Origin of the sequence: Paractinoplanes deccanensis (genome assembly GCF_016862115.1) — a bacterium.
In the GTDB taxonomy this organism is placed as follows: domain Bacteria; phylum Actinomycetota; class Actinomycetes; order Mycobacteriales; family Micromonosporaceae; genus Actinoplanes; species Actinoplanes deccanensis.
The window spans coordinates 1-55,968 of record NZ_BOMI01000067.1 but is presented as its reverse complement, the minus strand read 5'-3'; the positions used below and the strand labels follow the sequence as shown (position 1 = coordinate 55,968).

Annotated in this window: 48 protein-coding genes and 2 pseudogenes (1 of these 50 only partly in view); 22 read left to right on the top strand and 28 right to left on the bottom strand. The window is 73.2% G+C overall.

The genetic code is table 11. The features are described from left to right. Positions 1-158, top strand: partial view of a sensor histidine kinase gene (locus Ade02nite_RS18125; protein ID WP_203764342.1) — the 3' end only. The gene continues 1,135 nt to the left of window position 1, outside the view; the window shows 158 of its 1,293 coding nt (coding positions 1,136-1,293); the start codon falls outside the window, past its left edge; its stop codon occupies positions 156-158. Then, positions 155-809, top strand: a pseudogene (locus Ade02nite_RS18120) (response regulator transcription factor). The gene Ade02nite_RS18125 and the pseudogene Ade02nite_RS18120 overlap by 4 nt, the downstream one beginning before the upstream one ends. Here the strand turns inward: Ade02nite_RS18120 and Ade02nite_RS18115 are convergent. Then, positions 806-1,558 (bottom strand): ATP-binding protein, encoded by a 753-nt coding sequence (locus tag Ade02nite_RS18115; protein WP_203764340.1) that lies wholly within the window; start codon positions 1,556-1,558, stop codon positions 806-808. The pseudogene Ade02nite_RS18120 and the gene Ade02nite_RS18115 sit on opposite strands and share 4 nt — an antisense overlap. A gap of 116 nt (positions 1,559-1,674) precedes the next feature. Continuing rightward, a complete protein-coding gene (locus tag Ade02nite_RS18110) occupies positions 1,675-1,950 on the bottom strand; it encodes a hypothetical protein (protein ID WP_203764326.1) in 276 nt (91 codons plus the stop codon). Here Ade02nite_RS18110 and Ade02nite_RS18105 point away from each other — a divergent pair. After that, positions 1,949-2,191 carry a hypothetical protein gene (locus Ade02nite_RS18105; RefSeq protein WP_203764324.1) on the top strand — a complete coding sequence of 81 codons (243 nt, stop codon included), beginning with the start codon at positions 1,949-1,951 and terminating at the stop codon, positions 2,189-2,191. The two genes, Ade02nite_RS18110 and Ade02nite_RS18105, sit on opposite strands and share 2 nt — an antisense overlap. A gap of 288 nt (positions 2,192-2,479) precedes the next feature. On the opposite strand, the gene Ade02nite_RS18100 is transcribed toward Ade02nite_RS18105, so the two are convergent. The 4 genes from Ade02nite_RS18100 to Ade02nite_RS18085 form a co-directional block, all read right to left on the bottom strand. After that, positions 2,480-3,364 carry a carbohydrate ABC transporter permease gene (locus Ade02nite_RS18100; protein WP_239168851.1) on the bottom strand — a complete coding sequence of 295 codons (885 nt, stop codon included), beginning with the start codon at positions 3,362-3,364 and terminating at the stop codon, positions 2,480-2,482. Then, positions 3,361-4,317 (bottom strand): carbohydrate ABC transporter permease, encoded by a 957-nt coding sequence (locus tag Ade02nite_RS18095; RefSeq protein WP_203764322.1) that lies wholly within the window; start codon positions 4,315-4,317, stop codon positions 3,361-3,363. The genes Ade02nite_RS18100 and Ade02nite_RS18095 overlap by 4 nt, the downstream gene beginning before the upstream one ends. 2 nt (positions 4,318-4,319) lie before the next feature. Continuing rightward, entirely contained in the window at positions 4,320-5,684 is a 1,365-nt protein-coding gene (locus Ade02nite_RS18090; protein ID WP_203764320.1) for an ABC transporter substrate-binding protein, read from the bottom strand. Positions 5,685-5,820: 136 nt separating this feature from the next. Continuing rightward, complete coding sequence (locus Ade02nite_RS18085) at positions 5,821-6,033, bottom strand: RNA-binding S4 domain-containing protein (protein ID WP_203764318.1); 213 nt, start codon at positions 6,031-6,033, stop codon at positions 5,821-5,823. 81 nt (positions 6,034-6,114) lie between these two features. Between Ade02nite_RS18085 and Ade02nite_RS18080 the strand changes: the two genes are divergently transcribed. After that, positions 6,115-6,939, top strand: a complete 825-nt coding sequence (locus Ade02nite_RS18080; RefSeq protein WP_203764316.1) for a DUF1775 domain-containing protein — start codon at positions 6,115-6,117, stop codon at positions 6,937-6,939. Positions 6,940-7,086: 147 nt separating this feature from the next. Here the strand turns inward: Ade02nite_RS18080 and Ade02nite_RS18075 are convergent, their stop codons facing one another. Beyond that, positions 7,087-8,025 (bottom strand): DHH family phosphoesterase, encoded by a 939-nt coding sequence (locus Ade02nite_RS18075; RefSeq protein WP_203764314.1) that lies wholly within the window; start codon positions 8,023-8,025, stop codon positions 7,087-7,089. 155 nt (positions 8,026-8,180) lie between these two features. Between Ade02nite_RS18075 and zwf the strand changes: the two genes are divergently transcribed. After that, positions 8,181-9,674 (top strand): glucose-6-phosphate dehydrogenase, encoded by a 1,494-nt coding sequence (gene zwf / locus Ade02nite_RS18070; protein WP_203764311.1) that lies wholly within the window; start codon positions 8,181-8,183, stop codon positions 9,672-9,674. On the opposite strand, the gene Ade02nite_RS18065 is transcribed toward zwf, so the two are convergent. Beyond that, the gene (locus Ade02nite_RS18065; RefSeq protein ID WP_203764308.1) at positions 9,671-10,138 is read right to left on the bottom strand and encodes a peroxiredoxin; all 468 of its coding nucleotides are present in this window, start codon (positions 10,136-10,138) and stop codon (positions 9,671-9,673) included. The two genes, zwf and Ade02nite_RS18065, sit on opposite strands and share 4 nt — an antisense overlap. Positions 10,139-10,235: 97 nt before the next feature. Here Ade02nite_RS18065 and Ade02nite_RS18060 point away from each other — a divergent pair, with 97 nt between their 5' ends. Then, the gene (locus tag Ade02nite_RS18060; protein ID WP_203764299.1) at positions 10,236-10,568 is read left to right on the top strand and encodes an STAS domain-containing protein; all 333 of its coding nucleotides are present in this window, start codon (positions 10,236-10,238) and stop codon (positions 10,566-10,568) included. A gap of 21 nt (positions 10,569-10,589) precedes the next feature. Here Ade02nite_RS18060 and Ade02nite_RS18055 read toward each other — a convergent pair whose 3' ends face one another. Continuing rightward, complete coding sequence (locus tag Ade02nite_RS18055) at positions 10,590-12,548, bottom strand: PPC domain-containing protein (RefSeq protein WP_203764297.1); 1,959 nt, start codon at positions 12,546-12,548, stop codon at positions 10,590-10,592. A 131-nt stretch (positions 12,549-12,679) separates the two neighbouring features. Further along, positions 12,680-13,261, bottom strand: coding sequence for a TetR/AcrR family transcriptional regulator (locus Ade02nite_RS18050; protein ID WP_203764295.1), 582 nt, complete (start codon positions 13,259-13,261; stop codon positions 12,680-12,682). Between the two features lie 36 nt (positions 13,262-13,297). Between Ade02nite_RS18050 and Ade02nite_RS18045 the strand changes: the two genes are divergently transcribed. Further along, positions 13,298-14,173 carry an alpha/beta fold hydrolase gene (locus Ade02nite_RS18045; RefSeq protein WP_203764293.1) on the top strand — a complete coding sequence of 292 codons (876 nt, stop codon included), beginning with the start codon at positions 13,298-13,300 and terminating at the stop codon, positions 14,171-14,173. 24 nt (positions 14,174-14,197) lie between these two features. On the opposite strand, the gene Ade02nite_RS18040 is transcribed toward Ade02nite_RS18045, so the two are convergent. Further along, positions 14,198-15,289 carry a response regulator gene (locus Ade02nite_RS18040; RefSeq protein ID WP_203764289.1) on the bottom strand — a complete coding sequence of 364 codons (1,092 nt, stop codon included), beginning with the start codon at positions 15,287-15,289 and terminating at the stop codon, positions 14,198-14,200. A gap of 107 nt (positions 15,290-15,396) precedes the next feature. Here Ade02nite_RS18040 and Ade02nite_RS18035 point away from each other — a divergent pair, with 107 nt between their 5' ends. Genes Ade02nite_RS18035 through Ade02nite_RS18025 form a run of 3 tightly spaced genes read left to right on the top strand, consistent with a single transcriptional unit; the run spans position 15,397 to position 19,899 of the window. Then, on the top strand, positions 15,397-16,530 hold the full coding sequence (locus tag Ade02nite_RS18035) for an FIST N-terminal domain-containing protein (RefSeq protein ID WP_203764276.1): 1,134 nt from the start codon (positions 15,397-15,399) through the stop codon (positions 16,528-16,530). A 13-nt stretch (positions 16,531-16,543) separates the two neighbouring features. Continuing rightward, on the top strand, positions 16,544-18,736 hold the full coding sequence (locus Ade02nite_RS18030; protein WP_203764262.1) for a PAS domain-containing sensor histidine kinase: 2,193 nt from the start codon (positions 16,544-16,546) through the stop codon (positions 18,734-18,736). Next, complete coding sequence (locus Ade02nite_RS18025) at positions 18,733-19,899, top strand: EAL domain-containing response regulator (protein ID WP_203764254.1); 1,167 nt, start codon at positions 18,733-18,735, stop codon at positions 19,897-19,899. The genes Ade02nite_RS18030 and Ade02nite_RS18025 overlap by 4 nt, the downstream gene beginning before the upstream one ends. Positions 19,900-19,907: 8 nt before the next feature. Here Ade02nite_RS18025 and Ade02nite_RS18020 read toward each other — a convergent pair whose 3' ends face one another. Further along, positions 19,908-21,107: an HDOD domain-containing protein gene (locus Ade02nite_RS18020; protein WP_203764251.1), complete on the bottom strand. Its 1,200-nt coding sequence runs from the start codon at positions 21,105-21,107 to the stop codon at positions 19,908-19,910. Next, positions 21,104-23,248 (bottom strand): two-component system sensor histidine kinase NtrB, encoded by a 2,145-nt coding sequence (locus Ade02nite_RS18015; protein WP_203764248.1) that lies wholly within the window; start codon positions 23,246-23,248, stop codon positions 21,104-21,106. Before Ade02nite_RS18015 ends, Ade02nite_RS18020 begins: the two co-directional genes overlap by 4 nt. Before the next feature lie 229 nt (positions 23,249-23,477). Between Ade02nite_RS18015 and Ade02nite_RS18010 the strand changes: the two genes are divergently transcribed. Then, a complete protein-coding gene (locus Ade02nite_RS18010; RefSeq protein ID WP_203764245.1) occupies positions 23,478-23,987 on the top strand; it encodes a hypothetical protein in 510 nt (169 codons plus the stop codon). 66 nt (positions 23,988-24,053) lie between these two features. On the opposite strand, the gene Ade02nite_RS18005 is transcribed toward Ade02nite_RS18010, so the two are convergent. From Ade02nite_RS18005 to Ade02nite_RS17975, 7 genes are all read right to left on the bottom strand, one after another. Continuing rightward, positions 24,054-24,203, bottom strand: coding sequence for a hypothetical protein (locus Ade02nite_RS18005; protein ID WP_203764243.1), 150 nt, complete (start codon positions 24,201-24,203; stop codon positions 24,054-24,056). Between the two features lie 42 nt (positions 24,204-24,245). Next, on the bottom strand, positions 24,246-24,911 hold the full coding sequence (locus tag Ade02nite_RS18000; protein ID WP_239168850.1) for a dihydrofolate reductase family protein: 666 nt from the start codon (positions 24,909-24,911) through the stop codon (positions 24,246-24,248). A 26-nt stretch (positions 24,912-24,937) separates the two neighbouring features. Further along, positions 24,938-25,627 (bottom strand): helix-turn-helix domain-containing protein, encoded by a 690-nt coding sequence (locus tag Ade02nite_RS17995; protein ID WP_239168849.1) that lies wholly within the window; start codon positions 25,625-25,627, stop codon positions 24,938-24,940. A gap of 22 nt (positions 25,628-25,649) precedes the next feature. Then, positions 25,650-26,054, bottom strand: a complete 405-nt coding sequence (locus tag Ade02nite_RS17990; protein WP_203764241.1) for a TIGR03618 family F420-dependent PPOX class oxidoreductase — start codon at positions 26,052-26,054, stop codon at positions 25,650-25,652. An 11-nt stretch (positions 26,055-26,065) separates the two neighbouring features. Beyond that, a complete protein-coding gene (locus Ade02nite_RS17985) occupies positions 26,066-27,478 on the bottom strand; it encodes a DUF2252 domain-containing protein (protein WP_203764228.1) in 1,413 nt (470 codons plus the stop codon). 95 nt (positions 27,479-27,573) lie between these two features. After that, the gene (locus Ade02nite_RS17980) at positions 27,574-28,812 is read right to left on the bottom strand and encodes a DUF1501 domain-containing protein (protein WP_203764224.1); all 1,239 of its coding nucleotides are present in this window, start codon (positions 28,810-28,812) and stop codon (positions 27,574-27,576) included. Between the two features lie 2 nt (positions 28,813-28,814). Next, positions 28,815-30,320, bottom strand: a complete 1,506-nt coding sequence (locus Ade02nite_RS17975; RefSeq protein WP_203764222.1) for a DUF1800 domain-containing protein — start codon at positions 30,318-30,320, stop codon at positions 28,815-28,817. Positions 30,321-30,435: 115 nt separating this feature from the next. Here Ade02nite_RS17975 and Ade02nite_RS17970 point away from each other — a divergent pair, with 115 nt between their 5' ends. Both Ade02nite_RS17970 and Ade02nite_RS17965 read left to right on the top strand, forming a co-directional pair. Further along, the gene (locus Ade02nite_RS17970) at positions 30,436-31,488 is read left to right on the top strand and encodes an ROK family protein (RefSeq protein WP_203764219.1); all 1,053 of its coding nucleotides are present in this window, start codon (positions 30,436-30,438) and stop codon (positions 31,486-31,488) included. A gap of 335 nt (positions 31,489-31,823) precedes the next feature. Further along, positions 31,824-32,207 (top strand): YciI family protein, encoded by a 384-nt coding sequence (locus tag Ade02nite_RS17965; RefSeq protein ID WP_203764216.1) that lies wholly within the window; start codon positions 31,824-31,826, stop codon positions 32,205-32,207. Positions 32,208-32,255: 48 nt separating this feature from the next. Here the strand turns inward: Ade02nite_RS17965 and Ade02nite_RS17960 are convergent, their stop codons facing one another. Both Ade02nite_RS17960 and Ade02nite_RS17955 read right to left on the bottom strand, forming a co-directional pair. Then, positions 32,256-33,092: a DUF1963 domain-containing protein gene (locus Ade02nite_RS17960; protein ID WP_203764214.1), complete on the bottom strand. Its 837-nt coding sequence runs from the start codon at positions 33,090-33,092 to the stop codon at positions 32,256-32,258. Between the two features lie 55 nt (positions 33,093-33,147). Continuing rightward, positions 33,148-34,185: a pyridoxal phosphate-dependent aminotransferase gene (locus tag Ade02nite_RS17955; RefSeq protein ID WP_203764212.1), complete on the bottom strand. Its 1,038-nt coding sequence runs from the start codon at positions 34,183-34,185 to the stop codon at positions 33,148-33,150. Positions 34,186-34,249: 64 nt separating this feature from the next. Here Ade02nite_RS17955 and Ade02nite_RS17950 point away from each other — a divergent pair, with 64 nt between their 5' ends. The 3 genes from Ade02nite_RS17950 (at position 34,250) to Ade02nite_RS17940 (ending at position 37,644) form a co-directional block, all read left to right on the top strand. Beyond that, on the top strand, positions 34,250-35,656 hold the full coding sequence (locus tag Ade02nite_RS17950) for an aminotransferase-like domain-containing protein (RefSeq protein ID WP_203764210.1): 1,407 nt from the start codon (positions 34,250-34,252) through the stop codon (positions 35,654-35,656). Between the two features lie 66 nt (positions 35,657-35,722). After that, a complete protein-coding gene (locus tag Ade02nite_RS17945; protein WP_203764208.1) occupies positions 35,723-36,022 on the top strand; it encodes a hypothetical protein in 300 nt (99 codons plus the stop codon). Next, positions 36,019-37,644, top strand: a complete 1,626-nt coding sequence (locus Ade02nite_RS17940) for an amidase (RefSeq protein ID WP_239168848.1) — start codon at positions 36,019-36,021, stop codon at positions 37,642-37,644. The genes Ade02nite_RS17945 and Ade02nite_RS17940 overlap by 4 nt, the downstream gene beginning before the upstream one ends. 85 nt (positions 37,645-37,729) lie before the next feature. Here Ade02nite_RS17940 and Ade02nite_RS17935 read toward each other — a convergent pair whose 3' ends face one another. Beyond that, positions 37,730-38,167, bottom strand: coding sequence for a hypothetical protein (locus Ade02nite_RS17935; RefSeq protein WP_203764204.1), 438 nt, complete (start codon positions 38,165-38,167; stop codon positions 37,730-37,732). Positions 38,168-38,345: 178 nt separating this feature from the next. Here Ade02nite_RS17935 and Ade02nite_RS17930 point away from each other — a divergent pair, with 178 nt between their 5' ends. Then, positions 38,346-39,359, top strand: a complete 1,014-nt coding sequence (locus Ade02nite_RS17930) for a helix-turn-helix transcriptional regulator (protein ID WP_203764202.1) — start codon at positions 38,346-38,348, stop codon at positions 39,357-39,359. Here the strand turns inward: Ade02nite_RS17930 and Ade02nite_RS17925 are convergent. From Ade02nite_RS17925 to Ade02nite_RS17910, 4 genes are read right to left on the bottom strand one after another with little or no spacing between them, the layout of a single operon-like run. Continuing rightward, complete coding sequence (locus Ade02nite_RS17925) at positions 39,347-40,354, bottom strand: FAD-dependent monooxygenase (RefSeq protein ID WP_203764199.1); 1,008 nt, start codon at positions 40,352-40,354, stop codon at positions 39,347-39,349. The genes Ade02nite_RS17930 and Ade02nite_RS17925 overlap by 13 nt on opposite strands. A gap of 12 nt (positions 40,355-40,366) precedes the next feature. Next, on the bottom strand, positions 40,367-41,599 hold the full coding sequence (locus tag Ade02nite_RS17920; RefSeq protein WP_203764197.1) for an AMP-binding protein: 1,233 nt from the start codon (positions 41,597-41,599) through the stop codon (positions 40,367-40,369). Further along, the gene (locus Ade02nite_RS17915) at positions 41,589-42,716 is read right to left on the bottom strand and encodes a 3-dehydroquinate synthase II family protein (protein ID WP_203764195.1); all 1,128 of its coding nucleotides are present in this window, start codon (positions 42,714-42,716) and stop codon (positions 41,589-41,591) included. The genes Ade02nite_RS17920 and Ade02nite_RS17915 overlap by 11 nt, the downstream gene beginning before the upstream one ends. Further along, positions 42,713-43,504 (bottom strand): 2-amino-3,7-dideoxy-D-threo-hept-6-ulosonate synthase, encoded by a 792-nt coding sequence (locus Ade02nite_RS17910; RefSeq protein WP_203764193.1) that lies wholly within the window; start codon positions 43,502-43,504, stop codon positions 42,713-42,715. Before Ade02nite_RS17910 ends, Ade02nite_RS17915 begins: the two co-directional genes overlap by 4 nt. 222 nt (positions 43,505-43,726) lie before the next feature. On the opposite strand from Ade02nite_RS17910, the gene Ade02nite_RS17905 reads away from it, so the two are divergent. The 4 genes from Ade02nite_RS17905 (at position 43,727) to Ade02nite_RS17890 (ending at position 49,901) form a co-directional block, all read left to right on the top strand. After that, on the top strand, positions 43,727-46,555 hold the full coding sequence (locus tag Ade02nite_RS17905; protein WP_203764191.1) for an ATP-binding protein: 2,829 nt from the start codon (positions 43,727-43,729) through the stop codon (positions 46,553-46,555). Between the two features lie 89 nt (positions 46,556-46,644). Beyond that, complete coding sequence (locus Ade02nite_RS17900) at positions 46,645-48,183, top strand: FAD-dependent monooxygenase (RefSeq protein ID WP_203764181.1); 1,539 nt, start codon at positions 46,645-46,647, stop codon at positions 48,181-48,183. Between the two features lie 83 nt (positions 48,184-48,266). Next, complete coding sequence (locus Ade02nite_RS17895; protein WP_203764179.1) at positions 48,267-48,875, top strand: hypothetical protein; 609 nt, start codon at positions 48,267-48,269, stop codon at positions 48,873-48,875. A 315-nt stretch (positions 48,876-49,190) separates the two neighbouring features. Next, positions 49,191-49,901, top strand: a complete 711-nt coding sequence (locus Ade02nite_RS17890; RefSeq protein ID WP_203764177.1) for a Crp/Fnr family transcriptional regulator — start codon at positions 49,191-49,193, stop codon at positions 49,899-49,901. Positions 49,902-50,060: 159 nt separating this feature from the next. On the opposite strand, the gene Ade02nite_RS17885 is transcribed toward Ade02nite_RS17890, so the two are convergent. Beyond that, entirely contained in the window at positions 50,061-51,014 is a 954-nt protein-coding gene (locus tag Ade02nite_RS17885; RefSeq protein WP_239168847.1) for a pirin family protein, read from the bottom strand. Between the two features lie 749 nt (positions 51,015-51,763). On the opposite strand from Ade02nite_RS17885, the pseudogene Ade02nite_RS17880 reads away from it, so the two are divergent. Then, positions 51,764-55,968: pseudogene (locus Ade02nite_RS17880) on the top strand (hypothetical protein); the annotation flags it as partial.

The window sequence follows — 55,968 nt, the reverse complement described above, 5'->3', positions numbered from 1 at the left end:
AGGGCGCGGACGGGCGGGGCAACGGCCTGCGCGGCATCGCGGAGCGGGTGTCCATGCTCGGCGGTGACCTGGCGGCCGGCCGCGACCCCGGCGGCGGGTTCCGGGTGACCGCGACCCTGCCGCTGACCGTCCGCGATCCGCTGGCGGCCGACCGGTGAGCGTGCGGGTGGTCCTGGTCGACGACCAGACGCTGGTGCGCACCGGCTTCCGGCTGGTGCTCGACGAGACCGGCGACATCGAGGTGGTCGGCGAGGCGGCCGACGGCGCCCAGGCGCTGGACGTGGTGGCGCGCACCCGGCCGGACGTCGTGCTGATGGACGTGCGCATGCCGGGCCTCGACGGCATCGAGGCGACCCGCCGCCTGCGGTCCGCCGCCCACCCCCCCCAAGGTCATCATCTTGACCACCTTCGACCTGGACGAGTACGTGCTCGCCGGCCTCCGTGCCGGGGCCAGCGGGTTCCTGCTCAAGGACGCGCTCGCCGACGACCTGATCTCGGCGGTACGGGTCGTCGCCGCCGGCGAGGCGGTGGCGGCGCCCAGCGTGACCCGCCGCCTGATCGCCCACTACCTCGGCAGCAGCCCGTCCCGCGCGGCCGCCGCCGATCGGCTCGCCGCCCTCACCACCCGGGAGCGCGAGGTGCTGGCGCTGGTCACCCACGGCCTGTCCAACGCCGAGATCGCCGCCGCGCTCTTCGTCTCGGAGAGCACCGTCAAGACCCACGTCGGCCGCGTCCTGGGCAAGCTGGGCCTGCGCGACCGGGTGCAGGCGGTGATCGTGGGCTACGAGTGCGGGCTGGCGCCGCGTTAGTCCTGCTCGCGCAGCATCGCCCAGACGACCTTGCCCTCGCGGGTGGGCAGGGCGCCCCAGCCCTGCACGGCCGCCGTGATGATGCGCATCCCGTGGCCGCGCCCGTCGCCGGTCGCCGGCATGCGGGGGCTGCGGTCGTAGACGGCCAGGTGCAGGTAGGGGCTGCGGCGGGTGACCGGCCGGCGCACCTGCCCGCGATGCGAGATCACCACGTCGATCGGCGTGCCCGCGTGCACCACGGCGTTGCCGACCAGCTCGGTGGCGACCAGCCGCGCCCTCGGCAGCAGCAACGGCATGCCCCATTCCTCGCAGGCCGCGGTCACCAGCTGGCGGGCGGTGGCCGCCGACGAGGGGCGGGGATGCAGCTGAAGGCGCACCTGCGAGGTCGTGGTCCGATGGCTGGTGATCGCGGTGCGTGCGGAGCGGATCGACGCGTATCCGGGCATGTGCCGCAGCCCCACGGCCAGCTGCGGGGAGGCCATGCACGCCACGACGGGCACGGGCGGCTCCATGCGCTCGCCCTGCGCGGCCGCGGTCAGCCACAGCGACGTGCTCGCGCCCCGCGGATCCTCGAAGGCGGAGAGGTCGAGCACCAGCCCCGCCGGATGGCCCGCGAGACACTTGTTGATCATCCGGTACGACTCGAGCCAGACCTGCCGGTTCCAGCGTCCCCGCACCGCCATCTCGATGATGCCGGTGTCATGGTCCAGGACAGCCGTGACCGCCTCGACGTCAGCTTGTCGACCCACGGACCGGGCATATCACGGCCCTCGTGGGGCGGCCAATCCCCGGTAGGGGGCAACTTCCCGACCGCCGGGCGACGCCGCAGGTCAAGCGCCGGCCGGCGGGAACTGTCGGCAGGACGTCAGCCGGCGTCCTGCGGCGTCCCCGCGCGCCGGATGGTCTCGCGCACCTCGTCCGGCGGCACCTCATGAGCTCGGTACGCCGCCGCGGCCTCCCACTCCGCCGCGGCCAGCGTCCGGTCCCGCTCGGCGTGCTCGGCGGCCCCGGCCACCCGGTCGGTCATCTGGTCGTGGACGCGCGCGCTCATCTCCGCCGTACGCGCCGCCATCTCCGCGGAATCCGCCAGGCTCTCGAAGGACTCCGCCGCGCGATCATGCTGTTCGTCATGGGTGCCCATGACTCACTATGCACCAGTTCGGCGCACGCCGCCCGGTGCATGCCCGCCGTTCGGGCATACTCCGCGTGCCGACTGGTCCCGCGCGCTGGACGACCTGCACCGGGCGCTCCTGCCGGGTGCCACGCCGGCGTTCGAGTCGCGCAACCCGTCCGCGCGGGCCTGGGAACGATGGGCCCGCACCGACACGCTGCGCACCGTCGACGGCTCGCTGGGGTTCGCCGGACCGAGCGCGCTCCGCTAAGCGAGAACGAACGTTCTGTCCACCTCTGGGCGCGCCCCTGCTCCGGCGTGCCGAGAGACAGAACGAACGTTCTGTCTCGTGCGGGGCGGGAGCGGTCGGGCCGGCGCAGCCCGCCAGGGCTCCAGGGTTCGCCGCGCTATGGCCGTGCGACCACACCGCTACCGACGCCAGGCCACGATCGACCGGTGACCAGTTGCCTGACTCGGCGCCGCGGCGTGTCTGACGCGCCGGGTGGCCGGTCCGCGAAGCGGGCCGGCCACCTTTCTTCGAGGGGGCGGAGGGAAGGCTCTATTTCACCGAGCCCAGGGAAAGACCCTGGACGAGCTTGTCCTGGGCGGCGAAGCCGGCCACCAGCACGGGCAGGGACACCACGAAGGCGGCCGCGCACAGCTGGGCCAGGAACAGGCCCTGGCTGGTGACGAAGGCGGTCAGGAAGACGGGTGCCGTCTCCGCCACGGTGGCTGTCAGCACGCGGGCGAAGAGCAGCTCGTTCCAGCTGAAGATGAAGCAGATCAGCGCCGTGGCGGCGATGCCGGGGGTGACGACGGGGGCGATGACCGAGCGCAGCGTCTTGATCAGGCCGGCGCCGTCCATGGAGGCCGCTTCGAGCATTTCGACGGGGACCTCGGAGAGGAACGAGCGCATCATCCAGACGGCGATGGGCAGGTTCATCGACGTGTAGAAGACGATCAGCAGCCAGATGTTGTCGAGCAGGCCGGTGTTCTGGGCGAACAGGTACAGCGGCAGCAGGCCCGCGACGACGGGGAGCATTTTGGTGGAGAGGAAGAAGAACAGGACGTCGCTCCACTTTTGCACGGGCTTGATCGACAGGGCGTACGCGGCGGGGATGGCGAGCACGAGCACCAGGGCCGTGGAGACGATGCTCGCCGTGAGCGAGTTGAGCAGGGGCGGCCAGGGTGAGGCGCCGCCGGAGAAGAACTCGCGGTAGCCCTCCAGGGTCAGCGGGGCGAAGACGGACGGCGGGTTGGTCGCGGCGTCGGCCTCGGAGTGGAACGACGTGAGGACCATCCAGAGGACCGGCAGCACGAAGAGGATGCCGACCACCCAGGCGAGCAGGGTGAGCCAGGCGCCGCCGCGTTCGCGGCGCTTCTTGACGGGCTCGCCGCGCTGGTCGCGCGTGGCGGGCACGGGACCGGTGGTGGTGACGCTCATCGACCCGCCTCCTGCCTGAAGAGCGACGAGACCGTACGCAGGGCGAACGTCGCGATGATGATGGTGCCGAGGACGACCACGACCGCGGCGGCCGAGGCCCTGCCGTAGTCGTGGGCCTGGTAGAAGATCTGGTAGATCGTGTACGGCAGGTTGGCCGTGCCGAGGCCGCCGGACGTGATCGTGAAGACCGCGTCGAAGTTCTGGACGATGTAGATGGAGCCGAGCAGCGCGCCCAGCTCCAGGTACTGCCGCAGGTGGGGCAGCGTCATGCTGGTGAAGATCTGCCAGTTGTTCGCGCCGTCGATGCGGGCCGCCTCGATCACGTCGAGCGGGCGGCCCTGGAGGCCGGCGAGCAGGATCAGCATCATGAACGGGGTCCACTGCCAGACCAGCGAGAAGATGACCGCCCACAGCGGCATGTTGCTGATCCAGTCGGGCTGGGGTGGGTTGTCCGAGCCGAACAGGCCCCAGACCCAGGTGAGCGCGCCGTTGAACAGGCCGTACTCGGGGTTGTAGAGCGCGTGCTTCCAGATCAGCGCGGCCGCCACGGGCACGACCAGGAACGGCGCGATCATCATGGTGCGCACCGCGCCGCGTCCCCGGAACTTGCGGTCGAGCAGCAGGGCGATGCCGAGGCCCAGGATCAGGCTGATCAGGACGACGCCGGCGGTCAGCAGGATCGTCGTCCACACCGCGTCGCGCATGTTCACGTCGGTGAACACGCGCACGAAGTTGTCGAAGCCGGCGAAGCCGCGCTCGTCGGGGTAGTACGCGTTCCAGTCCATGAACGAGATGACCAGGGTGGCCACGAACGGCAGCTGGGTCACCACGATCATGAAGATCAGGGCGGGCATCAGCGGCGCGCGGCGCGCCCAGGCGGAGGTGCGGCGGGCCACGCCGGGTGGCGGTGTCTCGGCGGTGCCGGCCCGGGACTTCTCGGCGACGGAAGTCATGGTCATCCCTCCTGCCGTGACTGGTAACGCTCGGAGACGTCCTCGGCCAGCCGCTGCCCGCGTTCCAGCGCCTCGTCCACGCTCATCTGGCCGGCGATGGCCGAGCTCACGTACTGCGACACCTGCGTGCCGAGGTCGGTGAACTCGGGGATGTCGATGAACTGGATGCCGATCGCGGGACGCGGCTGCACGCCCGGGTTGCGCGGGTCGGCGCTCTCGATCGCGGCCTTGGTGGGCTCGGCGAAGGCGGACGCCACGCCCAGGTAGTCCTGGTTCTCGTAGGTGGAGGCGCGCTTGCCGGCGGGGACGCTGGACCAGCCGACCTGCCGGCCGACCAGTTCCTCGTACTGCTTGCTCGACGCCCACGAGATGAACTTCCAGGCGTTGTCCTTCTTCTCGCTGGCCTGCTGGATGCTCCACGACCAGGCGTAGAGCCAGCCGGAGGACTTCGTCCGCTCGACCGGCGCGGCCACGTACCCGATCTTGCCCTTGACCGGGGAGTCGTCCGCCTCGAGCGAGCCGGCGGCGCTGGTGGCGTCGTACCACATCGCGACGTTGCCCTGGATCAGGTTGTTCAGGCATTCGGTGAAGCCGGCCTGCGGGGCGCCGTTCTCGCCGTGCGCCCGCACCAGGTCCACGTAGAACTGGGTGGCCTGCTTGAACTCGGGCGCGTCGACCTTGGCGGTCCAGTCCTTCTCGAACCACGTGCCGCCGAAGGTGTTGACCACCGTGGTCAGCGGGGCGAAGATCTGGCCCCAGCCGGGCTGGCCGCGCAGGCAGATGCCGCGCATGCCGGGCTGTCGGTTGTCGACCCGGGCGGCGATCTCGGCGACCTGCCGCCAGGTCGGATCGGCGGGCATCTGGACGCCGGCCGCGTCGAGCACGTCCTTGCGGTACATGAGGAACGACGACTCGCCGTAGAAGGGCTCTCCGTAGAGCTTGCCGTCGTCGGCGGTCAGCGACTGGGTCATCGGCGCGAGGATGTCGCCCTGGTCGAAGGCGGTGTCCGCGGCGACGTAGCCGTCGAGCGGGGCGATCCACTTCGACTTCGCGTAGATCGGGATCTCGAAGTTGCTCAGCGAGGCCACGTCGTACTGCCCGGCCTGGCTGGAGAACTCCTGGCTGATCTTGTCGCGGACGTCGTTCTCGGGCAGCACCGTGAAGTTGACGTTGATGCCGGTCTCACGGGTGAAGTGGTCGGCGGTGAGCCGCTGCAGATCGATCATCTGCGGGTTGTTCACCATCAGGACGTTGATGCTGTTCGGGCCGCCGCCGCCCGGGCCGCCACCCCAGCCGGCGCACCCGGTCAGGGCCAGCGTGGCAACGGCGGAAGCGGCGAGCACAGCGCGGATCTGCCTGCCTGACATGGGGCCTCCCCATCGAGGCCCGGCGCCCTGTGACGCCGGTTACACCGGACCTCAGTAGATGCCTGAGATCGACACAATGTCAACCGTTCGTCACGTTACGTTGAAGGAACGGGCAAAAGCGGATGGGGCGGACGTCCTAACTGGAGGTCACCCGCGCCTCGTTGCCGAAGACCGCGACGACGTCACCCGGGTGCAGCTGGCGGCCCCGGCGCGTGTCCACCTCGCCGTTCACGGTCACGTCCCCGGAGGCGATGAGGACCTTGCCCTCTCCCCCGGTGTCGATGAGGTCGGCGAGCTTGAGGAACTGTCCGAGTCTGATCATGTCGCCGTCGATGGGAACGTCTCGCATGGGGCCATCATGCCGCGTGCCGCGACGAAAACTTTGCCGGACTCGTTGAACCTTTCCCGCGTGTGATCCGAACTACCCCCCGTGAGGCCCTTTCTCCTGACACACCGCCACCTGGCCCGCCGCGCGGGCGTCCCCGCCGCCGCCGCGCTACTCGGCGCGCTGATCGCGACCCCGGCCCTGGCCGACGTGACGGTCTCGCCCGCCACCGCCCCGCAGGGCGAGGGCGAGAACCTGACCTTCCACGTCACCAACACCGGCACCCAGCCGATCCACACGATCACGCTGAGGCTGCCGGCGGACACGCCGGTCGCCGAGGTCTATCCGCTCTCCGTCGACAACTGGGCGCCGAAGATCGAGATGAAGGACCTCTCGACGCCGCTGCCCACCATCCACGGCGACACGAAGGCCACCGAGACCGCGGCGTCGATCACCTGGCTGGCGATGCCGGGCAAGGACCTCGCCCCCGGCAAGGGCACCGACGTCCGCGTCGCGATCGGGCCGCTGCCCACCCTGTCGTCGATGCGGTTCACGGTCGCCACCACGTACGCCGACGGGAAGGCCGGCCCCGCGATGCCGCCGGCGGACCTGAAGCTGACGCCGGGCACCGGCGGGGCGCCGGCCGGGCACAACGCCCACGGCGGGAGCACCGCGACGACCGGCACGAGCGACGCCGAGGCGCAATATTTCGCCCAGACGGTCGCGGACGCCGAGCGCGGCACGTCGCTCTGGGCGATCGGCGGCTGGGTCGTCGCCGGCCTGGTGCTGCTCGGCGGCGCCGTCGTGATGTTCCGCGGCCGGCACCGCGCGGCCGAGGACGACGACGAGCCCGACGAGGAGGAGACCAAGGCCGAGGACCAGAAGGAGCCCGTCACGGCCGGCTCCGGCAAGTGGGCCTACAAGGGCTGACAGAAGACTCCCGCGCTGGTGGACGCGGGAAACCGTCGTGACGACGCGCGTGGGGCGCGGCTCACGACCGGCGGGTGGGGCCGTTGGGCACGGCCCGCGACTCGCGGACGAGGGGTGGGGTTTCGTGACCCCACCCCTCGAGCACGCTCAGACGGAGACGGTACGGGGTGACTTCAGGGCCTCGACGATCTCGCGCTCGACCCGTTCGGCGTCCTCGTGCGGCACCTGGCAGGTGCCCGCCGCGACGTGACCGCCACCGCCGTAGCGCAGCATCACCTCGCCGACGTCGACCGGTGAGCTGCGGTCGAGGATCGACTTGCCGCAGGCGAAGACCGTGTTGAGCTTCTGCCGGCCCCAGATCACGTGCACGGAGACGCGCGACTCCGGGAACAGCGCGTACACCATGAACCGGTTGCCGGCGTGGATGACCTCCTCGTCGCGCAGGTCGACCACGACCACGTCGCCGTCGAGCCGGCTGACCCGCTTGAGCTGCTCGACGAAGAGGTCGTACTGGCTCTGGAAGAGCTCGGCGCGCTCGGCGACGTCGGGCAGGGCAAGGATCTCGCCGACGTCCTGGTGCTCGATGCACGCGTCGATGAGCTGCATCATGAGCTGGTAGTTGGAGATCCGGAACTCGCGGAAGCGGCCCAGCCCCGTACGGCTGTCCATCAGGAAGTTGAGCAGGGTCCACCCCTCGGGGTGCAGGATGTCGTCGAGCTCGTAGTGCGCGGAGTCGGCCTGGTCCACCGCGCGCATCAGGTCGTCGGAGACCTTGGGGAAGCGGGCGGCGCCGCCGAAGTGCTCGTAGATCACCCGGGCGGCCGACGGGGCGTCCGCGTCGATGACGTGGTTCGCCAGGTTGCCCTCGTTGCGCAGGGTCTCGGAGTGGTGGTGGTCGAACACCATGTGCGCGCCCGGCGCGTACGGCAGATTGGTCAGGATGTCGTTCTCGGTGACCTCGACCTCACCGTCCTGGACGTCCTTGGGGTGGACGAACTTGATCTCGTCGATCATGTCGAGGTGGCGCAGCAGCACCGCGCAGACCAATCCGTCGAAGTCGCTACGGGTCACGAGCCGGTACTTCACGGGGGCCCCCTCAGGCGCGCGGACTAGTTCACCCTATTTTGCCACCTTTGTCGCTGTATCCCGCGTCGCATCGAGGGATGGATCTGAACCGCACGGGGTCAAGTCTGCGTAGGGTTTTCCCGGACGGTCACGACGGTCGGAGGACACGCACAATCATGGACAACGTCCCTCAGCTCATCCAGGAGCGCAGCGCACCACCCGCCACGCTGGTGATCTTCGGCGCGTCGGGTGACCTGACCCGGCGCAAGCTGCTCCCGGCCGTGGAGAGCCTCGCGCGGCACAACCGCCTGCCCAGCGAGTTCGCCCTGGTCGGCGTGGCCCGCACCCCGATGGAGGACGAGCAGTTCGCGTCCAGCGCGCTCACCGGCCCCTCCCTCTCGGACAAGCCGCAGCTTCAGGGCGGCATCCGGTACGTGTCGGGCGGCTACGACGACCCGGAGACGTACAAGAGGCTCGCCGAGACCCTCGACGAGCTCGACGCCCAGCGCGGCACGTCGGGCAACCGGCTGTTCTACCTCTCGACGCCCGCCGAGGCGTTCGAGCCGGTGATCAACGGGCTGGCCGGCGCCGGGCTCAACCGGGCCCGCGAGGGCTCGTTCTCGCGGCTGGTCATCGAGAAGCCGTACGGCCGCGACCTGACGACGGCGCGCGAGCTCGACTCCGTGGTGCACGGCGCGTTCGACGAGCCGCAGGTCTTCCGCATCGACCACTACCTGGGCAAGGACACCGTCCAGAACGTGCTGGCGCTGCGCTTCGCCAACTCGATCTTCCAGCCGATCTGGGACCGCTCCTGGGTCGACCACGTGCAGATCACGGTCGCCGAGACGCTCGGCGTCGGCACCCGCGGCGGCTTCTACGAGCACGCCGGCGCCATGCGCGACATCGTGCAGAACCACGTGCTCCAGGTGCTCGCGCTCGCGCTGATGGAGCCGCCGGCGTCGTTCGGGGCCGAGGGCCTGCGCAACGAGAAGGCGAAGCTGCTCCAGGCGATCCGGCTGCCCACCAACCGCGACATCGCCGACCTCGCGGTGCGCGGCCAGTACACCCGCGGCGGCACCCGCGACGAGCTGATGGCCGGCTACCGCGAGGAGGTCGGCGTCGACCCGCTGTCGCGCACCGAGACGTACGCGGCGATGCGGCTCAACGTCGACAACTGGCGCTGGGCCGGGGTGCCGTTCTACGTGCGCACCGGCAAGCGCCTGCCGGCCCGGGTGACCGAGGTGGCGCTGCAGTTCCAGCGGCCGCCGCACCTGCCGATCCCGGCCAACCAGCTCACCGACCTCGAGGCCGACGCGCTGATCCTGCGGATCCAGCCCAACGAGGGCATCTCGCTGCGGTTCGGCGCCAAGGTGCCCGGGCACTCGTTCCGGGTGCGCACGGCGAGCATGGACTTCTCGTACGAGCAGACGTTCGCCGAGGAGTCGCCGGAGGCGTACGAGCGGCTGCTCCTCGATGCCCTGCTCGGCGACCCGACGCTGTTCATCCGCACCGACGAGGTCGAGCAGTGCTGGCGGATCGTCGACCCGATCATCGAGCACTGGGAGAACGACCACTCCCCGATCCCGACCTACGAGGCCGCCTCGTGGGGCCCGGCCGACGCCGACCGCCTGATCGGGCGCTCGGGCCGGGCCTGGAAGAACAGCATCTAGGCGGTTTTGCGCGCCGCGAGGGCCTCCAGGGCCCTCGCCGCGTGGTCGTTCATGTTGGTCTCGGAGTGGATGACCTCGAGGATCGTACGGTCGGTATCGATCACGAAGGTCATCCGCTTCGTGCTGAGCGGGCCCAGCGGAAGCTTGCGCTTGACGCCGAGTTTCGCGGCGACGCTGTTCTCCGGGTCGCTGAGCAAGGGGTAGTCGAAGGCGTGCTTGTCGGAGAACTGCTTCTGCTTCTCGACGGCGTCGCGGCTGATGCCCACACGCTGCGCGCCCGCGTCGCGAAACTCGGCGGCCAGGTCGCGGAAGGTGCAGGCCTCGGCGGTGCAGCCGGTGCTGAGCGCGGCGGGATAGAAGAACAGGACGACGGGACCGTCGGCGAGCAGCGTGCTGAGCCGGCGCGGCACCCCGTCCTGGTCAGGGAGCTCGAAGTCGTCGACGACATCACCCTTGTTTGCCATGGCAACAAGCTACTGCCCGGTAGCCGATTCGGCCATTGGTGCCCGCCTCCCCTAGGCTGAGAACTCCATCGAAGCCCCACCGAAAGCGACACCCCCCATGCAGGTCTCGGTCGCGCACCACCCCCCGAACACGGCCGTGCTGGTGCTCCGCGGTTCCCTGGACATCGACACCGCGCCGGCGCTCAAGGCGAATCTCAACCGGCTCGTCGAGCGCCCCTCGCCCCGGATCGTCGTGGACGTGTCCGGGCTCGACTTCTGCGACTCGATGGGCGTGGGCGTACTGGTCAACGCGCACGCCCGGGCCACCGAGCGCGACGGCTGGGTGCGGCTGGCCGCGCCGTCGGCCTTCCTGCGGCGCCTGTTCGACACGCTCGGCCTGACCGACTACCTGGCGCTGTATCCCGACGTGGAGGCCGCCCTCAAGGAGTAGGAGCCTCCACGCCGGGAAGGGTCAGCTCGTCACGCCGAAAACGATGCGGCCGAGGGTGTCCTCGGTGCCGGTGAAGCCCTCGGCGGGGAGGAAGGCGCTCTCGCCGAAGTCGACGTCGAGGTCGTCGGCGGTGCCGCCCACCCCGTCGGGGCCGACGCCGAAGAGCGTGGCGAAGCCGGTGCCGCCCGCGTCCATCAGGTTGGGCAGCGCGTCCTGGTTGTCGGTGTGGAAGTCGCCGAAGAAGTGCCCGGCCTCGTGCGAGATCACGTTGCTCAGCGCCTGGGCGACGAAGCGGATCCGGTCGCTCTGCGGCGTGAGGTAGCGGTTGAGCGAGGCCGCCGAGTCGGTGCCCGGCGCGCTGAGCACGTCGAGCAGCACGAGCGCGGTCTCCTCCGTCTCGAAGTTGCCCGGATCGATGCTCTGCGCGATGCCGATCGTGTCGACGCCGGACTCCTCGATGGTGCCGCCGACCACCACCCGGCTGACGTTCGCCTTGCCCCACGGGTCGGCGTTGTCCTTGCTGTTCGCGATCTTGATCTTGAAGCGGGTGTTGAGGCCGCTCTCCTCGAGGTCGTGCTTGATGTTCTCGGTGACGCCCGCGACCACCGCGTCGATCACCGCGTCCTCGTCGGCGCGGGTCAGGCCCCAGCTCGTCAGGAACGCCGAGAACGCCGTCAGGTCACGGTTGCCCGGCCCGCCGAACACGCCGGTGTTCACCCGCGCGCCGTCGAAGTCCAGGTAGAGCGTCTGCACCGGCTTCGCGCCCTGGAGCACCGGCCGGTACGCCTCGACCGTGACGTCGTACGCCCCGGAACCGCTCGCGACGCCGATGTAGTGCCATCCGGCCTTGGTGGCCACGTAGTCGGTGACCGCGTTGCCGCCCGCGGGCAGCGGCGAGTCCACCGGGTAGATGAACGACGCGTCCTGATCGGAGCCGTGCACCTCGCGCGGCACGGTGTCGTACACGGTCAGGTAGGTCGCCGAGCCCTTGACCGAGCCGCCGATGATGTCGCCGGGCCGCAGCTTGACCGCGAAGAAGTCCTGGTCGACGCCGCCCGAGGTCAGGGTCAGGGTGTACGGGCCCTCGGTGGGCGGCGTGGGGTCGCCGATCCCGCCGCCGCTGCCCGAGTCGAACGGGTCGGCCGGCAGCCCGCCGTACGCCGAGACGGCCAGGTAGAACGTGCCCCCGGTGGTGACCCGGTAGGAGATGCGGCTGTCGATGCCGGTGAAGTCGTCGTTGACGGCGAGCACGGTGCCGTCCGGGGCGAAGAGCTGGAGCACGGTGTCCAGCGGCCCGGTCGGCGTCGCGGTCGTGATGGTCAGCACCTTGCCCGCCGGCGCGGTGAGCTTGTAGAAGTCGAAGTCGTTGCTGCCGTCGCCGGTCTGCCGCCCGTGCGGCCCGTCGCCGATCTGCGACTCGATGGTCGCACCGCTGCGCCCGGAGCCGATGCCGGTGTCCCCGGCGAGCGGGATGGCGCCGTTGTCCTCCGGCGGCGCGGCCACGGACGGCGTGGACACGGCCTCGTTGTCCAGGCTGCCGAGGATGCGGATGTTCGGATACTGCCCGGCGGCCGTGCCGTACCCGGTGATCCGCTGGGCGTTGACCGGCACGTCGTTGCCGCCGGACGTGCCGTCGAGCTCGTCCTCGTCGACCACGACGGCGGGCGTCGCGGCCTTCAGCGCGGCGGTGGTCTTGGCGCGCTGCGCCTGCTTGGCCTTGGCCTGGGTCTTCATGTAGTTGGCCCAGCCCGAGTAGTCGACGGTGGCCGCGTCCTCCACCTCGGCGAGGTACGGGTTGGGCCCCTTGGGCCTCGCCCCGTACGGCGCCTTGGGCACGATGCCCACGCCCACCGCGAGCGACGCCTTGTCGGCCGGGCTGAGCTCGCCGGGTCCGGGCGCCGGTTCGGCGTTCGCCGCGCCGGGCGTGATGAGCGCCAGGCCGAGCGCGGCAGCGGACAGGGCGGCGATGCTTCGTCGCATTCAGGTCCCCCTTCGTCCCGGCCGTGGCCCCCGCCACGGCCGGCAATCAGGACGTTACTGAAGACGACCATCAATATCTATGTATGTCGATAATGGTTAACACACGTGTATCGCCGCGCTCCGGCGTTCCACTACTCCCGCCCGAACACCAGATCGAGATGGTGGCGCAGCACGGCGACCGCCGCGTCCCCGTCACGCTGACCGCCGAGGACGCTCGACGTGAGCCCGTTGGTCAGCGCGAGCAGGGCGGCCGCGGCCAGTTCCGGCTCCGGCCGGCCCGCCGCCCGCAGCTGCGTGGCCAGCAGGTGCTCGAGCCGATCCGGGTGCGTGGCGCCGTGCCGGGTCAGCTCCGGCTCGGCCAGCACCAGGCTGTAGAACGCCGCCCAGGTGCGCGCCAGCCGCACGCCGTCGGCGTCCAGGGGCAGCACGGCGAGCAGCGTCTCGGCGACGAACTCGCGCGGCGGCGGTGGCCCGCCCAGCGCCAGCAGCCGCGCGCGCACCCGTTCGCCCAGCTCCTCGGCGAGATAGCCGAGCGCGCCGAGCAGCAGCTCGTCCTTGGTGTGGAAGTAGTACTGCACCAGCCGCAGGGAGACTCCCGCGGCGGTCGCGACCTCCCGCATGCTCGCGTGCTGAAGCCCTCGCTCCTCGGCGATGCGCAGCAGAGCGCCGGCGATGTGCCGCCGGCGCTCCTCATGATCGACGCGCTTCGGCACCCCGCACCCCCTCGGCCTTCATGATACGTTCGTACCATGAAGGCTGTTGACCGCATCAGCGACTTCACCAACGACCGCGCCCGGCAACGATTCCATACCGCCTACGACGAGGCGCTGGCCCGGCTCTGGCCCGAGCCGCCGACCCCGATTCCGCTGCGGACCAGCTACGGCGAGGCGGTCGCCTACCGCACCGGCCGGGCCGACGGCACGCCGATCGTCCTGCTCCCCGGCGCGGGTGGCAGCGCCCTCACCTGGTACCAGTACGTCGAGCGCCTCGGCCGCCACCACCCGGTCATCGCGCTCGACCCGGTCGGCGAACCCGGCCGCGCCCGGCAGACCCGCCCGATCGCCGACGCCCACGACGCCGCCACCGCCCTCGCCGAGACCCTCGAAGCGCTCGGACAGCAGCGCGTCCACCTCGTCGGCATGTCGTACGGCGGATGGACGGCGCTGCGCCACGAGCTGGAGCATCCCGGCCGCGCGGCCAGCCTCACCCTGCTCGACCCCGGCGGCCTCGGCCGCGTCGGCGCGCGCTTCTGGGCCTGGCTGATCGCCGGCGGGCTGGCCGGCCTCACTCCCCGCCCCGTCCGCCGCCGCCTCGCCGGCCCGGTGCGCAACGCGACCCTGCGCGACGACGAGCTGATGCCGTTGCTCCCGCTGACCATGGCGTTCCGCCGCCGCCTGCCCGTGCCCGCCGCGCTGACCGACGAGGAGCTCGGCCGCATCGCCACCCCGACGCTGATCCTGCTGGGCGAGCACAGCGTCCTCTACCCGGCCCCCACCGTCGCGGAGCGCCTCGCCCGGGTCATGCCGCACGCTCAGGTGCGCATCGTCCCCGGCGCCTCGCACGACCTGCCCGTCCACTCGCCGGCGCTGGTGGCCGACGGCATCGAGGCGTTCCTGCCGGCGTGACCGCGCGCTCTGCTCCCGTGCCGCTCAGACGAGCACGGCGATGGGCTCCACCAGGCCGACCCCCGACGCGAAGTGACGCAGCCGGATCGCCATCGACTCGCTGAGCACCTCGCCCTGGCGGATCAGGACGAGCCCGTTGGTGGTCAGCACGTCCTGGTCGACGACCATGCCGACCATGAGCTCGGCGCCCGTCACCCGCCGCGGCTTGCGGACCTGCGCCGCGGCGTAGACCTTCAGGATCCGGTCGACCAGCTGCTTCGGATATCCGGTCAGGTCGGCCGCCGCCGTGACCGGCGGCCGGCCGCCGTCCACACCGACGAGGAACGCGACGGCCGTGGCGTACGGCGCCTGGTCCTCGTCCATGCCCTCGGGCGGCTCCGGGCCGAAGACGACCGGCTGCTCGGCGACCCAGCCGGCCACCCGCTCCAGCCGCGGGATGCGCCGGATCAGGTCGTACGCGAGCCGCGGATGGCTTCGGAACAGCTCCAGGTTCTCGGGGTCGAGCTCCTCGCCGCTGCGCACCCTCGCCAGGACCGGCTCGGGGATGGCCATCAGGCCCACCTGACCGAGCATCGCGGCGATCCGTGGCTCCCACGCCTCCGGCGGGGCGATCGCGTCGACCAGGACGCGCAGCCGCTCGGTGCGCGACGCGGCGAGCGGGTTGGTCGCCTTCATCAGGTCGGTGAGCAGTTCGACCGCGCCGTCGAGGGTGCGCTGCAGCAGCTCGCGCTCGGCCATCACCAGCCGGTGCTGCTCCAGGGCGGCGTCGAGGGCGCGGGTGAGGTCGGCGGGGTCGCAGGGCTTGGTGAGGAAGCGGAACAGGTTGCCGTCGTTGACCGCGGCGATGGTCGAGGTGAGCTCGGCCTGGCCGCTGAGGATGATCTGGACCGAGTCGGGGCTGGCCACGCGGGCGCGGGCCAGGAACTCGGCGCCGTCCATGCCCGGCATCTTCATGTCGGAGACGACCACGGAGTACGGCTCCGGCACCTCGGCGATGCGGGTCAGGCCCTCGGCGCCGGACGTGGCCGGGTCGATCTGGTAGCGGCCGTGCAGCGTCCGCCGCAGCCCGTCGAGGATTCTCGGCTCGTCGTCGACCATCAGGATGCGCTCGGCCACGCGGGCAGCATATGTCCGCCGCCTTCCGGCATGTTGCGGAATGTCCTCAACTCTCCGCGGCGGCGGCCGATCGGAAATCCGGGACCACGGCTACTCCGGAGGTAGACATGTCGACGCTGACAGCACCCCGCACGGGCCATCACACGGCCGTGGCGTCCGCCGTCTCGCACGAGAGCGACCCGTCGGCCGCCGTCGCCGAGCTCGCCGCCGCGCTCGGCTCCCGGGCCGACCTGTACGCGGTCTTCGTGGCACCCGGCTACGACCTCGGCTCCATGGGCGCCGCGCTGAAGGATCACTTCGGCGACCGGGTGATCGGCTGCACCAGCTCCGGAAACATCGGACCGCACGGCTACGACCGCGCCGGGATCTGCGCCGTGTCGTTCACCGGCGGCCTGCGCGCCCGTACCGTCACGGTCGGGCCCCTCGACGACGCGCCGGGCGCGGTCGAGCGGGCGGCCGCCGACCTGGCCGACCTGCGCTCCGGGGTGGGCGACAGCGAGAGCTTCGCGATCCTGCTCACCGACGGGCTGATCCGCAACGAGGACCTGCTCGCCGCGAACCTGATGGCCGCGCTCGGCGACGTGCCGATCATCGGCGGGTCGGCCGGCGACGACCTGACCTTCCGGCACACGGCCGTCTACCACGACGGCGAGTTCACGGCCAACCTCGCCACCGTCACCATCGTCTGCACCGACGCGCCGTTCCGGCTCATCCGCCTGCAGCACCACGAGACGACCGACACCATCCTGATCGCCACCGACGTCGACCCCGATCTGCGCGTCATCCGAGCCTTCAACGGGCGGCCGGCGGCGCAGGCGTACGCGGACGCGGTCGGCACACACGTCACCGAGCTGAACCCGACCATCTACTCGAAGCACCCGCTGCTGCTGAACGCGGGCGGGTCCAGCTGGGTCCGCAGCATCGCCGCCGCGAACGCCGACGGCTCGCTGAGCATGTTCGCGCGGGTGGAGGTCGGTGACGTCCTGCGCGTCGGCCGCCCGATGGGCATGCTCGACAAGCTGGAGCGCCAGTTCACCGACATCGAGGCCGAGCTCGGCCCGATCAGCGGGATGCTCGCGTTCGACTGCGTCCTGCGGCGCCTCGAGTTCGAGGAGCACCAGCTCGCCGACCGGGTCGGCGCGCTCCTCGCCGAGCACGGCGCCGTGGGGTTCAGCACCTACGGCGAGCAGTTCAACGGCATGCACATGAATCAGACCCTGGTGGCCGTGGCCTTCGCCTGAGGAGCCGACGAACATGGTGGACACCGGCACGATGGCCGGCGCGCAGTCGGCCGACGAGCTGCGGCGGACCGTCGAGGAACAGCGGCGCACCATCGAGGCGCTCGTCATCGCCGCCGAACGGCGCACCACGGCCGAGCCGGACAGCGCCGCGCTGGCGACCTGGCAGCGCAACCTGACGCTCCAACGGCGACTCGTCGAGCGCACCGAGCGCATCCGCGCCGCCGAGCAGCTCCTGCGCGCGGTCACCGACTCCATCGACGCCGGGCTGTGCATCCTCGACGACGACGGCCGGATCGTCGACACCAACCAGGTATGGGGCGCCATGCTGGCCCGCGTGCCCGGCGGGACGTTCGACGAGACCTGCTTCTTCGATCTCGCCGCCGACCGTCCCGACGGGCTGGGTGCCCTGCTGCGCGATGCCGCCGACGACGTCCGTCACGTGCTGGCCGGAGAGCCCGGCCGTCCCGCGCCCAGCCACGAGGTCGAAACCCGGCAGGGACCGCGCTGGTGGCGGATGCGGGTCGATCCGGTCCGTGGTCACGGGGCCGCCCGGGCCGTCCTGACGCTCACCGACGAGACCGAGGCGGTGCACACGCAGGAGGAGCTGCGCCGGGCGACCCGGGAGGCCACCCGGCTGGCGCCCGTCGCCCGGCACATGGAGGAAGCGGTCGTCATCTCGGACGCCGAGGGCCGCATCGAGTGGGTCAACGACGCGTTCACCGAGATGAGCGGCTACACCCTTGCCGAATGCGAGGGCCGCCAGCGGGTGGACATGCTCGGCGCCGAAGACGTGGCCGAGGTGGACATCGAGGCCCTGGCCGAGCGCGGATCGCAGGTGTTCCCCGAGTTCGAGACCCGCACCAAGGACGGCCGCCGGCGCTGGCTGCGCGTCGCGCTCTACCGCGTCGTCGACGACGACGGGATCGTGCGCTGGGTCACCATCGAACGCGACGTCACGGTCCGCCGCAACGCCGAGCAGGCCAGCCTCGCCGCCAAGGAGAGGGCCGAGGCGCTCGCCCACGAGCTGTCGGTGGAGAAGGCCGTCCTGACCGGCGTGATCTCGTCGATCCCGCACCTGATCTTCTGGAAGGACGCCCGCGGTCTCTACCAGGGACACAACACCGCGTTCCTGTCCATGCGCGGCCTCACCGCGGACACCGACCTGACCGGCAAGCTCGAGACCGACATCGGCGTGCAGGACGACCTCGGGCCGATCCTCGCCGAGCTGGAGGCCCAGGTGCTGGCCAGCGGCGAGCCCGTGGTCGACCACCACGTCACGGTCTCCGGCGGGGACGGCCCCCCGCGCACGATCCTGATGAGCGTGCTGCCGCAGCCCGACGCCGGCGGGGTGATCGGCATCGGCGCGGACGTCACCCGGGCCAGCGACCTCGAGCGCCAGCTCAACCAGGCCAACCGGCTCGAGGCCATCGGCCAGCTCGCCGCCGGCATCGCCCACGAGATCAACACACCGATCCAGTTCGTGTCGGACAACACCCGCTTCATCGAGCAGTCGTTCGGCCAGATCCTGGAGGTGCTCCAGGAGGCGGAGACCCGCTTCGCCGGCACCGACGAGGCGTTCGCCGAGCGGCTGCGCGACATCGATCTGGAGTTCCTGCTCGCCGAGGTGCCGACGGCGATCACCGAGTCGCTCGAAGGGCTCAGCCGGGTGGCGCAGATCGTGCGGGCCATGAAGGACTTCTCCCACCCCGGGCACGGCCGCGGCGACGTCGACGTCAACCGGGCCGTGGAGAGCACTTCCCAGGTCGCCCGCAACGAGTGGAAGTACCACGCGGAACTGACCCTCGAGCTCGGCGACGACGTCGGCCTGGTGCCCTGCTACGAGGGCGAGCTCAAGCAGGTCATCCTCAACCTCATCGTCAACGCCGCGCACGCCATCGAGGCGGCCGCACCCCAGCGCGGAGGCGGGCTCGGGCACATCAGGATCCGCACCTCGCGCACCCCGTCCACTGTCGAGATCGCCGTCAGCGACGACGGCACCGGCATGGACGAGGCCGTCCGGCAGCGCATCTTCGACCCGTTCTTCACCACCAAGGAGGTCGGCAAGGGCACCGGTCAGGGGCTGAGCATGGCGTACGCCAGCATCGTGCAGAAGCACGGCGGCACCATCCACGTGGACTCCAGCCCGGGCGCCGGCACGACGTTCACCGTCGCCATCCCGCTCGTGCCGGAAGGCCAGGCCGGATGACCGTCGCCCGGCCGCGCGTGCTGCTCGTGGACGACGATCCCCGCATCCTGGCGGGCCTTCGGCGGCAACTGCACCGCCGGTACGAGGTGGTGACCGCGCCCTGCGGCGAGGAAGGGCTCGCGGCGATCGCCGGCCAGGACCCGTTCGCGGTGGTCATCAGCGACATGCGGATGCCGGGCATGGACGGGGCCACGTTCCTGGCCGAGATGCGCGCCGCCGCGCCCCGCACCACCCGGATCCTGCTCACCGGCCAGACGGAGCTGAGCGCCGCCATCCGCGCCATCAACGACGGGCAGGTGTTCCGGCTGCTCGACAAACCGTGCCCGCCCGAGGTCCTGGACCGGGCCTTGGAGGACGGGGTCACGCGCTACCGCACCGCCTGCGAGGAGCACCGCCTGCTCGCGTCGGCGATCAGCGACCGCCACGTCCTCGCCGGCGCCGCCGATCCGCTCGTGCGGCCGGGCAGCACCGAGTACGAGCTGTGGTACCAGCCCATCGTCAGCCTTCCCGCCGGTCAGGTCACGGCCGTCCAGGCTGTGCTGCACGGGGGTGAGCCGCGGCCGGAGCCGGGACCGCCGGCGCGGCGATGGCCGGCCGCGGAGCCGACCATGCCGCTGCGCCGGTGGGTGATGGCCGCCGCCTGCCAGGAGGTCGCCTCCTGGCCGCCGCTCACCGCCGCCGGCGGCATGCGCGTCCATCTCCGGATCGGCACGGACCACCTGAACGACCCGCTCATGGCCGACGACCTGGCCCGGACGTTCGTCCTCAGCGGACTGCCGCCCGAGCGCGTGGTCATGGAGATCGACGACACGGTGACGATCGGCGACGCCGAGGTCGAGCAGCGGCTGCGGGCGCTCGGCGTCTGGGGCGTCGGCCTCTGCCTGGTCCATTCCCGCGACGATCTGCTCGAGGCGTGCCTGACCAGCGGTATCGCCTTCGGCGGCGTCAAGCTGACCGACGTGGCCCTGATCGATTCGCCGGGAAGCGCCGGAGTGCTCGCCACGGTGCGCCAACGGGGCCTACGGCTCGCGATCGACGGGATCCGCACGAGCGAGGAGCACCACCGGGCCGTCGCCGCCGGATGCACCGCCGCGCAGGGGCCCTACTACGGCGGCGACGCCAGCCCGAGCACCCTGCTGACCGGCCTCGCCGACCTCCACTGACCGCCCGGTCACCGCGTGAGCGACGCCCGCCAGCGGTCGACGGCCTCCCGCTCCGCCGGGCCGAGATCCTGCTCGGCGAGTCTCTCCTGGTGGCCGGGCGCGTCACACATCGGGCCGAACTCGGCTTCCACGACACGGTGCGCCAGCGCGACCGCGGAGGTGGCGTCGTGCACCTTCTGCCACGTGTCGGCGCTCGCGTGCTCCGCCACCGCGGAGACGACCTGCGCAGGCAGGCCCCACAGCTGCAGCAGGTTGGCGCCGGCCTCGCTGTGGCAGGTGCCGAAGGCGGAGGTCTCGGCGGCGTCCAGGGTGGCCGGCTCCGGCGCGCCGCCGTCCGCCCACACGGCCAGCACGGCGGGGTAGCCGTCGCCCCGCGAGGAGGCCAGCACCAGCTGCCCCACCTCGTGCAGGAGCCCGGCCGTGAACGCCTCGTGCTCCCACGGCGCGCCGCCGGCGAGCAGCCGGGCCAGGTGCGACGTCCGTACGGAATGGTCGCTGAGCTCCTGGATCCAGCGCGCCGGGAGCAGCCCCGCCGGGTCGAGGCTGCGCACCACGTCGTGCATCAGCACCAGCCCGCGCACGGTCGGCGGGCCCAGCAGCGCGACGGCCTGCGACACGTTGCTGATCTGCTGGCCCACCATGCTGGCCGAGGAGTTCGCCAGCTGGAGCACCTTCGCCGCGGCGGCCGGGTCCCGCTCCACCACGGCCGCGATCGAGCCCGCCGACGAGTCCTCCGCGTCCAGCGCCCTGATCAGCTCCGGCAGGATGGCCGGCGCGCTCGGCAGCGACTGCACGATGGAGGCGTCCCGGCGCGCCGAGTCGTCGCCCGATGCCGCCTGGGCCGCGAGGAGCCGGTCCACGGTCTGCACCAGCTGCTCGCGGCTGGTGGGCTTGCTCAGGAACTGGTGCGACAGCGCCACGACGCGCAGCACGTTGTCCTCGCCGGTCTGCCCCGACAGGATCACCCGGGCCGTGCCGGGATAGCGCGAGCGGACCTCGTTGAGCAGGTCGCCGCCGTCCATGCCGGGCATCCGGAAGTCGGTCACCACCACGTCGCACGGCCGGTCCCGCATGGCTTCCAGGGCCTCGGCGCCGCCCGGCGCGAAGGAGATGTCCCACCGGGTCCGCTCGGTGCGCAGCATGCGCCGCAGGCCGTCGAGGATGCGCGGCTCGTCGTCGACGAACATCACGTGCGGCTTGCCGGTCATACGGGAACCTCCGCCTGTGCTTGCGTGTACTCGGGTGCGACGCGCGCCTCGACCGGCAACCGGACCGTGAAGACGGTGCCGGCGCCGGGCTCGCTGGTGAAGCCGATGGAGCCCTGGTGCCGCTCGGCGATGAGGCTGCGGATCAGGGACAGGCCCTGCCCGGTGCCCTTGCCGACCTGCTTGGTGGTGAAGAACGGGTCGAAGAGCTTGTCGGCGATCTCCGGCGGCACCCCGGTGCCGGTGTCGGCCACCTCGATGACCACCTCGTGCCCGTCGAGCCGGGTGCTCACCCGGATCCGGCCGCGGCCCCGGCCCGCCGCCTCGATCGCGTGGGCCGCGTTGACCAGCAGGTTGAGCATCGTCTGATTGATGTCGCCGACGTGGCACATCACCAGAGGAAGCTCGGCCAGGTCGGTCTCGACGTCCGCCACCTGCCGGATCTCGTTGGCGGCGACGATCAGCGCGTTGCGGATGGCCTCGTTGAGGTCGGCGGGGCTCTTGGCGTCCGTGCCCGGATGGCCGAACGCCTTCATGGCCCGCACGATCGTGGCCACCCGGTCGACGCCCTCCAGGGTCTGCCGGATCGCCATGGGCGCCTCCTCCAGCAGGAAGTCGACGTCGAGCTCGAGCATCCGCCGGGCGAGGTCGTCGTCGGCGGAGCCGAGCCGGTCCCGCACCTCGGCCATCAACTCCAGCAGCTCGCCGAAGGACTCGTCGAGGAACCGCACGTTGTCGCCGATGAACTGCATCGGTGTGTTGATCTCGTGGGCGATGCCGGCGGCCAGCCGGCCCACCGACTCGAGCTTCTGGGCGTGCCGCAGCTCCAGCTCCAGGCGCTGCCGCTCGGAGATGTCCCGGGCGTTGAGGACGAGGCTGCGGGAGCCGTCGTGCTCGGTCACGTAGGCCACGAAGACCTCGAACTCGATCCACGCCTCGGTGCCGGGACCGCGCAGCCGGCGGATCTGGGCGCCCTTCTGGCCGGGCGCCAGCGTGTCGGCGAGGTCGTCGGGGTGGATCAGCGAGTGCAGCTCCCGGCCGGTGAGCGCGTCGCGCGGCACGCCGAGCAGCCGGGCGGCGGCCGGGTTGGCGAACCGGATCGTTCCCTGCGCCGAGCAGAGCAGCAGCGCGTCGTATGAGTGGTCCACCACGACGTTCAGCCGCGAGCGCGTGAGGAGCTGGTCGAGGGTGAGCGCCGCCTCGTCGGCGAGCGTGGACAGGGAGGGGGCGAGGTCGTCCTGCGGTGCCCGGTCGTAGGCGACGACGAGCATCCCGAAGACCTTGCCCCGGGCGGCGAGCGGCACCAGATGCAGCCGGTCCGTCGCCGGCAGCCCCAGCAGCCCGGCGAACGCGGTCGCGTCCGCGCCGGTGATCCGCGCGGAGCCGCCCGGCCGCAGAGCCTGCTGATGCTGCGGCCCGGCAGCGGCGAGCTCCACGGTGCGGTCGAGGGTCTCCGGTCCGGCCGCGCCGGCATGGCCGATCGGCCGCAGCCGCCCGGCCGCGATCGTGGCGACCACGGCCGCGCTGATCCGCTCGTCCAGGGCGACCGCCGCCCCGGCAGCGGCCTGGGCGGCCTGGCCACGGTCGGTGACGGCGGCGAAGCTGGCGCCCGCGGCAGCGACGACCCGCTCGCGCAGCGCGGCGCTGTCCCGCGCCCGGATACCCCGCGCCAGCGTGTGGTTGATGATCAGGCCGATCAGGGCGGTCGCCGTCAACGGCACGGCGTCGGACACGGGCAGGCCTTCGAAAACCACGCCCACGCCCATGATCGCCATGACGCAGAGGCCGCCGAGGACCTGGTCGACGCGGTTGCCGTACAGCGCCCGGAAGTTGATCCACACGTAGAGCAGCCCGACGGTGATCCCGTAGTCGGACGCCGCCGCGACCAGGCACACACAGGGCGCCTCGACAAGCCACAGCGCCCGGGGAAAGTTGCCGCGCCGATAGCCCCAGACGAGACACAGCTCGACCACCACGATGGCGGCCGCAGCCGCGACGCGTGTCGCGGTGTCGGTGTCGTGCTCCACACCGAAGAGACCGATCAGGGACCAGAGCAGGCAGAACAGCAGGAACAGCAACCGCAGCTGTCCCAGCATCGGGGCGCCCGCGGCACTCGCCCGCCTCCATCGGCCCAGCTTGATCACGAAGCTTCTCCCTAGCGCTCCATGTGGTCCCGCACCGTTACCAATCGGCACGAGACCCCGGCGCCTGAAGCCCGAGAGCGCCGGGAGGCTCAGGGGCGCCGGCGTGCCGCTCGGCAGGGTTTGTCAACGCCGCGTTTTCACCAGGCTGTTCAAGGCGGTGTCGGCCATCGGCTCACGCGTGGTCACCGGCCCGACTGCACGTGCAGCGAGTCGGAGGCACGATGCCGGTGTGGCGCGACGGCGGAAGCCTCCCGGTGAGTTCGTCTACACCGACGTCACCGTGGCCGATCCCGAAGAGGGGATACGACAAGGCATCATCGAGGTGCGCACCGCGAGCGTGGACGCCGCCAGTTGGCACGCACGCTGGGCGCGCCGGTGGGGGCGCGTCTACTTCGCCCTCGGACTGCCGTCCGCCGTCCTGGCCGGCGTAGCCGGTGCTACCGGCCTGGCAAGCACCAGCGGTCGCATCCCCGCCGCGATCATCGCCCTCGTCGCGGCCGGCTTGGGCGCGGCCGCGACCTTTCTCGACGGCGCCCGGCACCGTGAACACCACACGGCCATGTCGGCCGCCTGGCAGTCGCTGGCCAGCGACGCACACACGCATCTGCTCGCCGACGTGCCGTCCGCCGACTGGTTGCGCACTGACGGCCGGGCGGCGCTCCAAGCCCTGAGCAGGCGCCGAGCGCGCCTCTTCGGGCTGACAGCACCGTCAGCCGACGAGCAGAGCCCAGCATCGTAAGACGCCGGGCCGTGCCGCGGTTCCTCGGCGGGCTGGACGACCTCGGGTTGCGGGGCGCGCCGGTTGTCAGCGGCGTTCCGGCTCGTCCGGGTCCGCCACCCGGGCCGCCAGGGCGACGGCCAGGTCCACGGCGGCCACGACCTCGGCGTCGGCGAGGGGGAAGCGGGTGCTCTCGTGCGCGCGGATGGACCGCGTGATGTGCAGTTCGTAGCCCACGCCGCCATCATGGCCGAGCCGCCGAGCGTGCGGTGTGTGGTGTCAGTCGAGGACTGTCGTCGAGCGGCCCCCGTCGACGGTGTACGCGCCCGCGGCCGGCGTGCCGAGCGCCGTGGGAGTCAGGGTCAGCGAGACGACGCCGCCGGGCAGGGCGCGTGTGCTCGCGTCCGTGGCGGCGAAGGTCGCGGGGGTCGCTCCGTCGGGGAACAGGCGTTTGCCGGCGCCGACGACGACCGGGTACTGGAGCAGCCGGTAGCGGTCGACGAGACCGGCCCGGTGCAGCGTCTGCACGAGTTTCCAGCTGCCGTGCACCTGGAGCTCCTTGCCGGGCAGCGCCTTGAGCCCGCGTACCCGCTCGATCACATCGCCGCGGAGGACCGTCGCCGGGGTCCAGGCGGCCTGCTCGTCCGTCAGCGTGGTGCTGACGACGTACTTCGGCAGGGTGTTGAGCGGTGTGGCGATCGGGTCGCCCGGCGCGGTGACGTTCGGCCAGTGGCCGCCGAGGAGGCCGTAGGTCGTACGGCCGAAGAGGAACGCCCCGGCCTCACCGAACCAGCCTCGTACGATCTCGTCGGTGTGCGCGGACGCGTGCGGAACGAGCCAGCCGCCGCGGTCGAAGCCGCCGGAGCGGTCCTCGCCGGGGTTTCCCGGTCCTTGCACGACGCCGTCGAGGCTGACGAAGACGTTGACACTGAGCAGCACGATCATCCTCCGAAAGTCCAGATGGACGGAGGCTAGCTGCCCGGTCGCGGGGAGATCTTGTACAAGAACGACAGCGCGTTGCCGCCCGCCCGGAGCCCTCGCGCGGTGTGCCCGACGTACCGCCGCAGCGCATGGGCCAGGTGCGCCTGGTCGAAATAGCCCAGCTCCGGCACGACAGTGCGCCAGTCGTGGCCGTCGCGCAGCATCGTGGCCGCGGCGTTCGCGCGATCGATCTGGATCACGGCGGTCTCGGACAGGCCGGTGATCGCGCGGTATCGCCGCTGAAGGGTCCGCCGGGACGGGCGCCGCGGGCTTTCGAGGGCCGATCGCACCAGCAGGCCCGCGTCCTGGAGGCGCCGGGCGAACTGCTCGGCGTTCTCGTACGTCGGCGCTTCCCACTCCGCGCCGCCGATGACGACGCGGCCGCGGTCCGTCACCGGGAACGACACGGCCCCGTCGACGATCGAGGCCGCGGGATGCGGCCGCAGGCCGGTGCCGAGCGTGAGACGCATGCCGAGGAACTCGGCGTCCGCCGGGACCGGCGCGGTGGTCGCCCTCGTCTCCGGTCCGCGCAGGCTGACGTGCAGGTGCCCGCGGACCCGCGTGACGATCAGCTGGCAGCACGTGCGCGCCGCGGAGGTCATCGTGCCCGCGCCGTCGCTGGCGGTCCGCCAGACACGGTCGACGAGGCTCGCGCCGGTGTCGCGATGCTCGAACAGCAAGCCGCCGGGAACGGCCTGCGGCCTACGCGGTGAAACGGCTCGCCCCCAGGATCTTGGTGATCGCGACCTCGATGACGACGCGCTGCGGGTTGGGGCGCGGCGTGCGGTACCGGACCGCGTAGCGCTTCTCCGCCTCGGTGACGGCGCCGGGGTCGTCCTTGACCACGGCCAGTCCTTCGACGGTCGTCCAGCGGGGGCCGTCGACCTGGCAGATGGCGACGCGGGTCTGGCCGTTGCGGACGTGCCGGACGTGGGCCGACGTCGCCGACGAGATGACGCGGGCCAGGCCGGCCGGCGGGTCGAGGGTGGCACCGACGGCCACCACGTGCGGGGAGCCGTCGGCCCGCAGCGTGGTCAGCGTGCACAGGTGACGCTCGGTCCAGAAGTCCAGCAGTTCCTGGTTGTCCAGGGACACTCGCCCGCTCAACGGCTTTCCTCTCACGCGGTCTCGGCCGGCAACCGGCCCTGTCGTACCGCCTTCACCAGGGCCGCGTGGTCGCTTTCGACCTGGTCGGCGTAGGTGCGGGCGAAGCGGCACATCGCCTCGGCCAGTTTGCCGCTGCCACCGATGTACCCGGCGATCATGGAGGCGCCACTCGTCCGGGCGTGTGATTTGGCCAGCAGGTAGCCGCAGATGCCGGCGTAGTCGGCGAGCGCGCCCGCGTCGATGCCCTCGACGACGATGGCGCCCTTCATGTCGCGGAACTGGCGCACGTAGAACTGGATGTCGCCGACCGTCGTCCAGCCCAGCAGCGGGTCCGAGACCGTCTGCAGCGCCTGCTGGTATTCGACGACGCGCTGGCCCTGGTGGCGGTGCCACGCCGAGTCGCCGTGCTGGTGGCGGGCGATCACCGAGCGCCGGGCCTGCTTGAGCTGGAGGAAGACCACGTCGTCGGGGCTGCTGCCCTCGCAGAGCGCCACGTAGGCGCGCAGGCCCACCGAGCCGACGCCGACCACCTTGTGCGCGATGTCGACGATGCGGTAGCCGGCCAGGATCCGCGCCCAGTGCGGCGGCAGCGAGGTGAGGTAGCCGTCCAGCGCCTCCGCGAGCCGGTCGCGTTCCTCGTCGCTGGGGCGGGTGATCAGCGGCGGCTCCTCGACGAGGCGGGCCGTGCCGTCGTGGCGTTCGGTGAAGCGGGGCAGCGCGCGGTCGCTCGTGCGCCGGCGGGCGCGGCGTGCCGCCCGTTCGATCTCGGCCTTGAAACTGGCGCGGGTGGCCGCCGAGCGCAGCCGGTCGACGTCGAGCTGGTCGAAGGATCGGGCCAGCAGCGGCTGCTCGGCCAGGTGCGCGATCTGCACCTGGTACTCCTCGACGCAGTGCTCGACCGCGTCGGCGCAGGCGCTCTCGCGGAAGCCGTTCTGCCGGCCGGCCACGTGCACGCTGACGGCGAGGCGGCGCAGGTCCCACTCCCACGCGCCGGGGTGCGCCTCGTCGAAGTCGTTGAGGTCGAAGACGAGCTCGCGCTCCGGCGACGCGTAGAAGCCGAAGTTGCCCAGGTGGGCGTCGCCGCAGATGACCGGGGTGATGCCGGTGGCGGGCAGCCCGGCGAAGTCGTCGGCCATCACGTTCGCCGAGCCGCGCAGGAACGCGTACGGCGAGGAGATCATGCGGCCGACCCGGATCGGCACGAGCCACGGCTGGCGGCCCTGGTTCGCCTCGATCACCTGCTGGACCGGGTCGGCCCGGTCGGCGGCCGGCCGCCAGAACGCCATCTCCGAGCGGTGGGCGCGTTCGCGCAGCGAGCGGCCCAACTCGTACCGCTCGGCGCGCGGGCGCGCCTGCCGCCGCAGCGAGACGAAGCCGTCGTCCTGTCCCACGTCCACCACGACGTGCCCGTTACCTTGTTGCATCACGGGCCAGCCTAGAGGGGGCGGGAAGCGCACACTCACCCAGCACAACCCGTACGAGCGACGGGAAGGTGACGCACGGGGAAACGTCAGCGGAATCAGCGCGCCGCGGCCACCCCGAAGGAGGACGGCGCCACGCCCGGGAAGACCTGGGACAGCGATCCCACGCCGCACCGCTTCTGCAGCACCTCGCCGATCACCGCCCGGTAGTCGGTGGTCGCCGCGAGGTCGCCGGCCACCAGCGCGCCCGGCGCGAGCCCGGGCCAGCGGGTGTGGACCTTTCCTCCCCGTACGCCTCCGCCCAGCAGCAACATCGCGTTGCCGTGCCCGTGGTCCACGCCGCGGGAGCCGTTCTCGGCGACGCGGCGGCCGAACTCGCTGATCGTCAGCAGGGTCACCGACGCCATGCCGTCCGGCCCGAGGTCCGCGGCGAACGCGGCGAGCGCCAGCGCCAGCTCCGTCAGGTTGTCGTACATGCGCTGGCCCTTGACCCCGGTGCCGAGACCCTCGTGCATGTCCCAGTCGCCGCAGTCGACCGCGGCGGTCGCCAGGCCCACCTTCGCCTTGATCAGGCGGGCGACGTCGCGCAGGGCCGCGCCGAGCTCGGTGTCGGGGTAGGTGGCGCCGTTGGCGGGCGTGTAGCCGGCGGCCTTCAGCGGCGCGGCCGCGGCCAGCGCGCGATCCGCGGCGAGCGCCGGGCCGGACAGCGGCGCGGGCGCGTCCCCGTACATGGCTCGCAATGCCGCCGCCCGCGGGCGCTTGGCCGACTCGCCGGCCAGCGTGAACTGGTCGATCGACGCCATCGACACGTCGGCGGACGGGCCGGCGAACAGCCGCTTCGGCATGGCCTCGCCGACGGAGACGCCGGCGAGCGCCCCGGCGGCGCCGGTGACGCCGAGCATCCGGTCGAGCCAGCCGGTGCGCACCGACGTGCCGGGCGCGGCGTTCTCCATGGCCTCCATCGCGGCGAAGTGCGAACGGGTCGGGTTGGGCTGCCCGACGGCGTGCACCGCGGCCAGCTTGCCGTTCTGCCAGTGCGGCAGCAGCGGGGCCAGCGCGGGGTGCAGGCCGAAGGTGCCGTCTCCGGCGATCACCTGGCTCTTCGGCACGCCGATGGTGGGCCGGGCCTTGTAGTAGTCGGCATCGCCGATCGGCACGATCGCGGAGAGCCCGTCGAAGCCGCCGCGCAGCGAGAGCACGACCAGCGTGTCACCGGTGTAGCCGGGCGCGGCGTACGCCATCTGGGTGGAGACCCCGGCCGCGGCGGCACCGGCGAGGGCGCCGCCGAGCACGGTGCGCCGGCGGACGGGCTTCTCACGGCAGTCGAACGAGAACATGGTCACCTCAGCTGGAAGGACGGCGCGTCGAGAACCGTGGCGATCAGGTACGGCGCGTGGCCGGCGAGCGACTTGTCGGACGAGGTCAGAGGACTGGTCGGCAGCTTTCCGGCCACGCTGAGCACGGCGGCCGTGTGCGTGGCGGGCAACGTCACCCCGATCAGCCGTACGGCGAGAGCGTCCACCAGCGCCCCGTACGTCTTGGGCAGGGTCGGCACCAGGGACTTGAGCAGATCCGTGGGGCGGGTGAGCTCCTTGGGATACCAGCCGGCGGCCAGGTTGAGGTGGTTGTTGCATCTGAGCAGGAAGCCGGACGGCGACGCCCACGCCTCGGCCACGTCCGGGAAACCGTTCGGCGGACTCCACCGAAACGGCGCGTTCCCGGCGTTGACCAGGGCGTTGTAGAGCGCGTCGAGGGCCTTGACGCCGGAGCTCTCCGGGCCGAGCCCGAGCGCGCGGATGGTGGCGATCAGGTCCTCGAACGGCGTGCGGGTCTTCGCCCCGATCGACGCGGCGAACTCCGGCGAGGTGAACAGCGCGCGCAGCACCGGCTTGATGGCCGTGTCGTTGTCGAGGTAGACCTTCACGAGCTTGGTCACCAGCGTGGCCGGGGCCTGGTCGGCCACGAAGCGGCGGCACAGCTTGGTGGCGATCTGCTGAGCCGTGGCGGGGTGCCGCGCCAGGTGGTCGGCGAAGGCGAGGGCGGCGGCCTCACCGCCACCCGCCGTCGCGTTCGCGTGCCTGAAGCCGAGGATGTCCACGGCGCCGGTGACATGCTTCGATCCGTCGTACGTGTAGAGCCCGGCCGTGGTCACCGTCAGTCCCGTCAGCAGCCGCGCGGCCGCGGCCACGTCCGCCTCGGTGTAGACCAGGCCGACGGTGTGCAGCTCCATCAGCTCGCGCGCGTAGTTCTCGTTCGGGTGCGCCTTGGTCGAGCTGCGGTTGTCCAGGTACGTCAGCATCGCCGGGTGCCGCATCGACGCCTTGAGCATGTCGGCGAAGCGCCCGAACGCGTGCTTGCGGATGACCTGCGCGTCGTAGTCGGCGCGGCTGTCCCACACCCCGCTCGACGGCGCGGTGACGTGCAGGACGTTCGACCAGAAGGCGACGGTGCTCTCGAACAGCTGACGGTTGCTCCACGCGGCGCGCGCCACGGCGGCGCGGCCCAGTTGCTTGAAGGCGTCGTACGAGTGCTTCGGCAGCTTGGCGCGCACGGTGGCGATCGAGGCGCCGGCCAGCGGCAGCCGCGCGATGAGGGCGTCGCAGGCCGCGTCGTCGATCTTCGCGGGGTCGAGCTGCCAGTCGAGCCAGCCCTCGGCGCCCCGCTTCCGCACCTCGGCGAGCGCGGCGGGCGTGGGGCCGAACGCGGCGCGGCGCAGCAAGTGCGCTCCCTGGTCAGTCCCGAGCGACAGGGCGGACGTGGTCGCCGCGGAGGCGGGTGCCGCGGCCACGGCGAGCCCTGCGGCGGTGGCGGCACCGGCGGCGAGAAGCGTGCGTCGGGTCGTCATGACAGGCCCATCGGCCCGTACGCGGCTGCGAGTCGCCGCTGCAACCGTGACTAACGGACCCGCAATCCGCGCGCACCCGTACCGCGGGAGACGACTCGGACGTACGCTCAGGCCTGTGGATCAGGCTGAATCGGTACGCACCCCGTCCTCCTGGGTCGTCGTCGGTCTCGACAACGGCGGGACCTGCAACAACGCCACCGTGCTCGACGCCACGGGTCAATACCTGGTCGATCACCTGGTGGAGAGTCCGAGCCTGGTGACCGAGGGCCCCGAGTCGGCGATCGAGGCGCTCGCCGAGGCGTTCCACAACATCCTCGATCTGACCAGCACACCCCTGACCCTGGTGCGAGCGGTCGGCCTCGACACGCCCGGCCCGGCCAGCGCCACCGGCGTGATCTCGTCGAAGGGCTCGACGAACTTCAACCAGAAGTCCTGGCACGGCTTCGACATCCGCGGCGCGCTGGAGGCGCGCATCGGCCTGCCGGTCTACTACGCGAACGACGCGAACGCGGCCGCGCTCTACGCCCACTACCGCCTCTTCGGCGCCGATTCGACGACCAGGTCCTCGGTGGCGGCGATCGTCGGCACCGGCCTCGGCGGCGGCGTCGTCGAGAACGGCAAGGTCGTCAGCGGCGCGGCGGGCATGGCCGGCGAGCTCGGCCACGTGCAGATCCCGCTGCACGGCGTCCTCGAGAACGACCAGCCGGTGCCACAGTGCAACTGCGGCTTCGAGGGCGACGTGGAGAGCATCGCGTCGCTGACCGGCATCAAGAAGAACCTGCTGCCGTACTGGCTGACGAAGTTCCCCGGCCACCCGCTCGCCGCCGAGCCCATCCCGACCGCCGCCAAGATGCTGCGCGGCTACGGCGAGAAGGACGACCCGCTGGCGCTCGCGGTCTTCGGCCAGCAGGCCAAGGCCATCGGCAAGCTGTTCACGATCGCCGCCAACTTCACCGACCCGGACGCCTACCTGCTCGGCGGCGGCGTCGTCGAGGCGGCCCCCCACTTCCGCCAGTGGTTCCTCAACGCCGTACGCGAAAGCACCGACCTGCGAGCCGAACAGCAGGCCGCCGCCACCTTCGCCCTGGTAGCCGACCTCGACATGGCCGGCGCCCGCGGCGCGGCGGTGGCGGCCCTGGAGGCCGTCCGGGAGGCGCGCGGCCTGTAGGACTCGCCTCACGCGGGCCATCTGCGCCCCCGCAACCGGCGCTGGGGGCACGCCATCGCCTCCGGGCGGGAGACGGCCGGGCGTTCAGTCGCCGACCACCGCGAGCTCGGCCGACCGGCGCCGTCGCGGGCTGGTGCCCTGCCGCTCGATCCGGAGAAGCTCAACATCAAGACCCACGCGGCGAGGCTACAGCCACGCGCCCGCGGGCCGCCCGCGCCGGCACGCGAACATCGTGTCTGCGGGAAATTTCGCGCGGGTGTCGGATCCGGGGGCGGTGGTTCGTGGAAGGGGTGAGGGGTGGCTGATGGGGCCGCCGGGATGAAGGAGTTTGTGGGATGGGGCGTTACCTGATCTCGTTTCCGGACGGCGCGATGGATCACATCGGGGAGCAGGAGCTGCCGGATGTGGGCAAGGCGGCGCACGCGGTGATGCAGGAGGCCGTCAGCGCCGGCGTGTTCGTGGCCGGTGGGGGGATCGAGCGTCAGCGGGCGAGTGTCGTGGCCACGGACGCGATGGTGACCGATGGCCCGTACCCGGAGACCAAGGAGGTCCTCGGCGGGTTCGTGGTTGTCGAGGTGGCGTCCCGGGACGAGGCGCTGACGTGGGCGGCCAAGATCGCCGGGGCGTGCCGGTGCGCGCAGGAGGTGCGGGAGCTGATGCCGGACCCCGAGCTGGACGCGATGGTGCGTGCGGCCGGCGGGGATGACGGCAGTCGCTGAGGACGGCCCCGGCGGCGAGCGAGGTCGCCGCCCCCGGGGCCGCTGGTGCTACTCGCTGAACTCCGTTACCGAAAGCGCCCTGTCCACGCGGCCCGCGGCCAGGTCGTCGTGGCGGATGACGAAGGTTCCGCGATAGAAGTCGTCGGACAGGGTGAAGCGGGCCAGCGACACCCATTCGCTCGACAGGCGGTGCTTCTCCCGCTCCAGGTGGGAGTACCACTTCGCCACCGGGACGGTGATCTCGCCGGCCTTCTCGCGGGTCGCGAGGGATTGCTCGGCGATGCTCGTGATGACCTCGTCGTCGAGGTAGCCGCCGAGGTAGGCGGTGGCCAGGCCGCTGTCCCGCGGCCAGAGCTCGTCCGCCAGGGCGCGGAGGTCGTCCAGGTGGGGCAGGTCGCGCTCGAGGTCCCGGGCCAGCTGCTCCTGGAAAGGCGAGAGATCGTCCTCGTCCTCGTCCTCATCCTCGTCCGGGTCGATCCAGTCGGGCAGATCGGCGACGAGGGTGGCGGTGAGGTCGTACTCCTTGCCCTCGAACGTGAGATCGGTGCCGGCCGGGACGTGCACGACCCGGGCGTACCGGTGCTCCCAGGCGGCGTCGTCCAGGTGATCCTTCTCGTGGTCCAGGAAGAACAGCAGCGTGCCGTCGGCCGGGAGGGCGAAGCCGTCGACCTCGGGCAGGGCGGCACAGTCGACGGAGAAGATGAACGGCAACGACGAGTCGACGCCCACGGGGCGGCCGCCGTACTGGCCGACCGGTGCGCCGCCGGAGCGTCCGCGTCCGCCCAGGCGGATCGTCACGCGCAGATGCGAGGTGAACGTGCTGATCTCGTCGCCGGGGATGCCAAGCTCGAGTGCCGCGCGACGGAACTGTCCCTGATGATCCATGGCCCAGCATGATGCCCGACAAGCGCACCCTCCCGGGCGACGCGGCCTCGACGGCTCAGAGGGCGGCGGCGACGTGCTCCAGGGCGGTGCGCAGGTCGGCCAGGCTCAGATGGCCGAAGCCGACCCGCACGACGCGGTCGTCCTCGCCGAACCAGGAGCCCGGGGCCACGCGGGTCTCGGACGCCCGCAGGGCGGCGTGAAACGCGGGGACGTCGATGCCGGCGGGCAGGCGCACGCAGCAGAGCGGGCCGCCGTCGGGGACGACGATCTCGACGGGGTGCTCGTCCGCCCAGCCGAGCAGCAGGTCCAGGGCCTCGCGCAGGAACGGGCCGCTGGTGGTGCCGCGCTGCAGGACGCGGGTGGCCAGGTGCTCGTCGATCGTGGAGCAGGCGATGGCGGTGTCGAACTTCGCCGCGCGCAGGCGGTCGTACAGCCCCGGATCTGTCGTGGTCAGCCAGCCGGTGCGCAGGCCGGGGGCGCCGTGCGCCTTGGACAGCGACGAGCAGGTGACGATGCGCGGCGACAGCGCGGCGGCGGAGGGCGGGACGGCGGTGTTGCCGTAGACCGACTCGCGGTACGTCTCGTCGACGAGGATCAGTGCGCCGGGGGCGCGGCGGGACACGATCGTGAGCAGCGCCTCCAACTCGGCCGCTGTCAGGCGTACCCCCGAAGGGTTCTGGGGTGAGGCCAGCGAGACCAGGTCGGTGTCCGGGGCGAGGGCGGCCTCGATGCGGTCGAGGGGCAGGCGGTAGCCCTCGTCGAAGCGGGCGGGCACGACGTCGACGCGGGCGCCGCGCGAGGCGGGCAGGGTGCGGGCCGGCGGGAAGCACGGCGTGACGAGCAGGACGCGGCGGGCGGGGATCAGCGACATCGCGTGGATGGCGCCGACCGTGATCAGCACGTCGTCCGCGCCGACGCCGGTGCTCTCGGCGATCAGCATGCGCAGGACGGGGTCGCCGCGGCTGGTGCCGTAGCCGAGCGGGATCTCGGTGAGGCCCTTGAGGTCGTCGTCGGTGAGCCGCAGGGGCGGGCAGGTGCTCTCGGCCAGGTCGTAGCGGACGGTGCTGTCGATCAGGGCGGTCATCGCGCTCATACGTTCATCGTCGGGTCCGGAGGGCTCGCGCGAGGAGGGCCAATGCCCCTAGATTGGTCTGTCGATGGAGCCAATCGGGATCGTGGAGCGCCTGGGCCGCTGGGCCTCCGGGCGCGGTGCGCTGTACCTGCTGCTCGCGGCGCGGATCCGCGCGCTGATCGACGACGGCGAGCTGCCGCCCGGCACGCCGCTGCCCCCGGACCGCCAACTGGCGGCGGCGCTGGCGGTGGGCCGCAGCACGGTCGTCGCGGCGTACGACCTGCTCGTCGCGGAAGGCCGCATCGTGCGGCGCCAAGGCAGCGGCACGAGAGTGGCGGGACCGGCGGCGGGCGCGTCCCGGCCGACGACGGAGGCACCCGGATTCCTGCACCTGCTGGAGCCGCGCGACGGCGTCCTCATGATGGCCTGCGCCGCGCCGGACGCTCCCCCGCCGGCGCTGGTGGCGGCGTACGCGTCGTCGCTGGACGAACTGGCCGCGATCACCGGCGACATCGGCTACCACCCGAGCGGCCACCCGTCGTTGCGCCGCGCGCTGGCCGCACGCTACGAGCAGCGAGGGCTGCCGACGACCCCCGACCAGATCCTCGTGACCACCGGCGGGCAGCAGGCGCTGACACTGCTGGCGCGCGCCCTCGTCCGCCCCGGCGACCGGGTGCTGGTGCAGACCCCGACCTACTTCGGCGCGCTCGAGGCGTTCCGCGAGGAGTCCGCGGTGCTGCGCCCGCTGCCGGTCGACCTGCGCGGTTTCGCCTCCGCCGTGCGGACCCACGACCCCGCTCTGGCGTACGTCATCAGCACCTTCCACAACCCCACGGGCGCCGTCCTGCCACCCGGGGAACGCCGTCGCGTCGCCCGCACCGGCGTGCCCCTGATCGACGACGAGGCGCTGGCCGACCTCGGCTTCCCCGGGCAGCAGGCGCCGCCACCCCTGGCGGTCCACGACGACCGGGTGATCACCATCGGCTCGCTGAGCAAACTGGTCTGGGGCGGCCTGCGCGTCGGCTGGGTGCGCGCCCCCGCCCCGCTGATCGCCCGCCTCGCCCGCATGCGCACGGTGGCCGACCTGGGCGGCAACATCCCGGCCCAGCTCGCGGCCGCGCACCTGCTCCCCCGCCTGGCACCCGAGCTGGAACGATCGGCCCGGCTGCGCCAGGAACGCCACGACCACCTGCGGGCCGCGCTGGCCCGGCACCTGCCGACGTGGGACGCGCCGGCCGTCCAAGGTGGCCAGACCCTGTGGGTACGGCTGCCGCACGGGGACGCGCGGTCCTTCGCCCAGCAGGCGCTGCGCCACGGGGTGGCGGTGCTGCCGGGGCCGGGGCTCGACGCGACGGGCGGCAGCGACGAGCATCTGAGGATCCACTTCCTGGCGCCGCCCGAGGAGCTGAGTGAGGCGGTGCGGAGGCTGGCCGTGGCGTGGGGAGAGTATGAGCCGAGGTCGGCGGTCTATCCGCCGGCGATGGCTGTTTGAGGCCGGAAACGAGAGCGTGATCCTGCAGACACGGGCCCGATACGGTCGGCACCAAGAGTGTCGATCATGGCTGCGACACCCCCTACAGACGCCGAGCTCAACACCATGATCCGTGCTCGTCTCGCGTCTCTCGGCATTGATCTCGACCAGTTGCCGGCCGGGACCACGGCCGACCCGGCGACCGGGTCGCCCGGACGGGACTCGGTCCTCGCGTCGCTGCGCTCGTTCGTGCGCGGCAGCGTCACCACCCTCGCCTCCTTCCAGCTGCCCGCCCCCGCCGGCAGCGACCCGGCGCATGCTGCCGCTCTCTCGCAGCAGCCCGCGCCGATGCTCTACCCCTCGATCAGCACCGCGTGGCGCCGATGAACCGGCCCGCTGAGGTCCCGGCCGCCGGGGCGGACCGCGCCACGTCCGCGTTCAACCGGCGGCTCTTCCTGGCCCGGACTGCGGCGATCACCGCCGCGGCGGCGGCCGGGGCAGCCGCGCTACCCGCCGCCGCGTCCGCCTGGTCCGGTAGGACGCCGAAGTTCAGCGACGCCGCCTACGCCAGGCCGCGCCCCGAGGCCCTTGCCGACCCGACCGAGCTGACCGTCGCCGAGGCCGCCTGGATGATCCGGTACGGCAAGCTCAAGCCGGCCGCCCTGGTCGAGGCGTACCTGTCCCGGATCGGCGCCTACGACGCGGTCTACCAAGCGTTCAACACGGTCCTGGCGGACCAGGCCCGGGCCGCCGCGGAAGCCGCCGGCAGGCGGACGCCGAGCACCCCGCTGCACGGCATCCCGCTCGCCATCAAGGACAACTATTGGACGCAGGGAGTGCGGACGACCGCCAACTCGTACCTGTTCCAGGACTTCGTCCCGCCCTACGACGCCACCGCGGTGGCCCGTCTCAAGAAAGCCGGCGCGATCGTGCTCGGCAAGACCCAGATGGGCCCGCTCGCCACCACCCGGGCGACCACCCCGGACGGCCGGATCACGACGGTCAACGCGTGGACGCCCGGCAACCCGGCCACCGACCCGGGTGGGTCGTCCACCGGCACGGCCACCTCGGTCGCCGGCCGGATGGCGACCTCCGGAACCGGCACACAGACCGGCGGTTCGATCACGGCGCCGTCGAACGCCCAGAACCTGACCGGGCTGAAGCCGACGATGGGCCGGGTGTCGCTCGCCGGGATCATCCCGCTCAGCTACACCCGTGACCATCCCGGCCCGCTGGCCCGGGATGCCCGGGACGCGGCGATCATGCTGACCGCGATGGCGGGCGAGGACCCGGCGGACCCGCGAACGCAGGGACTGCCCGAGATGCCAGACCTGATCGGCGCGGCCACGCCGGTCGTGTCCCGGGGCCGGTGCCGGGTCCGCGCCAAGGTCCGAGTCGGAGTCCTGCCAGGCTACGCCGCCGACCCGGCACGCCAGGCATTCCTCGCCGTTCTGGACAAGATCGACGGCATTTCGCTGGTCGACGTGCCGTTTCCTGAGCAGTGGGACCTGCTGACCGGTACCGAGTTCAACAACGTGCGGCTGCCCGAGCGCAGCGAGCCGTTCATGCCGTTGCTGCGGTCGGACCTGCGCGGCTTCGGCGTCTCGGTGACCGGGTGGCTGCAGGGAGCGCTGCTCGGCGCCGGCGAGTTCATCACCGGGCAGCGGGCCAAGCTGCTGCTGCTGGAGCGGGTGCTCGACCAGGTCTTCGCCAAGTGCGACGTGGTGGTGCAGACCAGCCCGGTGCCGTTCGACATCCTCGGGCTGCCGGAGATCGGGTTTCCGATCGGCGTCACGGCGGCCGGGGTGCCGATCGGGACGATCCTCGGCGGCGCGCCGTACGAGGAGGACCGGCTGCTGTCCGTGGTCGGCGCCTACCAGGCGCTCACCGACTGGCATCACCGGCGGCCGGTCGATCCGGTCGCCCCGGCGGCGTCGGCCCGATCGCGCACGGCGGCCGGCGACCGTGGCCGGCTGACCGCCGAGGACGTGGCCGACCAGATGCAGTAGCCCTCGCGCCACGCCGCCACCACGCCGGTCTCGCCACGCTCGTGGACGGCGAGACCGGCCTGCCCAGTCCGACCACGACTCCCGATCAGAGGCGCCCGTCCGAGGTGAAGGGGCCGACCTTGGCCGGCAGGACCAAGCCCGCCGCCGACAGGGCCGTGAGCAGGTCGAGCAGCTCGCGCCGGGTGAGGGCGCCCGGGGTCGGCGGGTCCGGATGGGGCACGCCGAGGGCCTTGGCGGTCTCGACCGCGCGGGTGGCTATGGCGGCCTCGACGGCCCAGAGGCGGTGGGCTCGCATGGCCAGGTGGGCCGAGGCGGTCAGGTCGCTGTGCAGGCGCAGCAGGCGGCGCAGGTCGGCGGCGAGCTGTTCGATCGGGGGGCCGAACGGCTGGGGCGGCGGTGGGTGCAGGGCGCGCCAGCGGTCGGCGACGGCGCCGCAGAAGCGGGGGGCGTAGACGACTGCCGCGCCGATCAGGGTCGGTGCGGCGACTATGAGGGCTAGCTTCCCGACGTCGAGGACGGACACTGCGGGCTCCCTTCCGGTTCGACGATCCGCCCGGTCCAGCAGACCGTCAAGGCGATTGCGGCCGCCGGACAGGCTGTGTGCAGTCACCGCGAAATGTGTTGGATGGCCGACTCGCGATCTTCGGGAACGCGCTACTTCTAGCGGGTCTCGGCGGGCGATCGCCCGCACGATCGGAGCCATGGAGATGATCGGGCGGGACGAGGAGATGCGGCGCTTCGCCGCGCTGCTCCGGCGGAGCAGGGCCGCGGCGGGCCGGCCGACGGTGCTGGTGCTCGACGGGCCGCCGGGCATCGGCTGCCGGCGCCTGCTGCGGGAGATGGCGACCGCGGGACGGGACATGAGCGAGGCGGTGAGCACGGGCCGCGCCGTTCAGGTGAGCAAGAACCTGATCGTGGCCGCGAGGCAGCACGTGCCCGCGGACACCCCCGCCGAGGTGCAGCGGATGGTGCTCGGGCCGCTGGGGCGGGCGGACGTGCGGCGGCTGGTGGAGGCGCGGCTCGGGACCGTCGCCGGAGAGCGGCTGCTCGACCTGGTGCGGGTGGCGGCGGGACGGCCGGGGGCGGTTCTCGAGCTGGTCGCCGACCTGCGGGAGGAGGGGCTGCTGCGGGGTGGCGAGGTCATCGCCGTACGACTGCCCGAGCGCACCCGGGCGCGGCTGGCCCACCGGCTCGCCGGTCTCTCGCCGGCGGCGCGGCATCTGGTGCAGGTGGCCACGGCGCTGCGGTCGCCGTTCCCGCCCGCGCGGCTGAGTGCGCTTCTCGGGGACGGTGTGGCGCGGCTGGTGCCGCACATCGAGGAGGCGCTCGACTCGGGCCTGCTCGTCCCGGCCGGTGAGGGGTTCGGGTTCAGCCACGATCTCGTACGAGCGGTGGCCGAGGCGTCGATGCCGCACGCGGTGGCGGCCGCCCTGCGCCACGAGCACCGGCCCGGCCGCCCCCGGGCGACGGCCGCCGCGCACCCGGCCGCCCGGCAGGCGCCGCGGACGGCGGACTGGAGTCTGCTGAGCGAGCGCGAGCTGGAGATCGCCGAGCTGGTCGGCCAGGCGCTGACGAACCGGCAGATCGCGACCAGGCTGGGCCGGTCGCCGCACACCGTCAACTATCACCTGCGGCAGATCTTCCGCAAGCTCGGCCTGGCGTCGCGGGTGGAGCTGGTGTCCGTCCTCGGACGGCGCGAGTCTCAAACGGCGTAGAGCCAGTCCATGGCGCCCGGCGGCGACGAAGCCAGGGCGCTGTCCCGCTGCCGCTGCTCCTCCCCGTCCGGGAGGTGGTAGGTGCGCAGCCCGGCCCGGGACAGGTCGACGACCCGCGTGACCCGCGAGCGGCGCGACGCTTCGAAAGCGTCGAAGGACCCGGAGCATCGAGCGAGCGCCACAGCGTCCTCCACAGCTTGCGCGGCACCCTGCGCGGCGAACGGCAGCATCGGATGCGCGGCGTCCCCGATGAGCACCACCCGCCCGTGATGCCAGGACGGCAGCGGTGGCCGGTCGCGCAGCCTGTGCGGTGTCAGCGGCCCCATCCGCTCGACGAGCCGCAGCACGGACGGGTGCCAGCCGCCGAACGAGAGGTGCCGGGTCACCAGGACCACGTTGACGTCGCGGCAGGACCGATCGACGGGGTACGCCACGCAGTGCGCTCCGGGGCCCAGCCACACCACCACCCGGTCGAGGCCCACGTCGGGCACCACCGCGCGGTAGGCCACGTACCCGCTGTCCCGTAGCGGCGCCGCGCCGACGAACTCCCGGACCACCGAGCTCAGCCCGTCCGCACCGATCACCACGTCGGCCCGGGTGGACGAGCCGTCCGCGAAGAGCAGGCCCTCCGGCGAGACCGCGGAGACACGACGGCCAACGTGTACGGACGGAGCGCGCAACGCCGCGATCAGCGCGCCCCGCCGCATCGTGTAGTACGGAGCCCGGTACCGCCCCAGATCGGCTCGGGTGATCACCGAGTCGTCCCGCCACCGCCGGATCTCGCGGACCGCCGGCCGGGCCGCCGACGCGAACACCCGCTCGCCGGCCAGCTCGTGCAGCGCCGCCGCCGCGTTCGGGGAGATCTGGATCCCGTACCCCTCGAACGGAAGCGACGCCTGCCGTTCGTACACCTCGCAGGAAAGGCCCTGCCGGCCGAGGGCGAGGGCGGCCGTGCGGCCGCCCACCCCGGCACCGACGATCGCGATCCGGCGCACGGTCGCCGCCTTTCAGTAGTACCGCAGGGCCCGGTCCCAGTTCTCGTCCGCCGTGAACAGGCTGCGCGGCTTCATGATCTCGCCGGTGGCGGTGAGCGCGCTCGGGGAGACGAGCGTGCCCGGCGGCACCGCGTCGACGTACGCGCCGGTCGCCGCCGTCAGCTCGCGCGTCGCCGCGTGCCGGAAGCGCTCGGCGACCTCGATCTGGAGGTGGACGCGCGCCGGCAGCAGCCGGGCCCGCCAGAACATCACGCCGTACTCCGCGGGCAGCCGGAACACGGCGTCCTCCAGCTCGGCGTGCGCGGAGCCGGACCGCCCGAGCACCCGCACGGCCGGCAGCTCCCAGCCGCAGGGACAGTCCCGGTAGGACACCTCGACCCGGTCGCCGATGTGATAGCGCAGCAGCGGCATCGCCTCGCGGGCCAGCGGCGTCACGACGAGCTCGCCGGCGCCCTCCTCCGCGGTGCGGCCGGTCGCCGGGTCGTACACCTCGAAGATCGCCCGATCCGCCCAGAGGTGCAGCGTGCCGTGCGGGCATTCGCCGGCGAGCCCGCCCGTCTCGCTGGAGCCGTACTCCTGCACGACCGGCGCCCGCCAGATCTCCGCGATCCGGTCGCGCCGGGCCTGCCCCAGCGGCTCGCCCGCCACCAGCAGCGCGCGCAGGGCCGGGAAGTCGTGCCCGGGTCGCAGGCCGGCCCGCTCGGCCGCCGCCGCCCACAGCAGGGTGTCGGTCGGCAGCGACCAGGTCAGCGTCACGTCCAGGTCGTGCATCAGACGGACCACTTTGGCGTACGGGGTGGCGAGCGACCGGTTGTCGGCCGGCACCACGGTCGCCCCGCGGGCCAGCGCCGCCGCGTGCGCGACGTGGCCGGTGAGCATGAGCGCGTACGGGGTGCGTACCAGGAAGGTGTCCTCGGGGTTGATCCCGACCCGCACCCGGGAGTAGCGCTCGACGAGGTCGGCCCAGTCCGCGGCCGTGTAATAGGAGGCCGTCGGCGTGCCGGTCGTGCCGCTCGACTCGTGGTAGGTGGCGAGCCGCCGGCGGTCCACGGCGAGCATGCCGAAGGGGTACGCGTCGCGCAGGTCCGCCTTGGTCGTCAGCGGGTAGCCGGCCAGTTCCTCGCGGCTCGCCGGCACCCCGTCGCGCCGTGAGCGGTAGAACCGGGAGGCCGCTGCCGCCGCCAGGGTGGCGGGCAGCAGCGCGTCCTGGGCCTTCGCGAGACCGGTGAACAGGTCAGAGCTCATGGCACAGCTCGTCGATCGGGTAACCGACGTGGCGTTCGCGCCCGGGCAGGTAGCCGAGCACCTCGTCGCCCGGCTTGAGCTCGGTCGAGTTGAGCACCTTGCCGCCGGGGCCGAGCACGCGGACGTGCCAGTCGTCCTGCACGATCAGGTTGAGCTCCTCGCCGGTGGGTGCGACCGCGTCGACGGCGAGCAGCGGCCGCGTCTCGATCTTCACGCGGCCCACGGTCACCGGCCGGGTGCGGCCGTCGGCCCGGACGGCGAGGACGGTCGAGCCCGCCTTCAGCTCGCACAGGTACCGCGTCCGTTCGTGGTCGGCCAGCGTGTACGACATGATCGCCCCGGCGTTGACGCGGAACGGCCGCATCGGCATGTACGGCAGCGGGTGGGTCTCGCTGACGCAGAGCAGCAGCCCCCGCGAGCGCGACCCGACCAGGATGCCCTCGTCCGGGTTGAGGTGCGAGCACGTGTCCACGCAGGCGCGCTCGCCCGAGCCGCAGTGCCGCACCCCGGTGACGGTCAGCGTGACCAGGTCGATCGCGGGTGAGCTGCGCCGCACCACCTCGCTCAGCTTCGTGGCCTCCCCCGGCCCGCCCGGCCGCAGCAGCACACCGTCCGGCCCGCGCTCGAGCACGGTGAGATGCACGGACGCCTCGTCGACGCCGCCGACCTCGGTGATGATGCGCCCGAGCGAGCCGTCGGCGGCCGCCAGCACGATCTCCAGCGGGATGTGCGTGGGGTCGTGGAAGCGCAGCACCGTGATCTCGTCGCGGCGCACCCGCTCGCAGGCCACGTCGAGGCTCTCGGCGTCGGTGACGTCCACCCGGCTGCCGAAGCGCACGCCCGGATGCCGCTCGGCGAGCTCGCGCGGGTCGCCGTCCCGCACCGGGTCGACCAGCACCAGGTCGGCGGCCCCGAAGTCGGCCGGCAGGCCGCCCGGGAGATCGGCGGGGGCCAGCACCCGGCAGACCGTCGGCGGCAGCGTGGCCAGCTCGGCCGGGTCGTCCGAGACGATCGCCTCGAACCGCAGGTGCACGGCCTCCTCGGCGACGCCGGCACGCCAGGGGCCGGCCTCCCGCAGGTCGAGCCAGCATTCGCGCGCTTGATCGGCCCGGCTCATCGGATCACCGCCGGCGTGCGGTCGTGCACCACGGCGGCCAGGCGGCGCAGCATCGCGCCCGGGTCGGCGGCGGTGAAGACGAGGCGGCCCACCGCGACCCCGGCGGCGCCGGCGCGCATGGCGGCGGCCATCCGGCCGAGCACGGCGTCGGCGCCGGGCTCGGGCGGGCCACCGGCGGCCAGCACGGGCACCGGCGCGCCCGCGACGATCCGGGCCGTCGCGGCGGGATCGTCGGGCAGGGCGGTCTTGACCAGGTCGGCGCCCATCTCGGCGGCGACCGCGACGGCGTGGGCCACGAGCTCCGGCGCCCTGCCGTCGCGCACGGCCGGGCCGCGCACGTACATCATCGCCAGCAGCGGCACCGACCAGCGTTCGCACTCCTCGGCCACGGCGGCCAGGTGGGCGATCTGCGCCGCCTCGGTGCGGGAGGCGGCGTTGACGTGCACGCTCACCGCGTCCGCGCCGAGGCGCAGCGCCTCCTCGACCGTGGCCACCGGATACTTCGCGTCCGGGTCGGCCGCCATGGCCGTGCTCGCGTTGAGCTGCACCACGAGCGACAGGTCGCGGAACCGGGCCGGGCGGATCCGGCGCGCCGCGCCCTTGTGGACCACCACCCCGTCGGCGCCGTGCTCGGCGAGCCGCGCCACCAAGGTGTCCAGGTCGCCGTCGGCGCGCAGCGGGCCGGCGCCCACCGCGTGGTCGAGCGGCACCAGCAGCAGGCCGGAGCCGTCCCGGCGGCCGAGGTGCGCCAGCCTCAGGCGCCGCCCGAAGGACTCGTTTCCGTACATCGCGGAACCCCCCTGTTCGGGTCTTTCATGACGGCGAAAAGCTATCGGCGGTGCGACGCGCCGGGATCCTGCTCGTCCGGGTGGCGACCTCGGTGAACGCGCGAAAACGCAGCTCGCCCCGGAAGGGAGCCATTGACCTGTTCGGATGAGTAGTTGCCCGGAAGTGCCCGATGCGCCCGGCCCGGCTTCGTGATACGTATGAGGCGATATGAGGATCTGGCGATGACCGGCCGTGCCGGCCGGGGGACCCCCGACGTGAGCCGGCGGCTGGTCGGCCGGGACGCCGAGGTCGCGTTCCTGACCCGGGTCCTGGACGACACGGCGGCCGGTGCCGGCGGCTGCCACGCGATCACCGGCGCGCCCGGCATCGGCAAGTCGGCGCTGCTGCACGTCGCGATCCGGCTCGCCACCGGCAAGGGCGTCGCGGTCGCGACCCGCGAGGCGTTCCGGCTCGACCAGGCCGCGCCGCTGGTCACCCTCGCCGGCGCGCTGCGCGACTGCTCCCCCGCGACGCCGGCCTTCGCCTGGCTCGCCGAGCGGGCGCCGGAACGGGCCGACCCGTTCGGGGCGCTGCAACGGCTGCGGGCGTCGCTCGAGGAGGCGGCCCGCGAGCGGCCGCTGCTGATCGTCATCGACGACGCGCAGTGGATGGACGAGCTCAGCGCGCTCGCCGTGCGCGAGCTGATCCCCGCCCTCGCGTCCTCCCCCGTGCGCTGGCTCTTCGCCCACCGGCCGCCGGCCGGCGACGACCGCGAGACGCCGGGCCACCAGCTGATGCAGTGGCTCCAGCGCGAGGGCGTCTCGCCGCTGCGCCTCGGCGTGCTCGACGACAGCGCCATCGCCCAGCTCAGCGCGGACGTGGTCGGCGCCGATGTGGACAACACCGTGGTGGCGCTGGCCGCCTCCTGCCTGGGCAACCCGCTGCGCACCGAGCAGCTGATCAAGGCCCTGGTCGCGACACACCAGCTCGTGGTCGCCGACGGCATCGGCTCGGTGGTCGGCGACGACCTGCCGTCCAGCTTCGTCGACTCGGTCCGCGAGGTCCTCGACACGCTGTCCGAGCCGGCCGCCTGGCTGCTGCGCTCGGTGGCGGTGTTCGGCCGCCCGTTCACGTTCGACGAGGCCGGCCGGCTGACCGCCCACCCGCCCGCCGACCTCTACCCGCTCGTGCGCGAGGCGATGGCCGACTTCCTGGTGGAGGACGCGGGGGGCGGGCTCGCGTTCGCGCACGACCTGGTGCGCCAGGCCGTCTACAACACCCTGCCCCGGGCCATGCGCGAGCAGCTGCACCGCCAGGTCGCCGCGATCAGCCGCGACGCGGACCGGCCCGCCCTGGAGGTCGCCGAGCACCAGCTCAAGAGCGGCCGCACGGGAGCCGGCGACGCGGTCCGCATGGTGCGCTCGATGGCCCGCGAGATCGCCCGGGTGGCCCCCGGCGCGGCGGCCGACCTGATGCTGCGCGCGCTGGCGGCGGCCGATCCCGCGGACCCGGGCCGGCCGGCGCTGATCGCCGACACGGTGGGCCTGCTCGCCGCCGCCGCACGCCTGGAGGAGGCCCGTGAGCTGGGCGGTCAGGCGCTGGAGGCGGGCCTCGACCCGCAGACCGAGGCGCTGCTGCTGCTGGGCCTGGCCGAGGCGTGCAAGCACAGCGGCCTCAACGAGATGACGGTCCGCTATTCCGGCGAGGCCCTGCGCCACGAGGGCCTCCCGCTCGCCGTGGAGGCGAGGCTTCACGCGGTACGAGCGCACGCGCTCTGCTATCTGGGCCGGCTCGCCGAGGCGGACGAGTCGGGCGCGCGCGCCGACGAGCTCGGCCGGCAGGGCGGCGAGTACGGCGCCGCCGTCTTCGGCACGGCGGGCCGCAGCCTCGTCGCGTACGCCGAAGGACGGCTGGCCAACTCGCTGGAGCACGCGCGTGCGGCGACCGCGCTGGCCGATCGGGAGGGCGGCGACGCGGCGCAACGGCACCCGCGCATCTGGCTGGGCGGCGCGCTGACCGTCCTCGACCACTTCGACGAGGCCGAACAGGTCATCCGCGCCGGCCGCCGCGAGTCCGACCGCTACGGATCCTCCTGGGCCGAGCCGCTGTGGCACTACTTCCAGACCTCCCTGCTGTACGCCAGAGGACGGCTCGAGGAGGCCGCGGTCGAGGCGGACTCCGGGCTCACCGTGGCCGAGCGGCACAACGCGCACGCGCTGGCCATGCCGCTGCTGGGCATGCTGCTGCGCGTCGCCGTGCTGCGCGGCGACCTGGCGGCCGCCCGGGACCATCTCGATCACGTACGCCGGCTGGCCGCGGGCGGCGTGACGGCGGTGCCCGAGGACGTGCTGTGGGCCGAGGCCCTGCTGCTGGACGCCGAAGGCGCGCCGTCGGCCGCGTTCTCGCTGCTGCGCGACTTCTACCCGGCGCTGCCCGAGCGGCCGGCGCTGCTCGCGGGCGACCCGGCGTCCGCGGCCGAGCTGGTGCGCATCGCCCGCGACGCCGGCCGGCCCGAGGAGGCGTCGGCCGCCGTGCGCGCGGCCGAGCTGCTGGCCGCACGCAACCCCGGCTCCCGGTCCGCCGCCGGCGCCGCCGCGCACGCGCGCGGCGTACAGGACAAGGATCTGGACAGGCTGCAACAGGCCGCCGACCTGTTCCGGGCGGTCGGACGGCCGCTGCCGCTGGCCGCGGCGCTGGAGGACGCGGCGATGCTCGGCCGGGGATCACGCGACGACCGTGCCGTGCGCTCGTGGTGCGAGGAAGCGCTGACCATCGTCACCGACTGCGGCGCCCACCGCGCTCGCGGCCGCATCGAGGACGTGCTCGGCGGATGGGTGGCCGTGCCGCCCGAGCCCGCCGCCGCGGCCGAGACGTGCCTGCCGCAGCTCACCCCCGCCGAGCGCAAGGTGGCGCTCGAGGTGGGCAAGGGCCGCACGAACATCCAGATCGCCGAGGCCCTCTACATCTCGAAGCACACTGTGGACGCGCACCTGCGCAACATCTTCGGCAAGCTGAGCATCCGGCGCCGGGCGGAGCTCGCCGCCGTCGTGGCCCGCGAGTGCGCAGGGTGAACCACGTGAACGCGTGATGCGCACCGGCGCCGCGGCGGCCGAGGATGGCGGGGTAATCCGCCCACCTCCCCACCGCCAAGGGGATGCCGATGCCGACAGCCGCGTTCCGGACGCCGGTGCTCGTGGCCGGAGCCGGGGTCACCGGCTCGCTCACCGCGCTGGAGCTCGCCCACCACGGGGTGCCCAGCATGGTCGTGGAACGCGCCGGCGTGCCACCCCGGTTCGCCGACCCGCTGCTGATCAACGGGCGCAACATGGAGCTGCTGCGACGCCTCGGGCTCGCCGCCGGTCTGCGATCGGCCGGTGTCGACCCGGACAGCCCGGTCGACGTCGTCTGGGCACGCGGCGTCGACCAGCCGCCCGTGCTGGTGTGGCGGCTGCCCTCGGTCACCGAGCTGCGCGGGGCGTACGCGGCGACCGCCGACGGCACCGCACCGATCGAGCCCTACCTGCTGATCTCGTGCACCGGGCTCGCCGAGCGGCTGCACCGGGCGCTGCGCGACCACCCACTGATCGACCTGCGCTGCCGCTGGACCCTCACCGACCTGCGGCCGGAGGCGGACGGCGTGGCCGCCACGGTGATCGACGCGGGGGCGGGCCGGCGGCACGTGGTCGAGGCCGCCTACTTGGCCGGATGCGACGGGGCCGACAGCACGGTACGCCGCTGCGCCGGCCTGACCATGGAGAAGCTCGGCCCGTCCGCCTCGCACCTCACCGTGGCGTTCCGCGGGGGCGCCACGGCCGGCCGCTGGGCCAACCCGTCCGCGGTGATCACCGGCGGAAGCACCGTGCTCACCGGACACGACGGCGACCTGTGCGTGGCGCACCTGCCGCTGGGCGAGGACGACGAGCAGGCCGTCGCCGACCCGGCCGGCCTGCTCGCGCGGCGCCTCGGGCTCGACGGCGACCCGCCCCAGATCCACGCCGTCACGCAGCGGGCCGGCGCGCCCTCGATCGCCCGCGCCTACCGCCGGGGCCGCGTGCACCTCGCCGGCCAGGCCGCCCACCTGGCCGAACCGCCCGGCAACGACGTGGACACCTGCATCGGCGACGCCGTCGACCTGGGCTGGCGGCTCGCCGCGGCCGTGCACGGCTGGGCCGGTGAACACCTGCTGGCCGCATACGAGACCGAACGCCGCCGGCAGGCCCGGCTCGACCGGGAACTGGCCCGCCGGGCCGGGCAGACCCGCAGCCGGTTCCAGCGGCTGGTGGCGGCCGGCGCGGCCCGGGAGACCCTGGTGGACATCCTGCGGCAGGAGGCGCCCCAGCTCGACCCGGCCGGCACCGGGCCGGCCGGGATGGCGGGCACGCCCGGCTTCCGCCCGCCCGCGTTCCGGCTCGCCGGCGGCGACCAGTTCTTCGACCGGCTCGGCCCGCAGCTCACCCTGGTGGACCTCACCGACGACCAGGGCGGCTGGCCGCTGGTCACGGCGGCGCGGGCCCGCGGCGTGCCCATCCGGCACCTGCCGATGGCGGGCGCGCCGATGCCCGCGGCCTGGTCGGGCCGGCTGGTGCTGATCCGCCCCGACCAGCAGGTGGCGTGGCGGGCCGACGGGCCGCCGCCGGACTGCGAGGGCGTCCTCGACGAGGTGACGGGCGTGCGACACCAGTTATACGAGAACGCGTGATGCGGCGGACGGAGCCCTGCGGCGAGGCTCGACATCTCCCAGCCCATCGGGAACGGACAACGGCGGGAACGGACAGAGGGACGATGTCAACGACACTCACCGACGACCTGGGGCGGACCACGATCGCCGGCTGGTACATGCGGCTCGCCGGCAACCCCTGCCCCCGGCGCAACCATTGGCAGACAAAAGTCATCTACTACCGCGCGGTCGCGGAACTGCTGGCCGCCCGGCCCGAACGCCCGCTCACCTGGAAGACGATCGTCGGCGCGGCCCGCCCGCACGGCTGCCGCAGCACGTTCTACGAGGTGACGGGCGTCCGAGCCCGGCACGCGATGATCGGCGAGCTGATCGCCGAGGGCAGCATGCGCTCCATCGAGATCGCGGTGCGCTACCAGCGGCCCGACCCGGTCGAGCAACTCGTCGACGAGACAAAGGTGTGGGCCTTCTGGCCGTACCGGCAGAGCTTCGCGGAACGGGCGGCCACCCTGCCGCCCCCCGACCTGGTCCCGGCGGAACTGGGCGACGTCCTGGTGGCGTGGGCCCAGCGCTACCCGGCCCTGGCGGCGGCGAACTCCTACCGCCCCCCGGCGGTGGCGGTCGAGGACCTGGCGTTCCTCCACAGGGGCCGGCTGGCCGCAACCCGCGCCGAGGGCCGCCTGACGGACGTGATCCGGCAGGCCCTCCACCCTTAGCCCCGGCGGACGTTCCAGCGCCCGCCCGGCCCGCATCACGGCTGCCGGCAGTCGCGGCTCAGACCCGGACTGCCGGCAGCCGCTCGGCTCGGCTCGCGCCCGGGCTGCCGGCGCCCGCTCGGCTCGCGCACAGGCTGGCGGCGCCCGCTCGGCTCGCGCCTGGGCCAGCGGCGCCCGCTCGGCTCGCGCCTAGGCTGGCGGCGCCCGCTCGGCTCGCGCCTAGGCTGGCGGCGCCCGCTCGGCTCGCGCCTGGGCCGGCGGCGCCCGCTCGGCTCGCGCCTGGGCCGGCGGCGTGCTCTCGGCGATGATGGGGGCATGGCCGAGAGGGTGCCGAGGCGTGCCGGTGGGTGGCCGCGGGCGACGTTCCTGGGTGGGCTCGCGCCGGCGACCGCCGACGAGTTGCTCGGCATGACGGTGCGGCACCGCTACGAGAGCGGCCGCCCGATCCTGCGCGAAGGCGACCACGCGACCCACGTGGTGGTGCTGGAGAGCGGCTTCGTCAAGGTGACCACGGCGGTGGAGGGCTTCGGCACGCTGCTCGGCATCCGCCTGCCCGGCGAGCTGGTCGGCGAGATCGGCGCGCTGACCGGAAGCCCCCGCAACGCCACGGTGACCGCGTGCGGCACCGTCCACGGCGGCATCGTCACCCGCCCGGCGTTCGAGGACTTCCTGCGCCGCCACCCCGAGGCGTCCACCCTGGTCATGGCGATGATCGCCCGCCAGCTGACCTGGGCGAACCGCCGCCGCAGCGACTTCGCCGCCTTCCCCGCCCACATCCGCCTGGCCCGCCTGCTCGTCGAGATAGCCGACGCCTGCGGCCGCGAGCTCGACAACGGCCGCGTCGAGATCGCCGTCCCCCTGAGCCACCCCGAACTGGCCGCCATGATCGCCGTCTCCCGCGCCACCATCCAGAAGGCCGTCCAGGAGCTACGCACCACCGGCCTGATCGGCACCGCCTACCGTCGCATCGTCATCCTCGACCTCCCCGCCTTGACCACCGTCGCCGCCGCGGCATCAGGCGAGTGATGAGCCTCGGCGGCGCCCACCTCACGGCGCCGCCGTAGCCGTGGACCTCGCCGGCGGGGCCGTCAGCGGACGCGGCCTCGCGGCACCAGGCGAGTGATGAGCCTCGGCGGCGCCCACCTCACGGCGCCGCCGCAGCCGCAAACCTCGCCGGCGGGGCCGTCAGCGGACGCGGCCTCGCGGGACCAGGCGGGCGATGGGCATCGGAGGGGCCGGCATCGGAGGGCCGTCGTAGCCGTGGACCTCGCCGAAGCGTGGGGTGTGGTCGGCCCAGTCGGCTCTCATCTGGACGATCTCGTCGTGGTCGCGGGCGACGAAGTTCCACCACATGACCAGGCGCTCGTCGAAGGGCTCACCGCCGAGCAGGAGCAGCCGGGAGGCGGACTCGGTGGACAGGCGGAGCGAACGGCGGCCCTCACCCGCGTACAGCAACGGGCCTTGTTTGAGGGTGACCCCGTCGATCGTGGGGGCGCCGTCGAGGGCGAGGACGGCGTATTCGAAAGCGGGCTCGAGGGGTAGCTCGGCCTCGGCGCCGTCGGCCAGGGAGATCTCGGCGCCGACGAGCGGGGTGTGGCAGACGGCCGGGGAGGTGGCGCCGGCGAGGGTGCCCATGAGGACGGTGATGGTGAGGCCGCCGTCGGAGACCACGGGCAGGTCGGCGTGGTGGGCGAAGGCGGGTGGCATGTCGCGGGCCGCGTGGGGCAGGGCCACCCACAGCTGGACGCCGTGCAGGATCGGCGAGTGGACGGCCGGCGTCTCCTCGGAGTGGGCGATGCCGCGGCCGGCGGTCATGAGGTTGAGCTGGCCGGGGCGGATCTCCTGGACCGTGCCGAGCGTGTCGCGGTGGAGCACTTCGCCGGCGAGAAGCCAGGTCACCGTCTGAAGGCCCGTGTGGGGATGGGGGCCGACGCGCATGCCCGCGCTGCCGGTGAGGTCCTGCGGACCGTACGCGTCGAGGAAGCACCACGCGCCGACCGTGCGCCGCTGTCTGTTGGGGAGCGTGCGCGTGACGGCGAAGCCGCGCGGCCCGCCGAGCGCGACCGGCGCGCCCTCGAGCATCTCCAAGGCAGCCGGTGCGGCCGGGCCGACTTCAGGATCCGCTTCGTAGCTACTCACACCCGGGACGCTACTCGCGGGGTGTGACAGAAATGCGGAACGGCGGTGGGGCGCGCTCCCACCGCCGTTCCTCCCGGCCATGCCGCGCAAAAGTTCCCTCACACCGTCATGGGGGGCAATTCGGTGTGAGAGCCCTGGGTCAGCGCGGTGGCGGCCTTACAAACGGGGGCGGCGGCCGCCGGCCGGGGAGTTGAGGGTCTCGAGCGTCCAGGCGTCGAGGCGGCGCAGGGCCGCCCGCCAGGTGGCGCGTACGGCGCCGAGGTCGAGGCGCGGCATGATCCCGCTCCTTTCGGTCGGTGTCGTGAAGCTCCATCCGGGACCCCGTCGTCCCGGGCGCTCATCCACCGTGACATCCGCTAGCACCATGATCCGTGGGAAGCCAGCGTGGGCTTCGCCACGTTGTTACTCGGGCGTAGCTACCGGGGGTCCCTCCAACGGGGTCGTCCGTCAATCCGTGGGGATCCTCAATACGTGTTTAAGAATGGCTTAAGTTGAGCGATCTCCCCCGGGCGGCGTTTGAACCCCGCGCCTGCGTTCTCCGTACTCTCCCTCGACGAACCACGCCCCGACGGCCTCGGGGGGCGCTCCGGGGGCGGTAGCGCCGTTCGCAAATCCGTGGTTAACCTTCCACATCCACCGCGTGGGAGGGGACGATCCGGGCACGCGTGACAGACGGGGGGCAGCATGCGGCGATGGGGTGACCGGCACTCCGGGCGCCGTGCGTCCTGGGTGCTCACGGGAGCCGCCGCATGAGCTTCGAGGACGACGAATACTGGGACGAGGAATACTCCGAGTACTCCCTCGTTCCCAACGCGGCTGTCGTGCAGGAGAGGCCGTACGTACGCCGTGACGGCCCCGAGCCGGTGATCCCCACGAAGCGCCCCGCCGACGCCGGCGAGCCGGTCGACGAGCTCGCGGCCCGCCGCCGGCGCCGCGCGACGAACAGTGCCTTCGACACGCAGCGCCCGAGCTGGCTGGACGACCCCGAGTTCTCGCCCGTCGACACGTCGCGGCCCAACCTGGCCGGCGACGACTTCGACGACGTCGACTTCAACCGCCCCGAGCTCGGCGCCGACTTCGAGAACCCCGAGTTCCCCATCGGCGACGGCGGTGCCCGGCGGCGCGACGAGCGCTTCGGCGACTACCCCGACGACATCGACGAGCCGTACGACCACCGCGACCTCGTGGCGTACGGCCACGGCCCGGACGCGGGCGCGGTGACGGTCGGCTGGGACGAGGAGTACGAGCAAGAGGAGCGCCCGGCCGGGAGCCGCTGGCGCCGCCTCGCGGGCAAGGTCACGCCCTCCGGCGGGCGGGGGCGCGGGCGTCCCGGCTCGGATGATCGGCGTGCGGAGCCGCCGGGCCGGCGGGCTCCCGAGGCCGATCCTCGTGGATCGTCGCAGCAGGGTGACAGCAGGCCCGTCGCGGGCGGGCGCGGCCACAGTGACATGCGGCCGGCGGCAGATGGGCGCGGCCAGGGCGACATGCGGCCGGCGGCGAGTGGCCGGGCGCGGGTGCCCGAGGCGCCGGCTCCGGGCGAGGCGCACGACCTCTACCGGCGGCCCGACCAGGGTGGGCAGCGCCGGGTCACCGACGGTGAGGGACCGGTGCGCGGGGAGCGCCGTCCGGGCCGCCCTGGGGAGTCCTTCCAAGACCCGGCGGGGCGTGGGCGGGCCACTGTCGAGGCGCGTCGTTCGCCCGACGATCTCCGGCACGCGCCCGAAGACTCGCGGCGTGGGGCCGGCGATCCGCGCCGTGCTCCCGACGGTCTGCGCCGGTCGGGTGGCGACCCCCGATACTCGCCGGACGAGCCGCGGCGCGCGCCGGACGACCCGCGCCGGGCCGAGCAGCATCGCGGCGCCGAGGAGGTGCGCCGCCGCGACGACGGGTGGGAGCAGTCGCGCCGGCCCGGCGACGCCGACGAACGGCGCGGACGGCGCGTGGAGGGCGACGACCGTTTCGCGCCCGGCTTCCCGACCGACGAGCGCGGGCGCCGCACCGGCGAACGCACGGCCATGATCTGGGACGAGCCCCCCGCGCGGGACGAGTACGACCACCGCACCGGCTCTCGCCGGCCCGGCGAGCGGGTGAGCTACGACATCGACGAGCGGTACGAGCGGCGCGATCGCTACGCGGCCGACCAGCGCTACGTCACCGACGAGCGCCATGCCGGCGAACGCTACGCCGGCGAGCGCTACGCCGATGAGCGGTACGCCAACGACGAGCGCTACACCGGCGACGAGCGGTACGTCGCTGATGAACGCTACGCCGGCGACGGGCGGTATGTCGCTGATGATCGCTACGCCGACGACGGGCGGTATGTCGGCGACGGGCGCTCCGTCACCGATGAGCGCTACGCCGCTGACGAGCGGTACCGCGCTGACGGCCGGCGTCCCCTCGACGGCTACGACGAGTCCCGGCGTGCCGACTCCCGCCGCCCGTGGCCCGCGGAGGAGCGGGCCTGGCCCGGCGATCGCGATCCGCTGGACGAGCGCTGGCCGGTCGAGGAGGAGGCTCCCGCCCGGCACCCCCGCACGATCGACGGCGAGGTGCTCGACGAGCGTCCCCCGCGCACCATCGACGGCGAGCTGGTCGTCGGCAGCCACCGTTCCTGGCGCGACGACGACGAGGAGATCCCCGAACCCGTCGCGGAGGACCGCACCGCGGCTCCCGAGCCCGAGCTCGACCGCGCGGACCCGCGTCCCTCCACGGCCGACGGCGAAGACACCACGGAAACCGAGGACCGCGGCGAGCAGGACGGCGGCCCACGCGTCATCAGCAAGGCGGCGCCGCCCACCCAGCCCCGCGTGATCGGCAAGGAGACCCCGCCGCCCGCTCCGCGCGTGGTCAAGGCCGACCCGCCGACGACACCCCGCGTCGTGGGCACCCACGCTCCGACGCCGGCGGCCCGGGTGGTCAGCTCTCCCCCGGCCCAGGCCCAGCCGGCGGCGCAGGCGCGCCCGGCGGCAGAGTCGCAGCCCGCGGCCCCGGCTCAGCCTGCGGCGCTCGCAGCAGAGTCCCAGCCACGGCCCGCAACGCCGGCGCAGCCCTCGGTCCAGTCCGGTCAGGCAACGCCGGCCCGGCCCGCGACCCAGGCGCAGCCCTCGGCAACGCCGGGATGCGCATCGTCCGCCCAGCCTTCGGCCCAGCCGGGGCAGGCAGCTCAGGCGCAGGTGCAGCCCTCGGCACCGCCGAGGTCGGCCCCATCCGCGCAGACACAGCCCTTGGCACCGCCGGGAGCCGGAACATCCGCGCAGCCCGCGGCTCAGGCGGCGTGGCCGCCCTCGACGGCGCAGCCCCAGCCCGCAGCCCAGCCAGGGCCGCCGGCACCGTCCCAGCCGTCGGCCGTCGCGCAACCCGCAGCGCATCGGCGCCCGGCGACGCAGGCGCAGCCCGCGGCCCAGGCGGGGCCGCCGACAACGTCCCAGGCGGGGCCGTCCCAGCCGTCGGCCGTCGCGCAACCCGCAGCGCATCGGCGCCCGGCGACGCAGGCGCAGCCCGGAGAGCAGCCGCCGCCCGCGGCTTCCCCGGCACGCCCGGCGGCTCCTGCGCCGCATGCGGCTGCCGGTCCGGCCACGCAGTCCCGCCGGCCCGCTCATGACGGCGGCGACCGCCGTCAAGCGCCCGCACCGCCGCCGGGCGCGGCCGCGCAGGCACAGATGCCGACGCAGCCCCTCGCTTCCTCCGGCCCTGCTGCGCAGGCGGCGCCGGCCGGTCATACCCCTTCTGTCCAGGGTCGTCCCGCGGGCGGTGACTCGCCCGCCGACACCAATTCGCGGCTTGGCGTCCCGCCACGGCAGCGTGAAGACGGGTTCACGCCTCGCGACGCCGCCCACCCCGGATACGGCCAGCCGGAACACCGCCCCCGCCGCAGCCCGCGCACCGCCCACGTCATGCTGTCGGACTCCGAGGCGACACCGTGGTCGATGGTGCCCGACCAGGCACCGCCGCCCTCGCTGCCCATGACCGGCCTCACGCCACCGGTGTCCCCTGCGGGCCCACGCCCGGCCCCCGGCCACGGCTATCCGGCCTCGGGCATCCCGCAGCAGACCCCGGCACCGCAGAACTACGCCGCACCGCACGCCCACCCGCACCAGGTCCAGCCCGGTGCAACCCCGCAGCAGGCCCCGCCCACCGCGCCGCAGACCCACCCACAGCACAGCCAGCCCGCGGCTGCCCAGTCCTACCCGCCGCAGCACATCCGGCCGGAAGCAGCCCAAGCCCACGGGCAACACGGCCGGCCGGAAGCACCCCAGGCCCACCCGCAACACGGCCGGCCCGCCGCAGCACCGGAGGCCCAGCCGCAGCACGGCCAGCCGCAGCAGGCTCGGCCCCAGCGGCACGACCAAGGCCGGCCGGCAGCGGAGGTCTACCCGCAGGGCACCACGCAGCCCAACTCGCCGTCGGCGCAGCCGCAGAGTGGGTCGCCGTGGGCGCCTCCCGGTGTTCCGCCGCAGCCTTCCGGGGGCCAGGGGCGCGGTGTGCAGGCACCCACCGGGGTGCCCGCCGCCTACGCGACCCCGCCCGCAGTCCCCGCGACGCAGCAAGGGCCCGCGCCGGCAACGCATGCGCAGCGGACGCCCGGCGGTCCGACGCAGGCACCTCCGGCCACGAGCGAGGGCCGGCCCGCGTCCAACGGCGCAACCTCGGCACCGAGCGGCCCCGCCACGACGCCCAGCGATCCGACACAGGCATCCCCGGCGACCCGGCCCACGAGCGACAGCCGCCCCGCCTCCAGCGGCCCGGCCTCTACGCCCGGCGGTCCGACGCAAGCGCCTCCGGCTGCCCGGCCCACGAGCGACAGCCAACCCGCACCCAGCGGCCCCGCTCCTACGCCCGGCGGTCCGACGCAAGCGCCTCCGGCTGCCCAGCCCACGAGCGACGGCCGGCCCACACCCAGCGACGCAGCCTCGGCACCCGGCTACGCGACCTCGGCACCCAGCGACGCAACCGC

What these genes read in the sequence shown, in the direction of transcription:
- Ade02nite_RS17890 (WP_203764177.1), top strand. Translation starts at nt 49,191, where the DNA reads ATGGCCGAGAGGGTGCCGAGGCGTGCCGGTGGGTGGCCGCGGGCGACG.
- Ade02nite_RS18025 (WP_203764254.1), top strand. Translation starts at nt 18,733, where the DNA reads ATGACCGTCGCCCGGCCGCGCGTGCTGCTCGTGGACGACGATCCCCGC.
- Ade02nite_RS17945 (WP_203764208.1), top strand. Translation starts at nt 35,723, where the DNA reads ATGGCTGCGACACCCCCTACAGACGCCGAGCTCAACACCATGATCCGT.
- Ade02nite_RS17915 (WP_203764195.1), bottom strand. Translation starts at nt 42,716, where the DNA reads ATGAGCCGGGCCGATCAAGCGCGCGAATGCTGGCTCGACCTGCGGGAG.
- Ade02nite_RS18105 (WP_203764324.1), top strand. Translation starts at nt 1,949, where the DNA reads ATGACTCACTATGCACCAGTTCGGCGCACGCCGCCCGGTGCATGCCCG.
- zwf (WP_203764311.1), top strand. Translation starts at nt 8,181, where the DNA reads ATGGACAACGTCCCTCAGCTCATCCAGGAGCGCAGCGCACCACCCGCC.
- Ade02nite_RS18060 (WP_203764299.1), top strand. Translation starts at nt 10,236, where the DNA reads ATGCAGGTCTCGGTCGCGCACCACCCCCCGAACACGGCCGTGCTGGTG.
- Ade02nite_RS18045 (WP_203764293.1), top strand. Translation starts at nt 13,298, where the DNA reads ATGAAGGCTGTTGACCGCATCAGCGACTTCACCAACGACCGCGCCCGG.
- Ade02nite_RS18030 (WP_203764262.1), top strand. Translation starts at nt 16,544, where the DNA reads ATGGTGGACACCGGCACGATGGCCGGCGCGCAGTCGGCCGACGAGCTG.
- Ade02nite_RS17985 (WP_203764228.1), bottom strand. Translation starts at nt 27,478, where the DNA reads ATGCAACAAGGTAACGGGCACGTCGTGGTGGACGTGGGACAGGACGAC.
- Ade02nite_RS18035 (WP_203764276.1), top strand. Translation starts at nt 15,397, where the DNA reads ATGTCGACGCTGACAGCACCCCGCACGGGCCATCACACGGCCGTGGCG.
- Ade02nite_RS17905 (WP_203764191.1), top strand. Translation starts at nt 43,727, where the DNA reads ATGACCGGCCGTGCCGGCCGGGGGACCCCCGACGTGAGCCGGCGGCTG.
- Ade02nite_RS17895 (WP_203764179.1), top strand. Translation starts at nt 48,267, where the DNA reads ATGTCAACGACACTCACCGACGACCTGGGGCGGACCACGATCGCCGGC.
- Ade02nite_RS17930 (WP_203764202.1), top strand. Translation starts at nt 38,346, where the DNA reads ATGGAGATGATCGGGCGGGACGAGGAGATGCGGCGCTTCGCCGCGCTG.
- Ade02nite_RS18020 (WP_203764251.1), bottom strand. Translation starts at nt 21,107, where the DNA reads ATGACCGGCAAGCCGCACGTGATGTTCGTCGACGACGAGCCGCGCATC.
- Ade02nite_RS17920 (WP_203764197.1), bottom strand. Translation starts at nt 41,599, where the DNA reads ATGAGCTCTGACCTGTTCACCGGTCTCGCGAAGGCCCAGGACGCGCTG.
- Ade02nite_RS17910 (WP_203764193.1), bottom strand. Translation starts at nt 43,504, where the DNA reads ATGTACGGAAACGAGTCCTTCGGGCGGCGCCTGAGGCTGGCGCACCTC.
- Ade02nite_RS18095 (WP_203764322.1), bottom strand. Translation starts at nt 4,317, where the DNA reads ATGACTTCCGTCGCCGAGAAGTCCCGGGCCGGCACCGCCGAGACACCG.
- Ade02nite_RS17950 (WP_203764210.1), top strand. Translation starts at nt 34,250, where the DNA reads ATGGAGCCAATCGGGATCGTGGAGCGCCTGGGCCGCTGGGCCTCCGGG.
- Ade02nite_RS17940 (WP_239168848.1), top strand. Translation starts at nt 36,019, where the DNA reads ATGAACCGGCCCGCTGAGGTCCCGGCCGCCGGGGCGGACCGCGCCACG.
- Ade02nite_RS17980 (WP_203764224.1), bottom strand. Translation starts at nt 28,812, where the DNA reads ATGTTCTCGTTCGACTGCCGTGAGAAGCCCGTCCGCCGGCGCACCGTG.
- Ade02nite_RS17960 (WP_203764214.1), bottom strand. Translation starts at nt 33,092, where the DNA reads ATGGATCATCAGGGACAGTTCCGTCGCGCGGCACTCGAGCTTGGCATC.
- Ade02nite_RS17975 (WP_203764222.1), bottom strand. Translation starts at nt 30,320, where the DNA reads ATGACGACCCGACGCACGCTTCTCGCCGCCGGTGCCGCCACCGCCGCA.
- Ade02nite_RS18000 (WP_239168850.1), bottom strand. Translation starts at nt 24,911, where the DNA reads ATGATCGTGCTGCTCAGTGTCAACGTCTTCGTCAGCCTCGACGGCGTC.
- Ade02nite_RS17965 (WP_203764216.1), top strand. Translation starts at nt 31,824, where the DNA reads ATGGGGCGTTACCTGATCTCGTTTCCGGACGGCGCGATGGATCACATC.
- Ade02nite_RS18110 (WP_203764326.1), bottom strand. Translation starts at nt 1,950, where the DNA reads ATGGGCACCCATGACGAACAGCATGATCGCGCGGCGGAGTCCTTCGAG.
- Ade02nite_RS18065 (WP_203764308.1), bottom strand. Translation starts at nt 10,138, where the DNA reads ATGGCAAACAAGGGTGATGTCGTCGACGACTTCGAGCTCCCTGACCAG.
- Ade02nite_RS18100 (WP_239168851.1), bottom strand. Translation starts at nt 3,364, where the DNA reads ATGAGCGTCACCACCACCGGTCCCGTGCCCGCCACGCGCGACCAGCGC.
- Ade02nite_RS18085 (WP_203764318.1), bottom strand. Translation starts at nt 6,033, where the DNA reads ATGCGAGACGTTCCCATCGACGGCGACATGATCAGACTCGGACAGTTC.
- Ade02nite_RS18055 (WP_203764297.1), bottom strand. Translation starts at nt 12,548, where the DNA reads ATGCGACGAAGCATCGCCGCCCTGTCCGCTGCCGCGCTCGGCCTGGCG.
- Ade02nite_RS17900 (WP_203764181.1), top strand. Translation starts at nt 46,645, where the DNA reads ATGCCGACAGCCGCGTTCCGGACGCCGGTGCTCGTGGCCGGAGCCGGG.
- Ade02nite_RS18090 (WP_203764320.1), bottom strand. Translation starts at nt 5,684, where the DNA reads ATGTCAGGCAGGCAGATCCGCGCTGTGCTCGCCGCTTCCGCCGTTGCC.
- Ade02nite_RS17955 (WP_203764212.1), bottom strand. Translation starts at nt 34,185, where the DNA reads ATGAGCGCGATGACCGCCCTGATCGACAGCACCGTCCGCTACGACCTG.